Annotated in this window: 37 protein-coding genes; 16 read left to right on the forward strand and 21 right to left on the reverse strand. The window is 70.6% G+C overall.

Annotated features, from left to right (window positions below; genetic code table 11):
- The coding region (locus ACZ4RZ_RS47325) for a helix-turn-helix domain-containing protein (RefSeq protein WP_467753798.1) at window positions 1-240 on the reverse strand (240 nt) is incomplete at its 3' end.
- 155 nt (window positions 241-395) lie between these two features.
- Between ACZ4RZ_RS47325 and ACZ4RZ_RS47330 the strand changes: the two genes are divergently transcribed.
- From ACZ4RZ_RS47330 to ACZ4RZ_RS47340, 3 genes are all read left to right on the forward strand, one after another.
- Window positions 396-1,610, forward strand: a complete 1,215-nt coding sequence (locus tag ACZ4RZ_RS47330; RefSeq protein ID WP_467753799.1) for a ketosynthase chain-length factor — start codon at window positions 396-398, stop codon at window positions 1,608-1,610.
- A 1-nt stretch (window position 1,611) separates the two neighbouring features.
- Complete coding sequence (locus ACZ4RZ_RS47335) at window positions 1,612-3,426, forward strand: ABC transporter ATP-binding protein (protein WP_467753800.1); 1,815 nt, start codon at window positions 1,612-1,614, stop codon at window positions 3,424-3,426.
- A 66-nt stretch (window positions 3,427-3,492) separates the two neighbouring features.
- A complete protein-coding gene (locus tag ACZ4RZ_RS47340; RefSeq protein WP_467753801.1) occupies window positions 3,493-5,421 on the forward strand; it encodes a multicopper oxidase family protein in 1,929 nt (642 codons plus the stop codon).
- Between the two features lie 59 nt (window positions 5,422-5,480).
- On the opposite strand, the gene ACZ4RZ_RS47345 is transcribed toward ACZ4RZ_RS47340, so the two are convergent.
- From ACZ4RZ_RS47345 to ACZ4RZ_RS47355, 3 genes are all read right to left on the reverse strand, one after another.
- Window positions 5,481-5,882: a GNAT family N-acetyltransferase gene (locus tag ACZ4RZ_RS47345; protein ID WP_467753802.1), complete on the reverse strand. Its 402-nt coding sequence runs from the start codon at window positions 5,880-5,882 to the stop codon at window positions 5,481-5,483.
- Complete coding sequence (gene purB, locus ACZ4RZ_RS47350; RefSeq protein WP_467753803.1) at window positions 5,866-7,137, reverse strand: adenylosuccinate lyase; 1,272 nt, start codon at window positions 7,135-7,137, stop codon at window positions 5,866-5,868. The genes ACZ4RZ_RS47345 and purB overlap by 17 nt, the downstream gene beginning before the upstream one ends.
- Window positions 7,138-7,202: 65 nt before the next feature.
- Window positions 7,203-7,466 carry a hypothetical protein gene (locus ACZ4RZ_RS47355; RefSeq protein ID WP_467753804.1) on the reverse strand — a complete coding sequence of 88 codons (264 nt, stop codon included), beginning with the start codon at window positions 7,464-7,466 and terminating at the stop codon, window positions 7,203-7,205.
- A 247-nt stretch (window positions 7,467-7,713) separates the two neighbouring features.
- Between ACZ4RZ_RS47355 and ACZ4RZ_RS47360 the strand changes: the two genes are divergently transcribed.
- Entirely contained in the window at window positions 7,714-8,895 is a 1,182-nt protein-coding gene (locus ACZ4RZ_RS47360) for a glycosyltransferase (RefSeq protein WP_467753805.1), read from the forward strand.
- 115 nt (window positions 8,896-9,010) lie between these two features.
- Here ACZ4RZ_RS47360 and ACZ4RZ_RS47365 read toward each other — a convergent pair whose 3' ends face one another.
- Both ACZ4RZ_RS47365 and rfbA read right to left on the reverse strand, forming a co-directional pair.
- Window positions 9,011-10,087, reverse strand: a complete 1,077-nt coding sequence (locus tag ACZ4RZ_RS47365; RefSeq protein WP_467753806.1) for a glycosyltransferase — start codon at window positions 10,085-10,087, stop codon at window positions 9,011-9,013.
- A 59-nt stretch (window positions 10,088-10,146) separates the two neighbouring features.
- Window positions 10,147-11,016 carry a glucose-1-phosphate thymidylyltransferase RfbA gene (gene rfbA, locus ACZ4RZ_RS47370; protein WP_467753807.1) on the reverse strand — a complete coding sequence of 290 codons (870 nt, stop codon included), beginning with the start codon at window positions 11,014-11,016 and terminating at the stop codon, window positions 10,147-10,149.
- Window positions 11,017-11,211: 195 nt separating this feature from the next.
- Between rfbA and ACZ4RZ_RS47375 the strand changes: the two genes are divergently transcribed.
- Window positions 11,212-12,225, forward strand: coding sequence for a Gfo/Idh/MocA family protein (locus ACZ4RZ_RS47375; protein WP_467753808.1), 1,014 nt, complete (start codon window positions 11,212-11,214; stop codon window positions 12,223-12,225).
- Between the two features lie 276 nt (window positions 12,226-12,501).
- Here ACZ4RZ_RS47375 and ACZ4RZ_RS47380 read toward each other — a convergent pair whose 3' ends face one another.
- From ACZ4RZ_RS47380 to ACZ4RZ_RS47390, 3 genes are read right to left on the reverse strand one after another with little or no spacing between them, the layout of a single operon-like run.
- Window positions 12,502-13,128: a dTDP-4-dehydrorhamnose 3,5-epimerase family protein gene (locus ACZ4RZ_RS47380; RefSeq protein ID WP_467753809.1), complete on the reverse strand. Its 627-nt coding sequence runs from the start codon at window positions 13,126-13,128 to the stop codon at window positions 12,502-12,504.
- Window positions 13,129-13,146: 18 nt separating this feature from the next.
- The gene (locus tag ACZ4RZ_RS47385; protein ID WP_467753811.1) at window positions 13,147-13,809 is read right to left on the reverse strand and encodes a sulfotransferase family protein; all 663 of its coding nucleotides are present in this window, start codon (window positions 13,807-13,809) and stop codon (window positions 13,147-13,149) included.
- 18 nt (window positions 13,810-13,827) lie between these two features.
- On the reverse strand, window positions 13,828-14,274 hold the full coding sequence (locus ACZ4RZ_RS47390) for a carboxymuconolactone decarboxylase family protein (protein WP_467753812.1): 447 nt from the start codon (window positions 14,272-14,274) through the stop codon (window positions 13,828-13,830).
- A gap of 278 nt (window positions 14,275-14,552) precedes the next feature.
- On the opposite strand from ACZ4RZ_RS47390, the gene ACZ4RZ_RS47395 reads away from it, so the two are divergent.
- From ACZ4RZ_RS47395 to ACZ4RZ_RS47415, 5 genes are read left to right on the forward strand one after another with little or no spacing between them, the layout of a single operon-like run.
- The gene (locus tag ACZ4RZ_RS47395) at window positions 14,553-15,857 is read left to right on the forward strand and encodes an amidase (protein WP_467753814.1); all 1,305 of its coding nucleotides are present in this window, start codon (window positions 14,553-14,555) and stop codon (window positions 15,855-15,857) included.
- A gap of 2 nt (window positions 15,858-15,859) precedes the next feature.
- A complete protein-coding gene (locus tag ACZ4RZ_RS47400; protein WP_467753815.1) occupies window positions 15,860-17,362 on the forward strand; it encodes a glutamine synthetase family protein in 1,503 nt (500 codons plus the stop codon).
- Between the two features lie 46 nt (window positions 17,363-17,408).
- On the forward strand, window positions 17,409-18,203 hold the full coding sequence (locus ACZ4RZ_RS47405) for a DUF3050 domain-containing protein (protein ID WP_467753816.1): 795 nt from the start codon (window positions 17,409-17,411) through the stop codon (window positions 18,201-18,203).
- 30 nt (window positions 18,204-18,233) lie between these two features.
- Window positions 18,234-18,569: a 4Fe-4S dicluster-binding protein gene (locus ACZ4RZ_RS47410; RefSeq protein ID WP_467753817.1), complete on the forward strand. Its 336-nt coding sequence runs from the start codon at window positions 18,234-18,236 to the stop codon at window positions 18,567-18,569.
- Window positions 18,566-20,449, forward strand: coding sequence for a hypothetical protein (locus ACZ4RZ_RS47415; protein ID WP_467753818.1), 1,884 nt, complete (start codon window positions 18,566-18,568; stop codon window positions 20,447-20,449). Before ACZ4RZ_RS47410 ends, ACZ4RZ_RS47415 begins: the two co-directional genes overlap by 4 nt.
- A gap of 67 nt (window positions 20,450-20,516) precedes the next feature.
- On the opposite strand, the gene ACZ4RZ_RS47420 is transcribed toward ACZ4RZ_RS47415, so the two are convergent.
- Genes ACZ4RZ_RS47420 through ACZ4RZ_RS47445 form a run of 6 tightly spaced genes read right to left on the reverse strand, consistent with a single transcriptional unit; the run spans window position 20,517 to window position 27,519 of the window.
- Window positions 20,517-21,260, reverse strand: coding sequence for an antibiotic biosynthesis monooxygenase (locus ACZ4RZ_RS47420; protein ID WP_467753819.1), 744 nt, complete (start codon window positions 21,258-21,260; stop codon window positions 20,517-20,519).
- Window positions 21,261-21,310: 50 nt separating this feature from the next.
- A complete protein-coding gene (locus ACZ4RZ_RS47425) occupies window positions 21,311-22,798 on the reverse strand; it encodes an FAD-dependent monooxygenase (protein ID WP_467753820.1) in 1,488 nt (495 codons plus the stop codon).
- Entirely contained in the window at window positions 22,785-23,969 is a 1,185-nt protein-coding gene (locus ACZ4RZ_RS47430) for an FAD-dependent monooxygenase (RefSeq protein ID WP_467753821.1), read from the reverse strand. The genes ACZ4RZ_RS47425 and ACZ4RZ_RS47430 overlap by 14 nt, the downstream gene beginning before the upstream one ends.
- Window positions 23,966-24,925, reverse strand: coding sequence for an aromatase/cyclase (locus tag ACZ4RZ_RS47435; RefSeq protein ID WP_467753822.1), 960 nt, complete (start codon window positions 24,923-24,925; stop codon window positions 23,966-23,968). The genes ACZ4RZ_RS47430 and ACZ4RZ_RS47435 overlap by 4 nt, the downstream gene beginning before the upstream one ends.
- 27 nt (window positions 24,926-24,952) lie before the next feature.
- Entirely contained in the window at window positions 24,953-26,434 is a 1,482-nt protein-coding gene (locus ACZ4RZ_RS47440; RefSeq protein ID WP_467753823.1) for an FAD-dependent monooxygenase, read from the reverse strand.
- Window positions 26,435-26,490: 56 nt separating this feature from the next.
- Window positions 26,491-27,519: a methyltransferase gene (locus tag ACZ4RZ_RS47445; RefSeq protein WP_467753824.1), complete on the reverse strand. Its 1,029-nt coding sequence runs from the start codon at window positions 27,517-27,519 to the stop codon at window positions 26,491-26,493.
- A gap of 508 nt (window positions 27,520-28,027) precedes the next feature.
- Here ACZ4RZ_RS47445 and ACZ4RZ_RS47450 point away from each other — a divergent pair.
- Window positions 28,028-28,645: a mycothiol-dependent nitroreductase Rv2466c family protein gene (locus tag ACZ4RZ_RS47450; RefSeq protein ID WP_467753825.1), complete on the forward strand. Its 618-nt coding sequence runs from the start codon at window positions 28,028-28,030 to the stop codon at window positions 28,643-28,645.
- A 130-nt stretch (window positions 28,646-28,775) separates the two neighbouring features.
- Window positions 28,776-30,089, forward strand: coding sequence for an IS607 family element RNA-guided endonuclease TnpB (gene tnpB / locus ACZ4RZ_RS47455; RefSeq protein ID WP_467753826.1), 1,314 nt, complete (start codon window positions 28,776-28,778; stop codon window positions 30,087-30,089).
- Here the strand turns inward: tnpB and ACZ4RZ_RS47460 are convergent.
- Complete coding sequence (locus ACZ4RZ_RS47460; RefSeq protein WP_467753827.1) at window positions 30,076-31,023, reverse strand: NmrA/HSCARG family protein; 948 nt, start codon at window positions 31,021-31,023, stop codon at window positions 30,076-30,078. The two genes, tnpB and ACZ4RZ_RS47460, sit on opposite strands and share 14 nt — an antisense overlap.
- Before the next feature lie 132 nt (window positions 31,024-31,155).
- Window positions 31,156-31,884, reverse strand: a complete 729-nt coding sequence (locus ACZ4RZ_RS47465; protein ID WP_467753828.1) for an SDR family oxidoreductase — start codon at window positions 31,882-31,884, stop codon at window positions 31,156-31,158.
- Between the two features lie 324 nt (window positions 31,885-32,208).
- Between ACZ4RZ_RS47465 and ACZ4RZ_RS47470 the strand changes: the two genes are divergently transcribed.
- The 3 genes from ACZ4RZ_RS47470 (at window position 32,209) to hemG (ending at window position 36,796) form a co-directional block, all read left to right on the forward strand.
- Window positions 32,209-33,732 (forward strand): FAD-dependent monooxygenase, encoded by a 1,524-nt coding sequence (locus ACZ4RZ_RS47470; RefSeq protein ID WP_467753829.1) that lies wholly within the window; start codon window positions 32,209-32,211, stop codon window positions 33,730-33,732.
- Between the two features lie 11 nt (window positions 33,733-33,743).
- On the forward strand, window positions 33,744-35,204 hold the full coding sequence (locus ACZ4RZ_RS47475) for an FAD-dependent monooxygenase (RefSeq protein ID WP_467753831.1): 1,461 nt from the start codon (window positions 33,744-33,746) through the stop codon (window positions 35,202-35,204).
- A 113-nt stretch (window positions 35,205-35,317) separates the two neighbouring features.
- Window positions 35,318-36,796 carry a protoporphyrinogen oxidase gene (gene hemG / locus ACZ4RZ_RS47480; protein WP_467753832.1) on the forward strand — a complete coding sequence of 493 codons (1,479 nt, stop codon included), beginning with the start codon at window positions 35,318-35,320 and terminating at the stop codon, window positions 36,794-36,796.
- Between the two features lie 90 nt (window positions 36,797-36,886).
- On the opposite strand, the gene ACZ4RZ_RS47485 is transcribed toward hemG, so the two are convergent.
- The 4 genes from ACZ4RZ_RS47485 to ACZ4RZ_RS47500 all read right to left on the reverse strand — a co-directional run bounded on the left by ACZ4RZ_RS47485 (window position 36,887) and on the right by ACZ4RZ_RS47500 (window position 42,108).
- Window positions 36,887-38,638 (reverse strand): FAD-dependent monooxygenase, encoded by a 1,752-nt coding sequence (locus ACZ4RZ_RS47485; RefSeq protein WP_467753833.1) that lies wholly within the window; start codon window positions 38,636-38,638, stop codon window positions 36,887-36,889.
- 142 nt (window positions 38,639-38,780) lie between these two features.
- Window positions 38,781-39,239, reverse strand: coding sequence for a pyridoxamine 5'-phosphate oxidase family protein (locus tag ACZ4RZ_RS47490; protein ID WP_467753834.1), 459 nt, complete (start codon window positions 39,237-39,239; stop codon window positions 38,781-38,783).
- A 220-nt stretch (window positions 39,240-39,459) separates the two neighbouring features.
- Window positions 39,460-40,560 (reverse strand): threonine aldolase family protein, encoded by a 1,101-nt coding sequence (locus tag ACZ4RZ_RS47495; RefSeq protein WP_467753835.1) that lies wholly within the window; start codon window positions 40,558-40,560, stop codon window positions 39,460-39,462.
- Window positions 40,561-40,566: 6 nt separating this feature from the next.
- Window positions 40,567-42,108: an aldehyde dehydrogenase family protein gene (locus tag ACZ4RZ_RS47500; protein ID WP_467753836.1), complete on the reverse strand. Its 1,542-nt coding sequence runs from the start codon at window positions 42,106-42,108 to the stop codon at window positions 40,567-40,569.
- A gap of 155 nt (window positions 42,109-42,263) precedes the next feature.
- Between ACZ4RZ_RS47500 and ACZ4RZ_RS47505 the strand changes: the two genes are divergently transcribed.
- A partial coding sequence (locus ACZ4RZ_RS47505) for a helix-turn-helix domain-containing protein (RefSeq protein ID WP_467753837.1) occupies window positions 42,264-42,387 on the forward strand: 124 nt, incomplete at its 3' end.

Raw genomic sequence — 42,387 nt, forward strand, 5'->3', positions numbered from 1 at the left:
CGGCACGCAGGACACCTCGGACAGGTAGGCCAGCTCCTCGGTCTTCTTCCACGCCGTCAACATCGCCGACGTGGCGTTGTAGCTGACCCGCTCCTGCCGCCGCGTCCATGCCTCCGTGCGGGCGGCGAGCGCCAAGTTGTAGACCTTCCGCACACACCCGAACGTGCGCGACAACTCGGCCGCCTGCGCATCAGTCGGATAGAAGCGGTACCGATACGCCCGCCTCACGTGAGTGGCCACATCCCACAAACTAGCAAACCAACTCGTAACTCTCAGCGGGCAGTTGGACGACGGACGCCGATCCGCCCTGGCGGCGCATCGGCTTTCCCTGTCCTGCTCCGCAGGAGTCCGTTTCCTCTCCGCCCTGAAGGGCGGAGTATCCACGGAGGAATCAGATGAGCTCCCAGGTCGTGGTGACCGGCATCGGCGTCGTGTCCCCCAACGGTTTCGGCGTGGACGACTACTGGGAGGCCACCCGCGCCTCCAGGAGCGGCATCGGCCGTATCACGCGCTTCGATCCGGAGCGCTACCCATCGAAGCTGGCCGGAGAGGTGGACGGGTTCACCGTCGAGGAGCACCTGCCGAGCCGGCTCATCCCGCAGACCGACCGCATGACCCAGCTCGCCCTCGTCGGCGCCGATCACGCGCTGTCCGACGCCGGGGTGAGCGCGAAGGAAGCCGACGCGTTCGGCATGGGCGTGATGACCGCGAGCACCTCCGGCGGCTTCGAGTTCGGCCAGGGGCAGCTCCAGAACCTCTGGAGCAAGGGCAGCCAGTACGTCAGCGCCTATCAGTCCTTCGCCTGGTTCTATGCGGTCAACACCGGCCAGATCTCGATTCGGCACGGTCTGCGCGGTCCCAGCGGCGTGGTGGTCGGTGACCAGGCGGGCGGCCTCGACGCCCTCGCGCACGCGCGTCGTCTGGTCCGCAAGGGCAGCGATCTGATCCTTTCCGGCGGCGTCGACGCCGCCATCTGTCCGTGGGGGTGGGTGGCCCAGCTGACCACCGGGAAGCTGAGCACCGAGGAGCGGCCGGACCGGGCGTATCTCCCCTTCGACGCCGACGCGGCCGGATACGTGCCCGGTGAGGGCGGAGCTCTGCTGATCCTCGAAGACGCCGGCGCCGCGCGCCGACGCGGTGCGAGTCAGGTCTACGGCGAGATCAGCGGCTACGGATCCACGTTCGACCCGAGTCCGGACAGCGGGCGGGAGCCGACGCTGCGCAAGGCCGTCGAGATCGCGCTGGACGACGCGGGTCTGTCGCCGGCCGAGATCGACCTCGTCTTCGCCGACGCGGCCGGCATCCCGGAGCTCGACCGGATCGAGGCGGCGACGATCACCGAGGTCTTCGGGCCCCGGGCGGTCCCCGTCACCGCGCCCAAGACCATGACGGGACGGCTCGGTTCGGGGGCCGCTCCGCTGGATGTGGCCACCGCCCTGCTGGCCATGCGGGACGGGGTGATCCCGCCGACGGCGAACGTCGCGCTCTGCCCCGACTACGACCTCGATCTGGTCACCACGCCGCGGCACACCCCCGTGACCACGGCTCTCGTCCTGGCGCGGGGCCACGGCGGCTTCAACTCCGCGCTCGTCCTGCGCTCCATCGCCTGACATGACCGAAGAGAAGGAGACCAGGGTGACCACCACCGGGTCGGCCACTGCTCATCTCCCCGTGCAAAAGCAACGCGTCCTCAGGCTGTTCCGCCCGTATCGCAAGAGCCTGCTGTTCGTCGCGTTCCTGGTCGCGGGCTCATCCCTGGTCTCCCTCGTCAACCCGTTCCTGATCCGCGAGATCATGGACGTGGCGCTGCCGCAGGGCAGGACCGGTCTGCTGTCACTGCTGGCCCTGGGCATGATCGTCGTCTCGATCGCCACCAGTTCGTTCAACGTCTGGCAGACCCATGTCTCCGCCAGGATCGGCCAGCTCGTCATGCACGATCTGCGCACCGCCGTGTACGCCCATCTCCAGCGCATGTCGCTGGCCTTCTTCACCCGGACCCGTACCGGCGAGGTGCAGTCGCGCATCGCCCACGACATCGGCGGGATGCAGGTCACCGTGACGACCACCGCCACGGCGCTGGTGTCGGACCTGACGATCGTCGTCGCCACGACCACCGCCATGGCCCTGCTCGACTGGCGGCTCACGATCGCATCCCTGGTCATGCTCCCGGCGTTCGTCTGGGTGAGCCGCCACGTCGGGGACGAGCGCCGCGCCATCACGCGCGAGCGGCAGCGTCAGTTCGCCGACCTCTCCTCGATGGTGCAGGAGTCGCTGTCGGTCAGCGGGATCATGCTCGGGCACACCATGGGCCGTTCCCGCTCACTGACCGACACCTTCGCCGGGCAGTCCCGCAAGCTCACCGACATCGAGGTGCGCGCGAGCACGGCGGGCCTGTGGTACCAGTCCACGATCTGGATCGTCATGGCCTCCATGCCCGCGGTCATCTACTGGGTCGCGGGACTGACCGCACACGGCGGTCACATGGCCATCTCCCTGGGCTCCCTGGTCGCCTTCACCACCCTCCAGCAGACCCTGTTCCGGCCGGCGCAGCGGCTGCTGACCATCGGGCTGGACATCCAGAGCTCACTGGAACTGTTCGCCCGCATCTTCGAGTACCTCGACCTGCCCGTCGACGTCGCCGAGCCGGAGCGGCCCGTCGTGCCGGCCGCCCTGCGAGGCGACGTGCGCCTGCGGGGGGTCGGCTTCTCCTACGCGGGGGCAAAGCGGCCGACGCTGGACGCCATCGACGTGAGCGTCCCCGCCGGGAGCAGCCTCGCGATCGTCGGGGAGACCGGCTCGGGCAAGACCACGCTGAGCTATCTCATCCCGCGTCTGTACGACGCGACGTCCGGTGCCGTCACCATCGACGGCGTCGACGTGCGCGACCTGTCCTTCGACACGCTCGCCGCCGCGGTCGGCGTCGTCTCCCAGGAGACCTATCTGTTCCACGCCTCGGTCGCCGACAACCTCCGCTTCGCCAAGCCGGACGCGACCGACGAGGAACTGGTCGCGGCGGCGCGGATCGCGCACATCCACGACTATCTGATGTCCTTGCCCGACGGCTACGACACGGTGGTCGGCGAGCGCGGATACCGGTTCTCCGGCGGGGAGAAGCAGCGCCTGGCCATCGCCCGCGCCATCCTGCGCGACCCGCCCGTCCTGGTGCTCGACGAGGCCACCAGCGCCCTGGACACCCAGACCGAGCAGGCCGTCCAGGAGGCCATCGACGCGGCGAGCGCAGGCCGCACCACCATCACGGTCGCCCACCGGCTGTCGACCATCCGCGACGCCGACGAGATCATCGTGCTGGAGCGGGGCCGCATCGCCGAGCGCGGCACCCACGACGAGCTGCTCGGCCTCGGCGGCCACTACGCCACGCTCGTCAACCGGGACACCGAGACGGCGGTCCTGCAGGTCGCGCCCTGAGCGGGCGGCCCTGTACTGAAGCGGACTTCGAGCCCGCCTGGAGCGGTCATCCCTAACGTCGCGCGAATGGAGACTGCATCTGCCGCAATACCGGACCGGCCCGGACTCAACCGCCGCACGCTGCTGCGGGGCGGCGCCATCGCCGGCCTGGGCGCCCTGGTGGCCGCCGCCCCCGTCTTCGCCACATCGGGGGACGCGGCCCCCGGCGGGAGCGAGCCGTCGGCGGCCGGACTGAAGCTGACCAAGTTCAAGGATCCGCTGCGGATCCCGCCGGTGCTCCGCCCCCGCGACCACGGCGGCCATGACGAGCTGACCGTGCGCATGCGCACCGCCGACGTCACCCTGCACTCCGAGCTCCCGCCGGTGACGATGTGGACCTACGAAGGCGCCTACCCGGGTCCGACGATCGAGACGGTCAGCGGCCGCCCGCTCCGGGTCGCCTGGGAGAACCACCTGACGGGCAACATCCCGGTCACCGCCGTCGACTTCAGCCTGGCCGGCGGCCCCTCCCCCGACCCGCTCTCCAACTACCCCGGCACAGACGGCTGCCAGGAGGTCCCCGGTGTGGCCGGCCTCGATCCCTGGGCCGCGGTGCACCTGCACGGCATGCTGACCGGCGGCGGCAACGACGGCTGGATGGAGAACCTCGTCGCTCCCGGCGACGTACAGCTGTCGGCGTACCCGAACGACCAGGCCGCAACGACGCTCTGGTACCACGACCACACCCACCACGTCAGCCGCTTCAGCGTGTTCGCCGGTCTCGCGGGCATGTTCATCTCCCGCAACGCGGAGGAGCGGGCGCTGGACCTGCCCCAGGGCAGACACGAGGTGCCGCTGATCCTCAGCGACCGCAACTTCGACGTGGACGCCTCGGGCGCCCTCACCGGCCGGCTGGTCCACAAGGTGGAGATGGTCGGCGCGCAGCGCCTCATGCGCCCGCACGCGGCCCCCTACACCCTGGTCAACGGCGTGATCTGGCCCTACCTCGAGGTCGACCCGCGCTGGTACCGGTTGCGGATCGTCAACACCGCGAACTCCCGGATCTACCGGCTGATGCTGCTGGCCGACGGCCGGCCCGTCCCGGGGGCGCTGAAGGTGATCGGCACCGACCAGGGCCTGATCGACAAGCCGCTGCCGGTCGAGGGGGCGCTCAACCTCTCCCCCGGCGAGCGCGCCGACGTGCTGGTCGACTTCCAAGCGTTCCGCGGCCAGACCCTCAAGCTGGTCAACACGCTGCAGGGCGTCCCGCCCGGCGAGGCCAGCAAGCGCAACGACCTGCTGGAACCCGACGTGATGCAGTTCCGCGTCGCCGACCGCAGACCCTCCACCCGGTTCGCGCTGCCCGAGGTCCTCTCGCCCACCTTCAAACGGCCCACCCACCACGACCTGCCGCACGACCGCGCCCCCCGCTGGGTGGTGCTGGTCGGCCCCGGCTCGGCGAACATGCCCGAACTGTGGGAGATGGAGGAGACCGACCCGCAGGGCATCACGCTGCCCGCCGCCGGCATCGTCCAGGTCCAGGACGCCGAGGGCACCCTCGTGACGCTGCGCAGGACGGCCATGGCCTACGACGACGGCAACACGTTCACCGCGGCGCACGACGGCGTGGAGATCTGGAAGTACCTCAACCTCGCCGCCAGTCCCCACCCCATGCACATCCACCTGGCCCACTTCCAGGTGCTGTCCCGCGAGAACTACGACGTCAGCGGATTCGACCGCATCACCCGCGGCTCGGCCAGGCCGATCGCGTTCAAGGCGGCGGCGGAGCTCGAACCGCACGAGCTCGGGGAGAAGGACACCATCCGGGTGGGGACGGCCGGCCAGATCACCCCCGGCCCGAACGGCACCCCGGGCGAGCTGGTCACCGTGGCAGTCCGCTTCCCCGTCGTCGGCCGGGGCGTCCACCACTGCCACATGCTGGAGCACGAGCAGCACATGGTGCGCCCCCTCGTGGTGAGCCCCGCCGCCCATCTGCACGCCGGCGGTCACCACTGACGCAACGCCCAGTGCCCGCGCCGGTGGTGGCCGGCGCGGGCACTGGGGAAACGGAAAGCTCAGGGATTCAGCACCCACGCGGAGTTGTGCGCGGTGAAGCCGATGTGCGGGTAGTACTGCGTCGCAGCGGGCGCCGACAGCAGGACGATCTTGGCCTGCGGCGCCTCCTTGCGGGTCGCGTCGATGAGCTGCCTGCCAATGCCCGCCCGCTGGTAGGCGCGGACGACGGCGATGTCGGAAAGATAGGTCACGTAGGCGAAGTCCGAGACGCTGCGCGCGATGCCCACCAGTTCGCCGTCGACGCGGCAGGTGACCACCAGGTTGGCGTTGCGCACCATCGCGGCCATGCGCTCGGTCTCCTCGATCGGCCGGCGCTCGCCCAGACCCGACTCCTCGTAGACCCGCAGCACGTCCGCGAGGTCGAGGTCGGATCCGTTCTCCCGCTCAATGCTCCAGCTCACGCAGTTTGTCCAATCGCTTGTAAATGACGTCATGGCGGGTCAGGAAGCGCTCGGGTGTCAGCAGAGCGGTCTCGATCCCCTCGGCCCTGAGCCGGGCGAAGAAGTCCTCGCCGTTCGCGGCGTCCTGGACCCTGCGGTAGGTCCGCTCGCGCTCGCTGCCGCCCTCCAGCAGGTCGGCGAGCACCGCCGAGCTGTAGGCCAGTCCGCCTGTCTGGTCGATCGCGGTGCGCATCCGGTCGGGGAACACCTGCAGTCCCCCGACCAGGCCTGCCGCCGCGGTCACCTGGTAGTGCGCGACAGTCAGCGCGTCCGGCAGCACGACCCGTTCGACGGAGGAGTGCGACAGGTCCCGCTCGTGCCACAGTGCCACGTTCTCCAGCATCGTCCCGGCGTACCCGCGCAGCAGCCTGGCCAGCCCGGACAGGCGCTCGCTCGTCGTCGGGTTGCGCTTGTGCGGCATGGCGCTGGACCCCTGGTAGGCGGCCGTGCGGGGCTCTTCCACCTCACGGACCTCGGTGCGGGACAGCAGCCTGACCTCGGTGGCGATCTGCTCGACGCAGGCGCCCAGCGTCGCGATCGCCTGCACGAGCTGGGCGTGCCGGTCGCGGGCCACGACCTGGCTCGGCGCCGGCTCCACGCCCAGGCCGAGCGCCGCGCACACGTGCTCCTCGACGAAGGGGTCGATCAGCCCGTAGGTCCCAACAGAGCCGGAGACCGTTCCCACCGCGACCTGCTCACGCGCGTCCGCCAGCCGCCGGATCGAGCGGTCGATCGCGAAGGCGAATCCGGCGAGCTTGTGGCCGAACGTCGTGGGCTCGGCGTGCATGCCGTGGGTACGCCCGATGCACGCCGTGTCCCAGTGCTCGACCGCCTTGTCCACCAGCACCCCGCGCAGCCGCCGGGCGGCGTCGATCAGGAGGTCGCAGGCCTGGGCGAGGGTGTGCCCGAGGGCGGTGTCCACGAGGTCGTAGCTCGTCATGCCGAGGTGCACCCACCGCGCGGAGTCCTCCGGCATGTCCTCGCAGAAGGCGGCGAGGAAGGAGAGGATCTCGTGGTCGCGCTCGCGTTCGAGCTCCGCGACGTACGCCGCCGCAGGCACCCGGGCCCGCCGGATGTCCGCAAGGGCGCTGTCGGGAACCCGTCCGAGCAGCGCCTGCGCCTCGGAGGCCAGAACCTCCACCCGAGCCCAGGTCGCGTAGCGGGCCTGGTCGGACCAGAGCTCCGCCATCTCCGGCAATGCGTAACGGGAAATCACGACCGTTGTACCTCCTCAGGAATGACCACCGGCCCGCAGGGTGCACAGGCCCGGTGCACCGGCGTTCAGGCGGCCTTGCGGATGATCTCCACGGATCCGGAGTCCAGGAGTGTCTGGATGGCGGACTCGCCGCCGGCGACGTCCAGGTCCATGTCGTGGAGGCGGTCGATGACGGACAGGATGACCTTTTCCGACTGCGTCTCCTTCGAGCCCTCCCAGACCAGCTCCGGGAAAACGGTCAGATAGACCTTGTCGTTTCCCTGGGTGAAGATGTTCACTTCCATGACGTCACGGAGAGCCATTCGGGCGTTGTAGATCAAATTGTTCATGTGTGCCACCGACTTTCGGTATCCGTTTTCCTGAGGCTTCTTCCTCGCCACACGTTCTGACCTCATGATGGTCAGCCGCCAAGGGCTGCGCAACGAGGCCCGGCGTACACCTTGTTCAACTGCGCGAAATCCGCAATTGAACAGGGTTGCCATTTGAGGATGTTTGACAGAAAAGGGCGCGTTGCGGACCATCGGTGATGTTCGTAAATGCGTTAGGCCGCGTCTCACGAAAAGCATCCGGAGTGCCATGAAAATCCTGTTCATAACCACGGGCAGCCAGGCCACCTACTATGCCGCTGCCCCGCTGGCGACGGCCGCGCGAAACGCGGGCCATCAGGTCATGCTGGCCGCCCACGAGCCGTGGGTGGAAACCGCGGAAGCCATTGGACTTCCCACATTCTGCTTCACGGTCGATCCGATCCGGCATTTCATGCGGATCACCAACCCGGGCAAGGGCCTGCGGTTCCCCCGGGAATTGGGGGACCAGGAGATGTTCGGCCAGGGCCGTGGCTTCGCGCAGATGGGCCTGGCCGGGGTGAAGTCCCTGCTGGAGCTGGCGAAGGACTGGACCCCGGACGTGGTCGTCGGCAGCTCGCAGAGCTACGCGGCGATGCTGCTCGCCGCCCACCTCAAGGTCCCCTACGTGCGCCAGGTCGAGTACCTGGGGATCCCGCTCACCGGCATCGACCCCGGCGCCGAGGAGGAGCTGCGGCCCGAACTGGAGCGCCTGGGCGTGGACGGGCTGCTCAAGCCCGACCTGCTCCTCGACTCGACCCCGCCGTCGCTGCGGCCCTCCCACGACCCCGCCGCACAGCCGCTGCGCTGGATCCCGAGCAACCCGCAGCGCCGGCTCGAGCGCTGGATGTACACCCGCCCCGAGGGACGCCGCCGCGTTCTGATCACTTCGGGTTTCCGCAGCCTCATGTTCCGCAACCCGGGCTGGTCCATGCCGCTGCTGGTGAGCGAGCTGAACAAGCTGGGGGCCGAGGTGCTGATCGCGGCGTCCCCCGGCGCCGCCGAGCGGTTCGGCGCGGACCTGGGCGACGCGCGCGTCGGCTGGATCCCGATCGACGTCGCCGCTGCCACCTGTGACCTGGCGGTCCACCACGGCGGCGCGACCACCGCCACGACTCTCATGGCCAACGGCGTACCGCAGCTGATCATCCCCGAGAACCCGCCGGAGTTCCCCCCGAACTACCACCGGGAGGCCATCGCCGCGGCCATCAGCGGCTTCGGCGCCGGCAAGACGCTGTGGCCGCAGGCGCAGGAACCCGACAAGGCGCCGGGCGAAGTGATCGCCGCGGCCTGCCGGGAGCTGCTGGAGGACCCGAGCTACACGGAGCGGACGCAGTTCCTCGCCAAGGAGATCGCGACGCTTCCCACGCCCGCCGAGATCGTGCCCAAGCTGGAGGCGCTGGCATCCCGGTAGGTTCACCCCCGGCAACGCGAATCGCCCTGAGACCACGGAGAACCTCTCCGTCGGTTTCAGGGCGATTCGCGTCTGCGAGGCCGATCGGGCGGCCGGCCCGGCGCCGCGCGACCGATCAGCGAGCGGCGAGGGCTTCCATGTCGCGCAGCACCTCGGCGGGGGTCGGCAGCGACGCGGTCTGCGCCGCGAGGATCCGCGTCCGCTCGGCGTACCGGGGGTCCGAAAGGATCTCCCGGCAGCCCGCGGCGGTCACCTCGTCGGGGTTTCGGCCCGGCTGCGGCCGGTGCCGGTCCACCATCAGGGCGGCGCCGAAGTCGCGGACGGCCTCCGCGACAGCCTTGCCGTAGCCGTTGTCGGGGATGATCAGCTGGGGCACGCCCGCGTTGATCAGCGTCATGGCGGTGGTCGCGCCGCCGTGGTGGACCGCCAGGTCACAGGTGGGGGCGACCACGTCCAGGGGGATCCAGCCGATACGGACGTCGCCCAGGTCCGCGCCGAACCGCTCGGCGGCCTCGGGGAGCGCCGCGATCAGCACCTCGGCTCCCGCCCCGGTCAGCTCGTCCACCAGCTTGCGCAGCGAGCTGCCGGGGGTGTCGAGCATGAGGTTGCGGGTTCCCGCGGTGATCAGCACCCGGTGGCGCCCCTCGGGGCGGGTGTACATCCACGGCTCGAGCCGGCTCTGACGCACCCGGGGGACCCAGCGCATCGACCGCGCGGCGGGGGCGCCCGGCGGTCGCAGGGACGGCGGGCACAGGTCGATGAAGAGGTCGGGTGCCGGCAACTCGGTCAGCCCCAGGCGCTCCAGCTCCGGCTGGAGCTCCGCCACTGCCGTGCGGTCACGGCGGGCCATCGGGGCGATGTGCCATATATGGCGGACGTAGGGGACCTTGAGGCGGGCGGCGAGCACCCTGGGGACATGGGACAGACCGCCGACGACCAGATCGGGGGTCCACTGCTCGGTCAGCTCCAGCAGGGCGTCGAGCCGGACGGTGGCCGTCATGGCGTCCTGGCCGTACCGCATGCGCTCGGGAGTGATGCACACCGCGGGCAGCCCGACGGACTGTGCGGCCGACATCAGCGGTTCGTCGGCGGCCAGCAGGATCTCGTGGCCCGCGTTCCGCGCGGCCGCGGCGAGCGGGGCGACGCCGAAGACGGCCGCCTGGCTGCCGCCGACGGTGAACAAGAATTTCATGGCGATTGCACTTCTTCCGGTGAGAAGGTGGATTCGATGCTGCGGGGCCTCATTCGGGCTCAGCCCGCCTGCGCCATTTCCATCACGTATTGACCGTAGGAAGAGTTCGCCAGCCGGCTTCCGAGCCGGTAGCAGGCCTCCTGGTCGATGTATCCCATGCGCCAGGCGATCTCTTCGAGACAGGCGATGCGCACACCCTGACGGTGTTCGAGGACCTGGACGTAATCCCCGGCCTCCATCAGAGCGTCATGGGTTCCGGTGTCCAACCAGACGAAACCGCGGCCGAGCGGAATCAGCGTGGCCTCACCCCGCTCCAGGTAGACGCGGTTGAGATCGGTGATCTCCAGCTCTCCGCGTTCCGAGGGCCGCAGTTGCCGCGCGATGTCCACGACCTTGTTGTCGTAGAGGTACAGCCCGGTGATCGCCATGTTGGTCTGCGGATGCGTGGGCTTCTCCTCGAGAGCGGTGAGTTTCCCCTGCTCATCGACCATGCCGACGCCGTAGCGTTCGGGGTCGCGCACCGGATAGCCGAAGAGGACGCAGCCCTCGATGTTCTGCGCGGCCCGCTGGAGCAGGGGCCCGAACTCGTATCCGTGGAAGATGTTGTCGCCCAGCACCAGGGCGACGGAGTCGTCGCCGATGTGGTCCGCGGAGACCAGGAACGCGTCGGCGAGCCCTCGGGGCTTGTCCTGCTCCGCATAGGTCAGGGAGATTCCGAGCCAGGAGCCGTCGCCCAGCAGCCGGCGGAACATCTCCAGGTCGTCGGGGGTGGTGATGATCTCGATCTCGGTGATCCCCGCCAGCATCAGGGCCGACAGCGGGTAGTAAATCATCGGCTTGTCGTAAACCGGGAGCATTTGCTTCGAGACACCGAGAGTGATCGGATGGAGTCTCGTACCATTGCCGCCGGCCAGGATGATGCCCTTCACCGTGGCGCCTCCTCAGTAACTTCGTGCCCATTAGGCGATGCCCGCACTTTATATCGGGATAACACACGGCCGAAAGTCTCCTCCGATGCCGCGGATGGTGAATGGCTTGAATGTTGACAAACACGGCTCCGCTTACCCAGGCTGACGTAATCCCGGTTCAGGCATGCGCATTCCTATCGTCGTTTAGGTGGACCTGTGAAAATCGAAGATCTGACGCCCGTTCTCGAATCCGAGCGGAGGGCCGGTATCGGCATCATCGGGTGCGCCGACATCGCCGTACGGCGGGCCCTCCCGGCGATCCGGGAGTCGCCGTTCCACCTGGTGGCGGTCGCAAGCCGTTCTCAGGAGAAAGCCGAGGGCGTCGCGGCCTCTTTCGACTGCGCGGCCGTCGCGGGTTACGACCGGCTCCTCGAACTGCCCGGCATCGACGCGGTCTACATCCCGCTGCCGAACAGCGAGCACGCGAAGTGGGCGCGTCGGGCGCTGAACGCGGGAAAGCACGTCCTGATCGAGAAGCCGGCGGTGCCCAGCGAGGAGACCGCCCGGGCCCTGGTCGCGCTCGCCGAGGAGCGCGGACTGCTGATCATGGAGAATTTCGCGTTCCTCCGACACCCCCAGCACGACCAGGCGCAGTCCCTCGTGGCCGACGGAGCCATCGGGGAACTCCGGGCCTACAACGGTGTGTTCGGCATTCCGCCGACCGACCCGCGCGGGATCAAGTACCAGGCGGACCTCGGCGGCGGGGCGCTGTGGGAGGTCGGCTGCTATCCGGTGCGCGCGGCCCAGGAGTACCTCGGGTCCTCGCCGCAGGTCCTGGGGGCCGGCCTGAAGTCCGATCCACAACTGGGCGTGGACGTCTCCGGAGTGGCGCTGCTGGGCGACGACGGCGGCGTCACCGCGAACTGCTCCTTCGGCCTGTCCCACAGCTACCGGTCGACCTACGACCTCTGGGGAAGCGAGGGACGTCTGATACTGGAATGGGCGTTCACCCCCGCACCAAGTGCCCGGCCGGTCCTGCGGCTCCAGCAGAAGGACCGCGAGACCAGGATCACCGCCCCGGCATCCGACCAGTTCCTCGGCGTGTTCACCGCCTTCCACGACGCCGTGCGCGATCCGGCGGCCCGCCCGGCGCACCACCACGAGCTGCTGCGGCAGGCCGCTTTGATGGCCCGGATCCGCGCGCACGCCCTCGCTCAGGAGCCCCGGTGAGCGGGGGCAGGTGAGGTCCTTTCGGAAACAGACAACGGCAGTCGGCGTCCGCGGACGCCGGCTGCCGTTCTTCTCGTGCTGCTGGAGGGGTGAACCTGTCCATCGGCGACGTCGATCCGGCACGGCATGATCTGCACCGGATCGCAAGCGGGCAGCTCGGTCGTCGGCTTCACCGGGCGGGCCGTCAGATCGGTGCACCCGTGTGGAGTCCGGCGTCCGCCCCGCAGCCGTGTCCCGCGTCTCGCGGCGCGGTGGCGCATCAGATGTGCGTCGCGGTCATCCGTCGTGCCGGCCGGCTGAACTGTTCAGCAGCGCGGGGAGTCGGCGCGGCAGGCACTGCTCATAGGTCGGCAGGAGACCGGCGGCCGCCGCCTGGGCCAGGGTGGGGGCCGCGGCGTCCTTGTCCGAGCGGATCGGCGGTTCCTTCAGATCCCAGGGCAGTGCGAGATCCGGATCGAGCGCGTCGACATCGATCATGGTTCCCGGCTCGTACTCCTGCGAGCACAGGTAGCTCATGCACGTGTCGTCGGTCAGGGCGAGGAACGCGTGGCCGACCCCGTCGGGCAGGTACACGGCCGTCCCCGTCTCCGGGCTCTGGTAGGTGACGTCGTAGTGGCCGAACGTCGGCGAACCCACACGGATGTCGACGGCGATGTCGAGTGCGCTGCCCCGCACGCACGTGACGAACTTCGCCTGCCCGGGCGGGACCTTGGTGCCGTGAATGCCCCGGAGGGTATTCCGCCTGGATACCGAGAAGTTGACCTGGCGGACCGCGAACTCCCAGCCGCTGCCGGCCAGCAGAGCGCTGGCCTTCACCGATTCGAAGAAATACCCCCGCCGGTCACTCAGGGGCTCGGGTTCGACGCGGTACGCGCCGGGGACCGTCATTTCCGAGATCAACACCGCATGCTCCTCGCTGGTTCAGCCGGTGGAGACCGGACCGGCTCCGGCCGCCTGGGCGATCCGCCGGCGCATGGACGCGGTGTCGTTGGCGCGCGGGAATTCCTCCTGGGGTGCCTCGACGCCGAGAAACGCGCACAGCGGCTCCCACCCCTGCTTCACGTCGTAGACAAGGACGTTGTCCGCGCCCAGGGCGCGCACGACCTCCTCGTTGTGCCGGTGGTAGACCTCGATGGCGTGGTCCTTGTCGCCGAACCGGCCGCCGAACAGGCCGTCCCAGACCATGGTGCTGGTGACGCGGAACAGCCGGGCCTGCTGGGATCCGGGTTCCGGCGGGTTCTGCATGCTCCGGAGGGCGAACTGGTACAGCGTGTCGTAGGTGCTCCGGTACCAGCTCTCGGCGTCACGCACCGTGAGGATCACTTTGGCCTCGGGAAAAGCCTCACTGATCCGCTGGTAGTAGATCGCGCAGGGACCGTCCACCGCGGAGCGGTAACCGTCGAACACCGCCGCCCAGTCGGGGCGCTCTCCGTCGCAGACGATCTTCTCCCACTGCTTGAGGCGCTCCTCGTCGCCGACGATGTCGAACATGTGGAAGGAGGGGCCGAGACCGAGCCGGTCCAGGGCCACCTTCAGTGATGTGGTGCCGGTCCTGCCCAGACCGGCGTTGATGAGCTTCAACACGGTTCTGTGTCCCCTTCCTCAGCGCCAGACCGCGGGTTCCTGGTGGGTGGCGACATTCACGCGGTTCCAGAAGTTGACCAGGCCGATGTGCATGACCAGCGCGCCGAGCTGCTCGTCGTTGTAGTGCCGGGCGGACTCCTCCCAGATCTCGTCCGGCGCCATGTCCTGCGGATCGGTCATCAAGGTGATGGCCTCGGCCATCTCCAGCGCGGAGCGCTCGGCGTCGTTGAAGCAGGACTCGGTCCGCCAGGCGGCCACCAGCGGAAGGCGCTCGTCCACCTTCTCCGCCTTCTCGGGGGTGTCCGGGAGCGTGTAGGCACGGCCGTTGATCTCGCTGACGCGCAGCCGGACGAGGTCGAGGGTCGTCTGCGGCACGCCGACCTTGCCGATGACCTCGCTCAGGTCGAGCAGGGGCTGCAGGGCGCCGGGAACGACCAGGGAAGGGTTGTCCATCCGTGGAGTCATCGGATCTTCTCCTGTGCGATAAGCGTGTATGAATTACCTGGGAAAACATGCTGCTCGGCGCCCGAACCATTCGCAAGAAATCGTTGTTCAACTGCGGAATGGGCGCAGATGAAACACCCGCAATCCGTAAGTTGCATGGAATTCAGTCGATGACTTGTAGTGGTCTCGTGTCAGAGTCCACCACAACCACGAGTAGGCAGCCGGTCTGCCGCAGCATTCGCGAAACACGGCAATTTCTTCTCGAGGGTCATTCCACGGTCGCCGGGCATGTGCTGGACGTGCTCACCGCCATCCGTGAGAGCGGCACGGAGCTCGGCGCCTACGTCGAGGTCGCGGAGGCCCGCGCGCTGCGGGAGGCCGAAGCGGCCGACCGCCTCGTGGCGGGTCTCGGCGCGGCCGCCTTCCGCGACCGGCCCCTGCTCGGCGTCACGGTGTCGGTGAAAGACCTCATCCAGACGCAGGACCTCCCCACCAGGCGGGGGTCACTGCTGGCGAACCGTCGCACCGCCGCCGACGCGCCCTGCGTGGCCCGGCTGCGGGCCGCGGGCGCGATCGTCGTGGGGAAGACGGCGACGTCGGAGTACGGATGGAGTGCGAGCACCGTCAGCCGGGTGGCCTCCCCCACCCGCAATCCCTGGGCGCTCGACAGGACCGCCGGCGGCTCCAGCGGCGGGTCGGCGGCCGCTGTCGCGGCGGGCCTGTGCACCGCCTCGCTCGGCACCGACGGGGCCGGGTCGGTCCGCATCCCCGCGGCGTTCTGCGGCGTGGTCGGGTTCAAGCCCTCCTTCGGGCGGATCCCCTACGTGCCGCCCTGCGCGGAACGGCTGTCCCATGTCGGGCCGCTTGCGCGCAGTGTGGCGGACGTCGGCGAACTCATGCCGGTGCTGGCCGGCCCCGACCACCGCGACCCCCACTCGATGCCTCCTGCGCCGGCGCCCGCGGCGGCGCACACCCCGCTGCGCATCGGCTGGATCGAGTTCGGCGGGACGTCCGGCGCGCTCCGCGACACCACCGAGCAAGTCCTGCCGGTGCTGACCGCGCTGGGACACCGCGTGGAGCGCATCGAGGCCCCGTTCCCCGACCCCTACGACGCCCTGGTGGACATCCTTGCCGCCGCCGAAGCGAACGGCACCGCGCCGGAGGACGAGCCGTGGTGCGACGAGGGCCGGCTCGCGGTCGTGCGGTACGGGCGCCTGCTGAGCGGCGCCGCGGTGGCCCGTGCCGAAAAGACACGGCTCGCTCTGCAAACGAGGCTCGCCCAGGTCATGGAGGACTACGACCTGCTGGCCATGGCGACCGTTCCGATCGAGCCCTTCGCCGCCGACGCGATCGCCCCGCCCTGGGCCGCCGACCCCGGGGACCTGCGCTGGCTCGCGTGGTCCCCCGCCACCTACCCGTTCAACCTCACCGGCCAGCCCGCCCTGTCGCTGCCCGTCGGCCTCACGCCGGCCGGGCTTCCGGTCGGGCTCCAGCTGGTGGGCCGGGTCGGCGAGGACCATCGCGTGCTCTGGGCCGCCGGACTCCTCGAGACGGCGCTCGGCCTCACCCTGACTCCCCCCGGCATCGCAACGAAAGGAAAATGACCATGCTTTCCAGGTCGTGGTCCCTGCACGGCGACGAGAGCGGCGTCGGCCGCCCCTCGTTCGTCGCCGAGTTCGGGCTCTGGGATGACCGGCAGGCCGCCGCAGCCGAGCAGGTCGAACTGCAGCTGGACGAGGTCGATCTCGTCCGGGTGGTGTTCTGTGACCCGCACGGACTCGCCCGGTCCAAGACGGTGCCCGCGAACGTGTTCCGCGCGGTGCTGCGCAACGGCATGGACTTCAGCGCCGGCCCGTTCCTCTTCGACACCGGTCACGCCGTGGCCGTCGACTTCCTCGCCGACGCCGGGGTCGGGGTCGGCGAACTGCTCGGCGCGGGCGACTTCGTACTCGTCCCTGACCCGCGCACGTTCCAGGTGCTGCCCAAGGCCGAGCCGAGGACCGCCTGGGTGCTCGGGAACGAGTACCTGCGCGACGGCACCCCGCACCCGCTGTCCGCCCGCGACGTCCTGCGCCGGGTCTGCGCCGAGTACGCCAGGCACGACCTGTCCCCGGTCATCGGTCTCGAGGTCGAGTGGTACCTCACCCGCCTCGCCGGCGGCCCGGTGGGCAACGCGGGCAACGGCTTCGGCCTTCAGGGGCCCGCCCCCGAGGTGGAGGCCGTGAACCCCGGCTACCAGTTCAACCTCGACAGCTACTACGACTCGGTGGCCGACGTCGCCGACCCGCTGGCCGCGATGCTCATGCAACTGGGCCTGCCCCTGCGCTCGTTCGAGCACGAGTCGGGTCCGGGACAGCTCGAGACGACCTTCAACCCGATGCTGGCGCTGGACGCCGCCGACGCGATGCTCCTGCTGCGCACCCAGCTCAAGCAGGAGTGCAGGCGGCGCGGCTACCACGCGTCGTTCATGACCCTGCCGCGCCTCGCCGGCTTCGACCCCAGCGGCTGGCACCTGCACCAGTCCGTCACCAGCACGAAGACCAACCTCAACCTGTTCGCCGAAGGCGACGGCCTGCAGGACGCCATCTCCCCCGCGGGCGAGGCCTACATCGGCGGCCTGCTGTCCCGCGCGCGGGAGTTGACTCTGCTGTCCGTTCCGACCGTGAACGGCTACCGGCGGCTGGCTCCGGAGTTCACGCTCGCACCGACCTTGGTCGACTGGAGGTTCGAGGACCGCAGCGCTATGGTCCGGGTTCTCAGCGGCGGCAGCTCGACCCACGTCGAGAACCGCATCGGGGAGCCTTGCGCCAACCCCTACCTCGCCATCGCCTCTCAGCTGCACGCCGGCCTCGAAGGGCTGCTCTCCGGCGCTGCGTCCGGCCGTAGCCCCCATGCTCCCCTGCCGAGGACGCTGCGCGAGGCCCTGGAGGCCTTCCGCGCGAGCGAGAGCGCCGAACGGCTGCTCGGCGCACCGCTCAAAGCGTGCCTGGCGAAGCTGAAACAGAGCGAGGCCGCCCGGTTCGACGCCTGGTGCGCGGCCGAACTTCCCGAGAACGCCCCGGGCGACGTCACCGAATGGGAACACCGCGAGTACTTCGGCGCCTTCTAAGCACCCCCTCAATGAACGCACCCCAGAGAACAGGGAGTTGACAGACATGTCACGGTACGAATGGGACGGAACCAACCCGGCCATCGAGACGCTCAAGGAAGCCATCGAGCCGTCCCGTCAGAAGGTCCTCAGCCACCCGATCTACCACCAGCTGAACACGGTGGACGCGGTCGTCACGTTCATGGAGCACCACGTGTTCGCGGTGTGGGACTTCATGTCCCTGCTCAAGTCCCTCCAGCGCCGGCTCACGTGCGTCGAGGTGCCGTGGGTGCCGTCCGCCGCCACCGGAAGCCGCCGGCTCATCAACGACATCGTCCTCGTCGAGGAGAGCGACGAGCTCGGCGACGGCTTCATCAGCCACTTCGAGCTGTACCTCGACGGCATGCGCCAGTCGGGCGCCGACACCTCGCGCATCGACGCCTTCATAGCCCTGCTGCGCGAGGGGCGTCCCGTCCCCGCCGCACTGAAGGAGGCGGGCGTGCCGCAGTCGGTGGCCGAATTCGTGGGCACGACCTGGGAGTTCATCGAGCACTCCCCCGTGCACTGCCAGGCCGCGGCGTTCGCCTTCGGCCGCGAGGACCTGATCCCCGACATGTTCGACCAGGTCGCCGCGCTCAACGCCGGCCACGGCTCGCTGTCCACCTTCGTCGACTACCTCAGGCGGCACATCCAGGTGGACGCCGAGGAGCACACGCCGATGGCGATGCAGATGCTCGCCGACCTGTGCGGCGACGACGAGGCCAAGTGGGCCGAGTGCCAGGAGACCATCGACCGCGCGCTCGCGGCCAGGACGGGTCTGTGGAACGGCATTTCGGACGCGGTCACCAAGCGCTCCCGCTGACGGGCCATCTCTTGTGAGGGTGAGCACAGCATGCCAAGGGTAAAAGACACTCCTTCCGTAGCCGCCTCCCAACGCACCGAGCGGATCGCCCGGCAGTCCCGCGATGAGAACTGGAAGAAACCACCGCGCCGCATCGAGACGTCGGAATGCATCACCTGTGACACGTGCCTGCGCAGCTGCCCGCCCGAGTTCGGGGCGATCTTCGACGACGGACTCAACGTCGTGATCATTCCCGAACTCTGCTCCGGCTGCCCGACGTGCGTGATGGTCTGCCCCGTCGACTGCATCTATGTGGACGAGGAGTGGACCGCCACCGAGGCCCGCATGTGGGACCACATCGACCTGACGGCCGGGGGAACGGCATGACGCTCCCCACCGAGCGGGACGACACGCTCACCCGCAGGGCCGCCCTGGCGAAGGCGCGGCAGTCCCGCAGGCCCAGCAGGCTCGGCCAACGGGCCGGTGCCACCAGCGAACCCGACTACCTGACAGCGGACGACGCCGGGTTCCCGACACTGCTCAAGAAGACCTGGCAGCAGGCGAGCGCCGCACCGGACCTGGCCACGGCCGTGGACACGCTGCTGACGCTCGCCGGGCACGTCCCGGCGGACATCCAATTGCGGGCGCTGCCCGTCGAGGCCGAGGCCGCGCTGAAGGTCCTGGCCGGCAGGTCCTGGCGGGACGACGGCCGGACCACCGACCGGGCCGACGGCGCCGCCACCGCGTTCCTCGGCGAGATCGGGCTGGACCAGAGCGGCCGGGTCGTCGTCCGGGTTCCGTCGAAGGGCCCGCTGAGCTCCGAGGCCGACCTGGTCGACGGCGTGCTGCGGGTGCCGTGGTCCGCCGAGGACCTCGCGGACTACCAGGCCGAACTGGCTCAGGCCGCCGGCCGGTGGCACGAGTCGGTGGCCGACTGCCGCCAGTGGCTGCTGACGGCAGGCGCCGACGGCCGCAATGCGCTGCTGGCGGACCTGACGGAGGCGGCGCTCAGGACCGCGCCGTTCATCCTCTACGCCGGTGAACGCCAGTACACCAACTTCCGCGGCCAGAACACACTGACGGGCAAGACGCTGCGGCCGGGGCACCCCGACTGCGCGCTGAGCAGCCTGGCGGGCGTGCCGCTGGAGCTGTGGTCGGACAGCGACGTGCTCCTGGTGGTCTGCCTCACGCTGCTGGTGCGGTCGGCCGGGTACTCCCGCATCGAGGAGGCGAACGGGACCCAGCTCACGCTCGACCACATGGCCCTGCTCCTGGAGCGGACGCGCACGGCCTACAACGCGGCCTCCCCCGCGCTGCCCCCGGTGCCGGCCCCGGCCTCGCATGGGGTGGCCGAGCTCGACGAGCTCGCCAAGGCGCTGGCCGGACGGCGCCGGGAACTCATGAAAACCGTGCAGCTCTACCGTGAGATCTACGGCCCGCTGATGCACAAGATCGAGCGGGTCGCCGGTCCCGTCAAGAACGACGGGCAGCGGCTGGAGGCCGAGCTCGTCGCACGCGTGCGCGAGCGGCTCCCGGTCACCGGCGACACCCTCGCCGAACTGGCCGCGGACCTCGAGGCCTCGCCCGGCCGGCTGGCCGAACCGCACGGCGAGTTCGGCACGGGCCTGGAGTCCCTGGTCTATGAGACCGTGCGCGCGGCGACCGCGGTGTTCGACGCCGACTTCGCGATGAGCCGCGGGATGCGGTCGCTGCCGGCGCTGATCGCGGCGCTGCGCTCGAAGGCGTATCCCACGATCGCCGGCTGGGAGATCCCGCACTTCTTCTGCTGTGTCGTGCCCTCGCAAGAGTCCCGCCGGCTCTTCGGCGGTTCCGCCGGCCGGCTGGCCGACACCTCGTGGGCCATCTCCTCGCGGATGCAGTACAACTCATGGCACTTCCTGGTCGGCAACCTCCCGAAGGTCCCCGAGATCGCGGCACGCGACCACTTCGTCCCGCCGGCGATCCCGGACATCGCCTACTACTCCGACCAGCACCACAACGGCCACGTCGCGGCCAAGGTGCGCTTCACCGTGCGCAGTCCGCAGGCGGTGGAGGTACTGGGCCAAAAGCTGGGCGGGTTCATGGACCTGCGGCTGCTGCGCTGCGAGGGGCTGCCGTTCGACGAGCAGGACCTGCTGGCGGCGCACCGGACCTCCGGGTTCATCGCGAAGGCGACGACCCTGGCCGCCACCCTGGTCGCCGACGGCGCGCACATCGAGGTCACCTCGTTCGACTCCCCGTGGCACTGGAACAAGATCGCCGCATAGCCGGAAAGCACGTCGGGCCCCCTGACTGTCCGTCAGGGGGCCCCACGTGTGTGCGGTGTCGGGGAGGTCAGACCGTCACGGGCTGCGACGCGGAGCGGGTGTGGACGGCGCGGTAGCTGTTCCAGTCGGCGCTCGTGGTCAGGGAGTTGCGCCGGTCCTGGAAGCCGCGGCGCGCGGAGGACCACTGGGCGTCGGCCTGCGTGCGGAAGGCGTCGTAGGAGTCCTTGCCGTCCCACTGGGAGTAGACGACGACGAAGTCGTTGTCCGCGCCGACGGTGGCCAGGGTGCCCTCGCCGCCCTCCAGGTTGCGGGAGCGGATGCCGCGCAGCACGCTCTGCGAACGGTAGCCGGGGACGTCCACCAGCCAGGAGTGGGCGGTGCCCAGCGTGGTGACGAGGGCGCCCTGTTCGGCGGGGTTGACGCCGAGGATCTCGATGACCGTGTAGTCGTCGCGGTCGGGTGAGACCTCGGTGGCGTCGCCCAGCGCGGGGTGGCGCTGGCTCAGTTCCACTTCGGTCTGCATCAGGCGGACGAAGGTCGTGATCTCCCGGAAGACCGGAACGGTGTGGTGCTTGAACTCGCTGTCGTTGTAGCGCGACTCCAGGTCCTGCATGCCACGCCACTGGATGAAGTTCGCGGTTCCCGGCGTCTGTTCGCCACGGTGCACGGTGCTCGAGATCCAGCCGGGGAACGCCGCGGTGTCGACGATCGCCTTCATCTCCTTGACGAGCGTGTCCACCCGGGCGCGGGTGTCGGTCTTGAACAGGTTGAGGACGGTCAGGTGCCCGTCTTCGGGGTTGATGAACGGCATGGTTCCTCCTGGGTTCGAGTTGAGCGCCCGCGACGGCGGGGCGTCATGTCCTAGTGGGTGTCGCGGGGCGCACCGAACCAGCGGCTCAGGGCGTCCGTCAGGCCGGCGGTGCCGGATCCGCCGGAGCCGATCCAGGCGATGTAGCCGTCGGGGCGGACCAGCAGCGCCTCGACATCCGCGAGCGCGCCCTTGGGCCGGGACTGCGCCACGACGACGTCGACCCGGTCCGTCCAGGGCTGCGCGGCGGTGTTCAGGCCGTCCCCGCCGCGCAGGTCGAGGACGAAGCCGCGCCCGCCGTGCAGGAGTTCGTAGGCGCTCACCTCGCCGGCCGGGTCGCCGGTGAGAGCGAAGTCCGGCAGCCGTCGGCCCAGCAGCGGGTGGTCGCCGGTTCCGGCGTCGTAGGCGATGTCGAGGCCCGTGACCATGCCGACGAGGAGCTTTTGGACGTCCTCGTAGGCCAGCAGTTCGGCGAAGACCGACCGCATCGGCTCCATCTCGGGGCCGCCGAGGTACAGACTGCGCTGGGAGAGCGTGTTGGCCAGGATGCGGGCGCCGACGGGGTGCCGCTCGGTGTGGTAGGTGTCGAGCAGCCCGTCCGGGGCGTGGCCGTGGATCTCGGCGGCGAGTTTCCAGCCGAGGTTGACGGCGTCGCCCAGGCCCGCGCTGATGCCCTGCGCGCCGATCGGCATGTGGATGTGCGCCGCGTCGCCCGCCAGGAAGACCCGGCCCTTGCGGTACTGCGCGGCCTGGCGGCTGGAGTCGGTGAAGTAGCTCAGCCACAGCGGTGTGCCGCTGTGGATGTCGTCGCCGGTCACCCGCTTGAAGGCGTCGGCCACCTCCTGGAAGGTGGGGGGCTCGGAGGTCGGGCGCACGCCCGCTCCCCGCTCGAAGACGACGACGCGCGTGGCGTTCGGGCCGACGGGCAGCACGACGACCATTCCCGCGTCGCCGAGCTCGCCGGTGGGACGCAGCCGCACCTGGACGTCGGCGACGTCGGCCATCAGCATCTCGAGGGTGGCCTCGTAGCCGGGGAAGTCGATGCCCGACAGGGTGCGCACGGCACTGCGCGCGCCGTCGCAGCCCACCACGTAGGCGGCGCGCAGGGTGCGCGGGCCCTCGGGGGTGTTCGCCCGCACTTCGACGCCGTCGTCGCCTGCGGTCAGTTCGGTGAGCTCCCAGCCGCGGCGGATCTCGGCGCCGAGGCCGGTCGCCCACGTGTGCAGGATCGTCTCGGTCAGCGCCTGGGGGACTCCCCGCACACCGAAGTTGCCGCCCGGCACGATGGTGTAGTCCAGGGGCATGCCGCCGAAGTGCCCGATCGGTATGACGCCCATGTCGCCGAACTGGTCCAGCAGTCCGCGCTGGCCGAACTCCTCCATGGTCCTGGCCGAGAAGCCGAGTGCGCGGGACTGCCGCATCGGCTCGGTCAGCTGCTCCAGTACGACGGCCTCGATCCCCGCCAGGCGCAGTTCGCCCGCGAGCATGAGCCCGGTGGGCCCGGCCCCCACGATGATCACGTCTGTGTCAAAGTCCTGCACTGTCTTTCCTGCCTCCCATGCGTACCTGCAAAAACGGGTCGTCGAGGTTGCTCGCCACCGCCGTCAGATGGGCGCGGACCTGGTCGAGCGCGATCAGCCCGGAGACAACCTCGCGCAGCGGCTCGGCCTCGGGGCCGCCGAACATCAGCTGTTCCTGGGCCGCGACGTAGTCGAGCACCCGGGCCGCAACGGGATGCCGTGCGTCGTGGTAGGTGTCGAGGAGTCCGGCGGCGGCCCGGCCGTGCACGGTCTCGGCGAGCTTCCAGCCCAGGTCGACCGCGTCCTGCAGCCCGATGTTGAGCGCCTGGCCGCCGACCGGCGGATGCCAGTGGGCGGCGTCGCCGGCCAGCAGGATCCGGCCGCGCCGGTAGGAGTCGGCCTGGCCCTTGGCGTCGTCGAAGGCGTCCAGCCAGAGGGGAGTTGCGCCGGAGATGTCCTCTGCGGTCACGCTCTCCCAGGCCTGGACGACCTCCCCGAACCCGGGCGGTCCCGAGCGTTCGGCCAGTGCGCCACCGAACGCGTGCACCATGACCCGGGTGACGCCGTCGCGGGTCGCCGCCACGGCGAACCCGCCGTCGAGCCGTTCGAACCGGCGGTCGCGGATCCGCAGTCCCGTGAGGTCGGCCCGCAGCAGCTCCTTCGTCGCCGGCGTGGCCGTCACGGCGAATCCGGCCAGTCGGCGCACCGTGCTGTGGGCCCCGTCGCAGCCCACCACGTACGCGGCCCGGATCAGCCGGCGGCCGCCGGGGCCCTGGATCGCGCAGACGACGTGATCCGACCGTTCGGTGAGTCCGGTCAGTTCGTGCGCGCGCAGCACCCTCGCGCCCAGCTCCACCGCCCGCTCGCCCAGCGCGGCCTCGGTGCGGTACTGGGGCACCTTCCAGTTGCCCCCGTACGCGCTGTCCACGTCGGACAGCTCGAATCCCAGCCCGCCGAAGTGCGTCCGCGGCTCGTGCGCGGCCTCGGCGAGCAGCGCGTCGAACCCGCGCTCGTGCAGCAACTCCGCGGTCAGCGTGGTGAGTTGGCTGGCCCGGGACTCGGTCATCGCAGTGGCCAGGCGCTCCACGACGACCACCGGGACCCGGGCCCGCCTCAGCTCGCAGGCCAGCAGGAGCCCGACGGGGCCCGCGCCGACGATGACGACCGGCGCGGCCGCCCGGGGCGGGATCACGGCTGCGCAGGCCCGCCGGCGACACCCTCGGCGTGGGCCTTCGCGAGGCCCAGGGTGGCCAGGCTGTTGCCGCTCAGGGCGGTGCGGACGAACTCCCGCGCGGTCTGGACCGTCGCGTCCTGGCCGAGCACCTTGGCGATGTTCTCGGTGTTGATCCGCACCGTGTGCCGCGACGTCACCGACACTCCGCCGCCCTCGCGCTCCTCGATGAGCCAGCGCCCGGTGTGCAGCGTCATCAGCGCGGGCAGGACGATCTGCTTGTACACGATGGCCGTCGCGGCCTTGCACACGCGCACGGACCGCGTGGTGTGGGTGCTGCCGTCCTTCGTGCGGGTGTCCATCTCCAGGATCTGCAGTCCGGGCTCGTCCTCCTCCAGCCACACCCGGGCGACGTGCGGCAGCCGCTCCTGCCAGAGCTGCGCCTCGTTGAGGAAGTCGTAGACGTCCTTGCCGGCCCCGTCGACCGCCACGGTGTCGTCGAAGGTGATGAGCTCGTCGGAGGCGGTCGCCTCGGCGCTCGCCTTCAGCGCCTGGAGCTCCGATGCGCTGTTGCGGTCCACCGCCTCGCTGATCCAGTCGAGATCGGCGGGGTCGTCGGTCGCCGCATGGAAGTCGTGCAGCAGACGCACCCGGCACGAGGTCGCGGAGACGGGCTCCACCACCCACGCGCCGCCCATGCCGCCGACCGGGTGCTGCGACCGCTCCTGACGGAACGTGACGCTCCTGCGCTCCGGGTCGTGCAGGCGCCGGGAGGTCCAGGTCTTGGCGGCGCCGTTCGCGGTCGCCCAGAGCCGGATCAGCTCCGCGTCGCCGTCCTTCTCGACGACCTCGGCGTGCACGGTCGGGGGAAAGGTCTCCGGCCACCTGCCGACGTCCGCGATCAGCGCGTACACCCGTTCGGCGGGGGCGGAGACGTTGATCTCGTGTTCCGTTGCACGTACCGATTTCTCGGTCACGTTTGTTCTCCTCTCGGTAACGGAGTCTCAAGCGGCCTCGCCGAACCAGCGCCGCAGTGCGGCCTGGAGACCGCCTCCGTTCGGCGCGGTCCAGGCGATGTAGCCGTCGGGGCGGACGAGCACCGACTCGGTCGCGGCGCCGTCCTCCTCCGGTCCGGCGGGGAAGCTCTTCACCCGGACCAGGTCGACACGGTCGGACCAGCCGGCGGCGGTCCGGCTCGTCCCGCCCGAGGCGTCGGCGGTGATCAGGACGCCGCGGGCCGGGTGCAGCAGTCGTGCGATCCGGTCGTGACCGCCCGCGGCGAGCTCCAGTTCGCGGTCGGCCATCCGGGTGCCGAGCAGGGGGTGCGCCGGCCGGTCGAGGTCGGGGCCGCCCAGTTCGTAGCGGATGTCGAGTCCGCTGACCAGGCCGGACAGGTGCCGTGCCACCGCCGGGATCGCGATGAGCTCCGCCATGACGGTCCGCAGTGGCTCGACCGACCTGCCGGTGAGGTTGAGCGTCCCCTGGGCGAGCGTGGTGCGCAGCACCCGCGCCCCCACCGGGTGGCGTTCGGCGTGGTAGGTGTCGAGCAGGCCCTCGGGGGCCCGGCCCCTGACCGTCGCCGCCAGCTTCCAGCCGAGGTTGAAGGCGTCCTGCACGCCGATGCTCAGCCCCTGCCCGCCGGCGGGCAGGTGGATGTGGGCGGCGTCGCCGGCCAGCAGCACCCGGCCGCGCCGGTACTCGGTGGCCTGGCGGGTGGCATCGGTGAAGCCGCTCACCCAGCGCGCCTCGCCGTCGTGGATCGAGTCGCCGGTCAGCCGCTGCCAGGCGTCCGCGACCTGAGTGAAGGTCACCTCGCGGCTGCGGTCCGGCTGCGTCCCGTTCTCGCAGACGATGATGCGGGTGTAGCCCTGCTCCAGCGGCGCCGCCATGACCATGCCGCTGGGCAGCAACTCGCCGATCATCCGCGGCTTGATGTCACAGCCCTTGACGTCCGCCAGGTACATCTCGCGGGTGGCGTCACAGCCGGCGAACTCAAAGCCCGCCAGACGCCGGACGGTGCTCCGCCCGCCGTCGCAGCCCACCAGGTAGCGGGCGGAGCACTCCTCGGGTCCTTCCGGCCCTCGCACGATCGCGGTGACGCCGTCCCCGGTGTCCCTCAGGCCGGTCAGCTCGTAGCCGCGGCGCACGGACACACCCAGCTCCAGCGCCCAGCTTTCGAGCATTTCCTCGATCTTGTACTGGGGGGCGCCGCGCACTCCGAAGTGCGACCCTTCCAGCACCCCGTAGTCGATCGGGATGCCGCCGAAGTGCCCCTGGCGGGTGATCTCGATGTTCTCCAGGCGTTCGAGAATCCCGCGCTGGTGGAACGCCTCGGTGGCGCGCGCGGTGAAGCCGATGCCGCGCGACTCCCAGCTCCGCTGGGCCCGCTGCTCGAAGACGATGACGTCGGCCCCGCCGAGGCGGAGTTCGGCCGCGAGCGTCAGTCCCGCAGGACCTGCCCCGATAACTATGACCTCGGTTTCCATTTTTCCTGTCCTGAGCCTCGACTTCTGCAATGGGGACCGGCTTCGCCCGCCGGGAATCAGGCCGGGATCGCCTCGATGACCGAGATCGGCGCGGTGGTGGGGACGGCCCTGGTGACCTTGAAGCCGGCCTTGGCGAACAGCTCGGTGTACTCGGCCAGCGTGCGGTCCTGGGCACCGAGCATCAGCATCAGCCAGAGGTCGATGGTGTGGCCGAGGTGCTGCTCGTTGTTCTCGGGGAGCACGTATTCGATGACGAGCAGCTTGCCGTCGGGGCCGATCGCCTGGCGCGCGTTGCGCAGCGCCGTCACGGCGTCGGCCTCGGAGAAGTCGTGGATGATGTGCTTGAACAGGTAGGCGTCACCGCCCGCCGGCAGCTTGTCGAGGTAGCCGCCGTGCTCGATCGTGAGCCGGTCCGCGACCCCGGCCGCCTCGAAGAGCGCGGGCGAGTCCACGGTCGCCACCTCGGAGTCGTACAGCACGCCCTTGACGTTCGGCGCCTGCTGGAGGATGCCCGCCAGGAGGTTGCCGCGACCTGCGATGACGTCCACGACCGTGTGGAACTGGGAGAAGTCGTAGGCAGCCAGGATCGGGTCGGTCTCCGACTCCGAGAGCTCGCCGAACGCCTTGAAGAACACGCTCGCGTATTCGGGGGTCGCGTGGAAGAAGTCCAGCGCGCCCATGCCGCGCAGCTTCGGCAGGTTGGGCTCGCCGGTCTCCACGGTGGTGAACAGGTGGCCCCACTCCTCGTGCAGCAGGGGGTGGCTCATCAGCAGGGCGAAGCCGCGCATCGAGTCCGGCACGTCGTCACGGAGCTTGTCGGACAGCGGCGTGTTCTCGAACCGGCCGTCGCCACGGACCGCGAACACCCCGTGGCCGCAGAGCGCGCGCAGGATCCGGTGGGTCGCCTTGGGGTCGGACCCGACCCGCCCCGCGATGTCCTCGACGGACAGCGGTCCGTCGGCAAGGACATCCGCAATGCCCAGCTTGGCCGCGACGGAAATCGCCTGGGTGATCACAGCACCCTGAATCAGATTGAGCAGCGCGTACGAGTCGGACTGGTCACGGACCTCGGACAATGCGGACATGAATTTCCTTTCAGAGCGCCCTTTTCGCGGGTTCCAGACGATAGGTCGGCGCTTCTCAGACCCGCAACTCCGGCATTATTGGAATTGTCCCCTCGAACGTTCAACCGGAGAATTTAAGCGGTTGAACAGAGTCACTTCCACCGCCGCTCCACCGGTAATCCGGCCCGCCTTGTCAAGTTGTTCCGGCCCCATATGGACCCCGAGAAGGGCCGGGTGAAATAGCGGACAGGGCAGGGCAGACAGCGCTGATCACCGGTGGCACGAGCGGTCGGGGGCACCGGGTCCCCGGTACGACGTGATCGACGCCGGCCCGAACAGCGCCGTCCCGCTGACGCGCGTCCTGAACAGCGTCGCCCCGCTGACGCGCGTCCTGGTCGAGCGCGGCTGGGGTCGACCTTGCGGCAAGCAGGGCGACGTGCCGGGCGCCCGTGACCGCGCAGGCGATGCATGTCTGCGCAGGCCTCACCACCACTGATCGCGATCCCACAGACACATCGAGGAGGCCCCGTTGCGGCACGACACCCCGACCCCAGTGGACTTCTGGTTCGACCCGACCTGCCCCTGGGCGTGGCTGACCTCCCGCTGGATTCTCGAGGTCGCACGGCGACGGCCCCTTGAGCTCCGCTGGCACCTCATGAGCCTGACCATGCTCAACGAGGGACGTGCCGACCTGCCCGAGCGCTGGCACCGGGACCTGGCTCTGCGACTGGAGCCGGTGCGGGTCTGCGCCGCCGCCGGGCGAAAGCACGGCTCCGGGGCGCTGGGCCGGCTGTACACCGAACTCGGCACCCGGTTCCATCTCGAGAAGGCGCCCAAGGAGCGGTCCACCTACGCGGCCGCCCTGGCCGCCGCGGGCCTCGACCCCGCCCTGGCCGACGCGGCCGGATCCGACGCGTTCGACAGCGCGGTGCGCGCCTCGCACAACGACGGCATCGGCCGCGTCGGTACCGATGTGGGCACACCTGTCGTCGCGGTGGGGGACGTGGCGTTCTTCGGCCCGGTGGTGACGCCGACCCCGCGCGGTGAGGCCGCGGTGAAGCTCTGGGACGGTGTGCTCGCCGTGGCCGGGACCGACGGGTTCTTCGAACTCAAGCGCACCCGCACCCGGGATCCGATCTTCACCTGAGCTCCGCCGTCAGCGCCGTGACGCGACCAGCGGGTTCGTAACTGCTGCGGGCTTCGTCATCGAATCTCAGCGTTTGTCAACTTCTGTTACTGGTCGGGGTGTTGTCGGTGGCGGCCGGTAGCCTGACCGGGTGATCGTCACGCATGCCTACCGGTTTGCGCTGGACCCGACGCCTGGTCAGGTCGGCGCGCTGCTGCGGCATGCCGGTGCGGCCCGGGTGGCGTTCAACTGGGGTCTCGCGCAGGTGAAGGCGAACCTCGGGCAGCGGGAGGCGGAGGGGTCCTACGGCATTGCCGAGGACGATCTGACGCCGTCGTTCGGCTGGTCGATGTATTCCCTGCGCAAGGCCTGGAACGCAGCGAAGAGCGAGGTGGCGCCGTGGTGGGCGGAGTGCTCGAAGGAGGCGTACACCACCGGGCTGGACCAGCTCGCCCGGGCCTTGAAGAACTGGTCCGATTCCAAGCGCGGCAAGCGCAAGGGCCCGCGGATGGGCTTTCCTCGCTACAAGTCGAAGCGGAAGACCATGGCGTCGGTTCGGTTCACCACCGGCACGATCCGCCTGGAAGACGACCGCAGGCACGTCACGCTCCCGGTCCTGGGAACGATCAAGACGCATGAGTCCACACGGAAGCTGCACCGCCGGATCATGACCGGTAGGGCGGTGGTGAAGTCGGCGACCGTCCGCCGCGAGGCGGGCCGCTGGTTCGTGTCCTTCACCTGCGAAGTCGAGCGCGCCGAGACTACCCCGGGCCGGGCGGACTCGGTCCTCGGCGTCGACCTGGGCATCAGGCACCTCGCGGTGTTCTCCGACGGCCGCCCGGCCGCCGAGAATCCCAAGCACTACGACACCGCGCGCCGCAAGCTCGGCCGCCTGTCCCGTACGGTCGCCCGCCGCCTGGGCCCTGACCGGCGCACCGGGCAGCAGCCCTCGAAGCGCTGGCAGCGCGCGAATGCGGCCCGCAACCGGGTGCACTACCGCACCGCGAACCTGCGGCGGGACGCGCTCCACAAGCTCACCACCAGCCTGGCCCGCGAGTACGGCACGATCGTGGTGGAAGACCTCAACGTCTCGGGGATGCTCAAGAACCGCAGACTCGCCCGCGTCGTGGCCGACGCCGGGTTCGGCGGGATCCGGCGTCAACTCGCCTACAAGACCCAGTGGAACGGCGGAACGCTCGAAGTCGCGGACCGCTGGTTCCCCAGCAGCAAGACGTGTTCCGGATGCCAGGCAGTGACACCCAAACTGCCTCTGCGGATACGGATGTACGTGTGCGAACACTGCGGACTCGTCCTCGACCGGGACGAGAACGCGGCACTGAACCTCGCCGCGCTCGTGAAGCGGCACGTCGCCGGGAGTGGCCCGGAGACAGAAAACGGACGTGGAGCCGACCGTAAGACCCCGTCCCGCGGGGCCGGTGGCATTGAAGCGTCTACCCCGCATTGACACCTCCCGGTATTGAGTGAGACGGGGACCTTCGCCCAGCAATGGGCGAATCACTGAGATTCGTAGAAACTCGGTGAACGGCGGTCCAGTTGTCGCTCAGCCAGGTCTCCAGGGAGACGAGGTCGGGCCTGTTCCGGCGGAGTTCGGCCAGGTCGGCGTGGTAGCCGTCGCGCTCGAACCAGTCGAACATGTTGGCGAGGTCTGCGCGGGCCGCGCGCAGCGGCTCGATGGGCAGCTGCTGGAAGCGGGTCGGGACGCCGGACACGGCCTCGAACGCGGCGGCCATCTGCGGTCCGGTCAGCACGTCACCGGCGATCTCGACCACCCGGCCGAGCCAGGCATCCGGGTTCTCGAAGGCGTCCGCGGCGAACGCGCCGATGTCACTGGTCGCGATGAGCTGCACCGGGGTCTCGGGGTCCAGCCACAGGGACAGGACGAGCTCGCCCTGCACCGGGCGCGGGGCGATGTCGAGGAGGATGTCGTGGAACATGACCGGCCGCAGCACGGTCGTCGGCAGATCGAGCGTCTGCAGGTGTCGCTCGATCCTCAGCTTGCTCTCGAAGTGCGGGACACGGGTGTCCCGGTCCGCGCCGCCGACCGAGCTGTAGACGAAGTGCTTCACCCCGGCCCGGGCCGCGGCGTCGGCCACCGCCCGGCCCTGCCGCTCCTCGGCCTCGACCCCGCCGGGGCCCCGGAAGGTCTGGACGCTGAACACCCCGTGGACGTCCTTCATCGCCGCCGGCAGCGACGCCTCGTCGTCCATGTCGCCGCGGACGAGGACCGCGCCCGCCTCCTCGAGCGCCCGCGCCTCCTCCTTGCCCGGGTCGCGGACCAGGGCGTGCACGGTTCGCCCGCGCCGCAGCAGTTCGCGGGCCACCGCCCCGCCCTGCCGGCCGGTACCGCCCAGCACCAGGATCGTTCCTTCAACCGCCACTGTCTGCCTCCGTGTCTCGTGCCCGCCGGGTCCTGGCCCGGCTTTTGCGATCAGATGTGATGGCCGCGAACGGCCGCGATCCCTCGGGGGATCAGGCCGCCGGCATGGCTGCCCCGGTCGGTGCGTTCCGCGCTACCACGCAATGGATCCGTCATCCGCCAGGCACTCGCCCGACGGGCCGCTCTCGTCCAGCAGGGCGAGCCGGACCACGATCACGGCCCCTTCGGCGGGTGTCCGGTGACCGCGGTGGTGGTTGATGTCCGTGGCCACCACTCCGGGGAGGGCGGCGTTGACCTTGATCGGGGTCCCTCGCAGCTCTTTCGCGTACGCGACCGTGACCGCGTTCAGCGCGGTCTTCGAGGACTGGTAGGCGATCATGTTGACGCCCGCCAGCGGGGAACCCGGATCCGCGTTCAGGGTCAGCGACCCCGCATGGCTGGACAGGTTGACGACGCGGCCGGCCGGGGAGCGGCGCAGCAGCGGCAGCATCGCGTGGGTCACGGTGACCACGCCGAAGACGTTGGTCTCGTAGACCTCCCGCAGGTCGGCGGCGGTCGCCTCGCTGGGCGTGCCGGTGAAGCCGCCCGCGACGCCGGCGTTGTTCACCAGGATGTCCAGGCGTCCGTACCGCCGTTCGATCTCGCGGGCGGCCTCGGCCACCGAAGCCGGGTCCCTCACGTCGAGCCGGAGCGGCATCGCGGTGATGCCGTCGCCGGCCAGTGCGTCGGCGGCCTGCTTGCCGAGCACCTCGTCCCTCGCACCGACGATGACGACGATCCCCTGCTCACCGAGCTGTCGCGCGATGGCGAATCCGATGCCCTTGTTGGCACCCGTGATGAGCGCGATCTTCTCGACCGGCACGTCTTCTTCCTTTCGTGATGGGCGTTCCGCTTCAAGCGCGCCGGCAACGGTCCGCCGCGCGATGAACGGGACGGCGGGCGGCATGCTTTCGAGAGCCTTAATTACGCGTGCATTCACAGTAGTGAGAAGCAAAACCCGAGGGCACCTCCGATGTTGCTGCCGTGCAGACTCCGCGTTCAAGTGTTCAATATCGCGTTCAAGCACGCTGATTCCGCGGTCGAACGCTCCACCGGCGCTCGCGAATTTCAACTCATTGCGGTCGAACATAGCGCTGGGTAGCTTCACAATGGCCAACTAATGCCACAGTGCAGAGGGCCTTAAAAAATGAAAACAACTGACGTGATAGTGGTCGGTGCAGGGCCTGTCGGCCTGATGCTGGCCGGAGAACTCCGCCTGGGCGGAGTGGACGTGGCCGTCTACGACAAGCTGCCCGCCCCGGCCGGGGAATCGCGTGCCCTCGGCTTCAACAGGCGGGCTGCCGAGTCTCTGGGACAGCGCGGGCTGCTCCCCCGCCTGGGCGAGTTCCGGTGGGGCCCGATGGGACACTTCGGCGGGGTCCGCTTCGACCTCGGCATGCTCGATGAGGACCACAGCGGAGTGCTGGGCCTGTCCCAGGCCAGGACCGAGGAGGCGCTGAGCGGCTGGCTGGCCGAGCTCGGCGTCCCGGTGCGCCGCGGCCACGAGGTGACCGCAGTGCGCGAGAGCTCCGAGGGCGTCGTGGTCTGCTTCGCCGGCCTGGACGGACCCGGCGAGGAGAGGGCCGCGTACCTGGTCGGCTGCGACGGCGCGGGAAGCACCGTCCGTGCGCTGGCCGGAATCCCGGCTCCCGGCTGGGAGGCCACCCGGGGCATGTACACCGCGGAGATCACCGGTGTCGCCCTGCGCCCCCGGCCCATCGGCGAGCGTCTTCCCGGCGGCAGCATGGTGGTGTGCACTCCGCTGGGCGAAGGCCGCTACCGCGTCGTCATCCACGACCTGGCCCTGCCTGCCCGTCCGGACCCGGGTTCGCTGACGTTCGCGCAGGTCGCCGACGCGTGGCAGCGGCTCACCGGTGAGTCCATCGGCCACGCGGAGCCCCAGTGGCTGTGGGCCTGCGGCAACTCCGCCGCGCTGGCCCAGGAGTACCGGCGCGGCCGGGTGCTCCTGGCGGGCGACGCCGCGCACGAGATCCCGCCGCTGGCCGCGTGGGGGCTCAGCGCCGGACTCCAGGACGCGGTGAACCTCGGCTGGAAGCTGGCGGCGACGGTCACGGGCCGGGCCCCCGAGGGCCTGCTGGACACCTACCACAGCGAACGCCACCCCGTCGGGCGGGAGTTGATCCGCAACGCCCGGGCGGCGTCGAAGATCTACCTCGGCGAGGACGCCATGGACCCGGTCCGCGAGGTCATGGGCGAGCTGCTGGCCCACAAGGGAGCGGCGGAGCAGGTCGCCGGGATCGTCAGCGGCCTCGGCATCCGCTACGACCTGGGCAAGGGCGAGCACCCGCTGCTCGGCCTGCGCATGCCGCCCGAGCGCGAACTCACCCTGCCCGACGGCACCCGCACCCGCATCGCCGACCTCCTGCACACCGGACACGGCCTGCTCATCACCACGAACAACACGACGCCACAGCCCGCCGAAGGCCTCCCCGACCGGCTCGACGTCATCACCGGGACCTGGACCACCGACCCCGACCCCGCACTCGAGACGGTCCTCATCCGCCCCGACGGCTACGTCGCCTGGACCTCCCCCGGCAGCACCGACGACCTCACCCAGGCCCTCGACCGCTGGTTCGGCACCACCCGGCGGCCCCCGGCCCGTGGGCCCCGGGCCCGGGGGCCGGTCACCGTCTGCGGCATCGATCGATGAGGAGCGTACGTATGGCCAGGGATGTGATCGTCGTCGGCGCGGGCCCGGTCGGGCTGATGATGGCGGGCGAACTCAAGCTCGGCGGCGTGGACGTCGTCGTCTACGAGAGGCTTCCCGCCCCGCCGCGGGAGTCGCGCGGCGCGAGCTTCACCAAACGCACCGCCGAGTGCTTCGACCAGCGGGGCCTGCTCGGCAGGCTCGGCGAGACCGAGCCCGCCGACAGCCACTTCGGCGGGGTGCCGATCGACCTCGGCATGCTGGCGGAGGACCACTACGGGCACCGGGGGATCTCCCAGTTCCGCACCGAGCGGATGCTGGAGGGCTGGGTGAGCGAGCTCGGCGTGCCGGTCCTGCGCGGCTACGAGGTGACCGGCTTCCAGGAGACCCCCGAGGGCGTCGTGGTCTGCTTCGCCGGCCCCGACGGACCCGGCGAGGAGAGGGCCGCGTACCTGGTCGGCTGCGACGGCGGGCGCAGCTCCGTCCGCAAACTGGCCGGGATCGGCTTCCCCGGCTCCGACGGCCGGCGCGGCTTCCTCACGGCCGACGTCACCGGGATCGACACGCGCAAGCGGCGCATCGGCGAGAACCTGCCGGGCGGCAGCATGATCATGGCGATGGACCTGGAGAACGGCGTCACCCGGGTCGTCGTCCACGAGGCCGGCACGCCGCCGCGCGATCGTGACTGCCTCACCTATGCCGACCTCGCCGATGCCTGGCAGCGGCTCACCGGCGAGTCCATCCACCACGGGCAGTGCCGCTGGATCAGCTGCTTCACCGATGCCTCACGGGCCGCCGCCGAGTACCGGCGCGGCCGGGTGTTCCTGGCGGGCGATGCCGCGCACGTGCAGCCCCCGGCCATGGCGCAGGGGCTGAGCGTGGGCGTCCAGGACGCGGTGAACCTCGGCTGGAAGCTGGCGGCGGCGGTCACGGGCCGGGCCCCCGAAGGGCTGCTCGACACCTACCACGGCGAACGCCACCCCATCGGGGAGCAGTTGGCGCGCAACGCCCGCGCGGCCATCGAACTGCGGCTCACCGGCGAGGACATGGACCCGGTGCGCGAGGTCATGGGCGAGCTGGTCGCCCACAAGGACGCCGCCGGCCACCTGGCCGGAATGCTGAGCAACCTCGGCATCCGCTACGACCTGGGCAAGGGCGAGCACCCGCTGCTCGGCCTGCGCATGCCGCCCGAGCGCGAACTCACCCTGCCCGACGGCACCCGCACCCGCGTCGCCGACCTCCTGCACACCGGACACGGCCTGCTCATCACCACGAACAACACGACGCCACAGCCCGCCGAAGGCCTCCCCGACCGGCTCGACGTCATCACCGGGACCTGGACCACCGACCCCGACCCCGCACTCGAGACGGTCCTCATCCGCCCCGACGGCTACGTCGCCTGGACCTCCCCCGGCAGCACCGACGACCTCACCCAGGCCCTCGACCGCTGGTTCGGCACCACCCGGCGGCCCTAGGCGCTCTCGACCGGGGGTCCGGAGCCCCCGGCCAGACTGCCAAAACCTGTCCCGACGCCGACCGTCGGCGCCGAGACGGCCTCTACGACACTAACCATGAAGGATCTGGTGGAATGGCTGGCAGCGAACGGGATCAAGCGAGTGGAAAACCCCATGTGGTCATCATCGGGGGTGGTATCGCGGGACTGGCGGCGGCGTTCTATCTGCGCAACGAGCCGGTCCGGGTGACGGTCCTGGAGGGATCGTCGCGGATCGGCGGGAAGCTGTCGGTCTCCGAGGTGGCGGGTGTCGCGGTCGATGAGGGCGCCGAGTCGCTGTACGCCAACCGCCGCAAGACCACCGGGCTGGTCAAGGAGGCCGGGCTCGGCGACCGGATCATGTCGGCGGGCGTCACCGCGTCGGCGATCTGGACCAGGGGCGGCATCCGGCAGCAGCCGGACCGTCAGTTCATGGGCGTGCCCTGCGACATGGACGACCTCGGCAGGTCCGGCGTGCTGTCCGCCGCAGGGCTCGACCGGGCGCGGCAGGACCTCGTCCTTCCCTCGTTCGACCGGGACGGCGACGTCTCGGTCGCGGACTTTGTCGGAGGGCGGCTCGGCCAGGAGGTCGTGGACCGCCTCGTCGACCCGTTCCTCGCCGGTGTGTTCTCCGGCCGTGCCGAGGACCTGTCGTTCGAGGCCACGCTGACCCCGCTGGCCAAGGCGTCCCACGCGCACGTCTCGCTGGCGGACGCGGCGGGCTCGCTGACGCCGCAGCTCGCCGAGGGGGAGAAGCCGCCGCCGGTGAGCGTCGCGACCCTTGCCGGCGGGTTCGGTTCGCTGCCCCCCGTGCTCGTGCGGGAGGTGCTGGCCGCCGCGCCGGACGCGTCCGTGCGCACCGGGGCCGCGGTCAGAAAGCTCGCGCGCAGCGCGGGCGGCTGGCGGGTGACCGTGGGCCCGGTCACCGACCCGGAGCACATCGACGCGGACGCCGTCGTCGTCGCCGTTCCGGCCGGCCCCGCGAGCGGCCTGCTCGCCGGGGTGTCCGGGACCGCCTCCGCCGTCTCGGCGCTCGCCGAGGTCCCGTACTCGAGCGTGGCGATGGTCACCCTCGCCTATCCCCGCGCGGCGTTCCCCGGCGGGCTCTCCGGCCGCGGATACGCCGCCTACCGGGTGCCCGCGGTGGAGGGCAAGGCGGTCAAGGAGGTCACGTTCACCACCGTGAAGTGGCCGCACCTGGCGGGCGAGGTGGAGATCGTCCGCTGCTCGCTCGGGCGATTCGGCGAGGAGCACCTGCTGCAGCGCGACGACGCCGATCTCGTCGCCCTGGCGGCGGCCGAGCTCGCCGAGGCCACCGGCGTGAGCGGCGTCCCGGTGGCGACCCGGGTGAGCCGCTGGGCCGACGCCCTGCCGCAGTACACCGTCGGCCATCTGGACCGGGTGCAGCGGATCCGTGAGGCGGTGGCGGCCCAGCCCGGACTCGCGGTGTGCGGCGCCCTGTACGACGGCGTGGGCGTCGGTGTCTGCATGGCCACCGCACGCAAGGCCGCCGACCAGGTCCTCACCTGGCTGACGACGGACGCCGCCGCCCGTTCGGTCGCGGTCGGAGTCTGAGGAAGTCCGCCCGGAACGGATCCGTTCCGGGCACAGAAGTGGCCGTGCCCGACCATCGGGCACGGCCACTTCTCGTTTCCCCTCGCGCGCTCAACGGTCCAGGAGAGCGGCGAACACCTCCGCCAGAGCCTGCTCCGGGTTCTCGCTGCCCGCTGTGCTGCGCCAGGCGACGTGCTGGTCGGGGCGCACCACGATCGCGCCGGCGTCGGTGATCTGGCGGACGGCCTCCCACCCGCCGTCCACGTCGGCGAACTCGGCGCCGGCGCCGATGCGGGCCGTGGCGATCGGGATCGAGAACTTCTCCGCCACCCGCGCGGCCGCCTCGCACCACGGCGTCCCCTCCGGACCGGTGATCAGCGTGAAGCCGGTCGTGCCGGGGAGGTCGAGCGTGGACAGGCGCTCGCCGTCCCGGGTGATCCAGGCGTGCGGCAGCCGGTGCCCGGGGCGGGAGGTGGGCTGGTGCACATTGCGCATGGGGACGCGGACCGGCGGCTCGCTGCCGTCGGGGACGATCGCGCCGGCCTCGTAGCCGAAGCCGACCTCCATGTCGAGCGCCTGGCATCCGCCACGGTGGGTGTGGAAGATCTCCAGGGCGCGGGTCCGCACGGTGTCACCGAGCGGGGACGGGTCGAAGTACGCCTGGAGGCGCTGCCCACGGCGCCCGGCGGGGATGTTGTGGCCGACGCCGATGGCATCCATGACCGCCTGGTGGTGGCCGGCGGCGGACGTCGCCCAGTCGACGTTCTCCCTGCCCACGGGCCGGCGCTCGGCCTCGTAGGTGTCGATCAGGCTGTCGGGGGCGAGGCCGCTGAGCACCGCGGCCAGCTTCCACGCGAGGTTGTGCGCGTCCTGGATGCCGGTGTTGAGGCCGAGTCCGACGGCGGGGGGCTGGCGGTGTGCGGCGTCACCGGCGATCAGCACCCGGCCGACCCGGTAGCGGTCGGCGAGGTGCGCGTGCACGATCCAGTCCGTCACCTTGTGCACCGTCACTTCCAGGTCCGGCAGGCGCAGGAGCTCACGGATCCTGGGGACGACCGTCTCCGCGTCCCAGCGGCCGGGCGGGCCGGGGGCGAAGTGCAGACCCCACTGCTCGCAGGCCTTCCCCCAGCTCGGTCCCATCTCGATGAGGTTGCTGGAGAGGTCGGGGTCCTCCGGGCTGAGGAAGTGCGTGATGAGCGTGCCCTCCTCCCACCACTGGGACAGATCGGCGGAGAAGTACGCGGTCGTGGTGTTGACCAGCCCGGGCGGTCCCTGCATCTCGATGCCGACCGCGGGTCCGACCATGCGGCCGCCGTCGGCGCCGATGAGGTACTGCGCCTTGACCGTGGTGATCTCACCGGTCTCGGTGTTGCGCACCTCGGCGCGGACGTGGTCGCCCTCGTCGGAGAACGTGGTCACCTCGTGGTGGAAGAGGATCCGCCCGGGACTGCGCTGTTCCGCGTGGCGGCGCAGGATCGGCTCCAGCCACATCTGCGGCAGCTTGGCGGGCAGCACGGGCCCGACCGCCGCGTAGCTCTCGCGCAGCTCACCGCCGCCGAAGGCATCCATCTCATGGATCAGGCGCCGGTCCATCGGCCCGTCGCCGGCGAGCGTGGTCTGCCAGCGCACCTTGCCGAACAGCTCCAGCGGCGCCGCCTGCGCGAACACGTCGTCGGCGATCCCGTGCCGGCGGAAGATCTCCATCGTGCGCTGGTTGAGATAGTGCGCCTTCGGAATCCTCGATGTGTCCGGGTGCCGTTCCACCAGCAGATGTTCGACGCCCTGGTCGGCCAGGAAAACGGAGGCGGACAAACCGCATCCGCCGCCGCCCACGATCAGGACCGGAACCTCGATGGCTCCCATATTCGCCCCTCCAGAATTGACAGATGCCTTGCCGATCGCAGCCTGTCAAAGCCCTCTTCAGCACCGGTCAAGAACGACTGGACCTCGCCCTTCGCCGGCCGTACGGCCGGCCGACGGGGCGGAGGGGCCAGGGGCCCTGTGGTCAGCCGAGCCAGGCTCCGTCGCGCATGAGGGCGCGTCCCGCCAGCTCGTTCGCCTCCCGCCAGGCCTGGGTCCGCCGCGGCCTGATCCGGAAGTACTGGTAGGGCGCGTCGTCCTCGAGACGCGGGTCGAACCCGGTCTTGGCGGCGAACGCGTCGGCCGTCTTCTCACCGAGCTCGGCGACGTCCACCGGCTCCGCGACGCCGTCGACGACGACGACGTCGCGCGTCGGGCCGATGCCAAGCCGCACCCGGTCATCCGCCAGCAGGTTGCGGCCGGTGACCGAGGTCCGCGGCGTCGAGATCAAAAACGCGGTCCCGTCCCAGAGGTAGGAGAGCGGGATGAGGTGGACGCCGCCCGAGGCGCCCGATGTGGCGACCCAGAGATCGACGTCGTTCTCCAGCCTGGCGCGGGTGTCCCGCAGCCGCTCTGCCAGCCCACGCGGTGGCACGTGTGTCATCTGATTCCTCCGTGGATACTCCGGCCTTCAGGGCGGAGAGGGAACGGACTCCTGCGGAGCGGGGCAGGGAAAGCCGATGCGCCGCCGGGGCGGATCGGCGTCCACCCTCCAACTGCCCGCAGAAAGTTACGAGTTGGCTTGCTAGTTTGTGGGATGCGACCACTCACGTGAAGCGGGCGTATCGGCTTCCTCCAGCCATGTCAGGTCAGGTCAGGGGTGGTCAGGGAGAGTCCCCGTCCGGGGAGATCTCCGTCGGTTGTCGGCCTGCCGCGGGCACCGTGGCCCCCACGGCCGCCAGGGCGCCGACGGCCTCGCGCACACTGATCATGTCGTGTGCCCGGTGCGTCACGAAGCGGACGTGACCGTTCGGCAGTGGCAGGACGCGCACTCCGTGGCCGGCCAGGCGCGCGGCGCACGATTCGGGGGTCAGCCCGGCGAGCCGCGCCATGACCATGTTGGTCGGGCGCGGCGGGCGCATCACCTCGACGCCGGGCACCGACGCGAGCCCGGCGGCGAGCGCGGCGGCCGTCTCGTGATCGGCGGCCAGGTCGGGCAGGCGCCCGAGCGCGACCAGCGCGGGCGCCGCGACGACTCCCGCCTGGTGCAGGGAGCCGCCCAGCCACCCCCGCAGCTCACGGGCGCGGGCGACGTACTCGTGAGACCCGCACAGCAGCCCGCCGACCGGCGCGCCGAGCCCCTTGGAGACCGAGAAGGCGACGCTGTCCGCGGGCTCCGCCAGCTCCGCGGGACGGACGTCGAGCGCCACGGCCGCGTTCGCGAGCCGGGCGCCGTCGAGGTGGAAGTGCGCGCCGTGGCGGTGGGCCAGGGCGGCCACGGCGCACATCGCGGAGGCGTCGAGGGCGTTGCCGGAGCGCATCATGCTCGTGTTCTCGAGGCAGACCACGGTCGGCTTGCCCGCTCCGGCGGAGAGCAGCGCGGCCAGGGCGTCGAGGTCGGGCAGGCCGTCGCCACGCTGGTCCACCAGCACCAGCTCGGCCCCGCCGAAGCGGCGCAGCCCGGGTGACTCGAGGAACGCCATGTGGGTGTCGGCGCCGACGATCAGCCGCGGCGCGGGCGACCCCGGCGGGCCGAACGCGGCGAGCGGGGCGAGCAGGTTCGCCATCGTGCTGGTGGGCGTGAGCAGCGCGGCCTGGGTGCCGAGCAGCTCGGCCGCCCTCTCCTCGAGGAGGGCGACCGTGGGGTCGTCGCCGTACACGTCGTCCCCGACCTCGGCCGCGGCCATCGCCGCGCGCATCCGCGCGTCCGGCACGGTGCGGGTGTCGCTGCGGAAGTCGAGCCGTGGGGATCCGGTCTGCGCCATCGCGGCCTACCGCCCCGGCCGGTGGGCCACCCAGACGGCGCGGGGCCTGGTGTAGCCCTCCACCGCGTGGATGCCCAGCTCACGCCCGTATCCGGACTGGCCAAGACCCGAGACGCTGACCGTCTCCTCGGTGTCACCCCAGGTGTTGACCCACACCATGCCGGCGCGCAGGGCCCGGCTGAAGCGCTCGACCCGGTCGGCGTCCGACGTCCAGACCGAGGCCGACAGGCCGTACGCGGTGTCGTGCGCGAGGGCCAGGGCCTCGGCGTCGGCGTCGAACGACGCGACGGACAGTACGGGGCCGAAGATCTCCTCGCGCCAGGCACGGCTGTCGGACGGCGCCCGGTCCACGATGACCGGGTTGACGAAGAACCCGCCGTCGAGATCGTGCCGGACCTCGGAACAGCCGGGCGGAAGGATCACCTCCGCGCCCCGCGCCGCCGCCTCCTCGACCGCCTCGGCCGCGCGGTCGGCGGCCGCCCGGCTGATCAGCGGGCCGAGATCGGTTCCGGGGGCCTCCGGCGGGCCGACCCGGAGGCCGCCGGCCAGCTCGGCCACGCGGGCGACGAAGTCGTCGTGCACGGCCCGGTCGACGACCAGGCGTGTCCCGGCCACGCACATCTGGCCGGTGTTGCCGGTGAAGCCCGCGACGACCGCCCGCGCGGCCGCGTCGAGGTCGGCGTCGCCAAAGACGATGACGGGGCTCTTGCCGCCCAGCTCCAGTGAGACGGGCTTGAGGCCGTCCGCGCAGCGTCGCGCGACCTCGCGCCCCGCCGTCGTCGAGCCGGTGAAGGAGACCATGCCGACGCCAGGATGGTCGCAGAGCAGCCGGCCGGTCTCGGCGCCGCCGTAAACGGCGGTGAGCACGCCCTCGGGAAGCAGTTCGGCGGCGCGGTCGACCAGCCGGCGGGTGGAGAGCGGTGTCTCGGGCGCCGGCTTGACGACAACGGTGTTGCCGTACGCGAGCGCCGCGGCGATCTTCCAGACGGCCAGCAGCAGCGGGTAGTTGTTCGGGGAGATCGCCGCGCACACACCCACCGGCACACGGTCGGTGCAGGTGCGCATGCCGGGGCCGGTCGGATGGGTCTCCCCCACCGGGTACCGGGCCGCCGCCGCGAACCAGTCGACCACCCTGGCGGCGAAGTCCACCTCGCCGACGGCGCGTGCCGTGGGCTTGCCCGCGCCCAGCCGTTCCAGCGCCGCGAGCTCGTCGCGGTCGTCGCGCAGCAGGTTCCCGAGCTCGCGCAGGAGGCCGCTGCGGTGGGCCGGGGAGGTGTCGGCCCAGATCCCGCGGAACGCCGCGTCCGCCCGGGCCACGGCGTCGGCGACGCCGGGCCCGCCGGTGTCCGGCAGGCGGGTGATGACGCGCCCGGTGGCGGGATCCAGGACCGGCCGTCCCGCCGAACCGCCGGTTACCGGCAAGCCGGTAACGGTGCCGCCGGTGGCGGGATCCAGGACCGGCCGTCCCGCCGAGCCGTCGGCTTCCGGCAAGCCGGTGATGGCGCGACCGGTGGCGGGGTCGAGGACCGGCCGTCCTGCCGTGGTCATCTGATTCCTCCGTGGATACTCCGGCCTTCAGGGCGGAGAGGAAGCGGACTCCTGCGGAGCAGGGCAGGGAAAGCCGATTCGCCGCCGGGGCGGATCGGTGTCCACCGCCCAACTGCCCGCAGAGAGTTACGAGTTGGTTTGCTAGTTTGTGGGATGTGGCCACTCACGTGAAGCGGGCGTTCAAGTACCGCTTCTATCCGACTGATGTGCAGGCGGCTGAGTTGTCGCGCACGTTCGGGTGTGTGCGGAAGGTCTACAACCTGGCGCTGGCCGCCCGTA

The organism is Streptomyces sp. NPDC027189, from assembly GCF_055566975.1.

Bases quoted from the DNA above. Each gene is read 5' to 3' on its own strand.
- ACZ4RZ_RS47330 (WP_467753799.1), top strand. From the start codon at position 396: ATGAGCTCCCAGGTCGTGGTGACCGGCATCGGCGTCGTGTCCCCCAAC.
- ACZ4RZ_RS47335 (WP_467753800.1), top strand. From the start codon at position 1,612: ATGACCGAAGAGAAGGAGACCAGGGTGACCACCACCGGGTCGGCCACT.
- ACZ4RZ_RS47340 (WP_467753801.1), top strand. From the start codon at position 3,493: ATGGAGACTGCATCTGCCGCAATACCGGACCGGCCCGGACTCAACCGC.
- ACZ4RZ_RS47355 (WP_467753804.1), bottom strand. From the start codon at position 7,466: ATGAACAATTTGATCTACAACGCCCGAATGGCTCTCCGTGACGTCATG.
- ACZ4RZ_RS47360 (WP_467753805.1), top strand. From the start codon at position 7,714: ATGAAAATCCTGTTCATAACCACGGGCAGCCAGGCCACCTACTATGCC.
- ACZ4RZ_RS47365 (WP_467753806.1), bottom strand. From the start codon at position 10,087: ATGAAATTCTTGTTCACCGTCGGCGGCAGCCAGGCGGCCGTCTTCGGC.
- ACZ4RZ_RS47390 (WP_467753812.1), bottom strand. From the start codon at position 14,274: ATGACTCCACGGATGGACAACCCTTCCCTGGTCGTTCCCGGCGCCCTG.
- ACZ4RZ_RS47400 (WP_467753815.1), top strand. From the start codon at position 15,860: ATGCTTTCCAGGTCGTGGTCCCTGCACGGCGACGAGAGCGGCGTCGGC.
- ACZ4RZ_RS47405 (WP_467753816.1), top strand. From the start codon at position 17,409: ATGTCACGGTACGAATGGGACGGAACCAACCCGGCCATCGAGACGCTC.
- ACZ4RZ_RS47410 (WP_467753817.1), top strand. From the start codon at position 18,234: ATGCCAAGGGTAAAAGACACTCCTTCCGTAGCCGCCTCCCAACGCACC.
- ACZ4RZ_RS47415 (WP_467753818.1), top strand. From the start codon at position 18,566: ATGACGCTCCCCACCGAGCGGGACGACACGCTCACCCGCAGGGCCGCC.
- ACZ4RZ_RS47420 (WP_467753819.1), bottom strand. From the start codon at position 21,260: ATGCCGTTCATCAACCCCGAAGACGGGCACCTGACCGTCCTCAACCTG.
- ACZ4RZ_RS47440 (WP_467753823.1), bottom strand. From the start codon at position 26,434: ATGGAAACCGAGGTCATAGTTATCGGGGCAGGTCCTGCGGGACTGACG.
- ACZ4RZ_RS47445 (WP_467753824.1), bottom strand. From the start codon at position 27,519: ATGTCCGCATTGTCCGAGGTCCGTGACCAGTCCGACTCGTACGCGCTG.
- ACZ4RZ_RS47470 (WP_467753829.1), top strand. From the start codon at position 32,209: ATGAAAACAACTGACGTGATAGTGGTCGGTGCAGGGCCTGTCGGCCTG.
- ACZ4RZ_RS47475 (WP_467753831.1), top strand. From the start codon at position 33,744: ATGGCCAGGGATGTGATCGTCGTCGGCGCGGGCCCGGTCGGGCTGATG.
- hemG (WP_467753832.1), top strand. From the start codon at position 35,318: ATGGCTGGCAGCGAACGGGATCAAGCGAGTGGAAAACCCCATGTGGTC.
- ACZ4RZ_RS47485 (WP_467753833.1), bottom strand. From the start codon at position 38,638: ATGGGAGCCATCGAGGTTCCGGTCCTGATCGTGGGCGGCGGCGGATGC.
- ACZ4RZ_RS47490 (WP_467753834.1), bottom strand. From the start codon at position 39,239: ATGACACACGTGCCACCGCGTGGGCTGGCAGAGCGGCTGCGGGACACC.
- ACZ4RZ_RS47495 (WP_467753835.1), bottom strand. From the start codon at position 40,560: ATGGCGCAGACCGGATCCCCACGGCTCGACTTCCGCAGCGACACCCGC.
- ACZ4RZ_RS47500 (WP_467753836.1), bottom strand. From the start codon at position 42,108: ATGACCACGGCAGGACGGCCGGTCCTCGACCCCGCCACCGGTCGCGCC.